At 27.8% G+C, this 57,231-nt stretch carries 42 protein-coding genes and 2 riboswitches; of the genes, 5 read left to right on the top strand and 37 right to left on the bottom strand.

Annotated elements, in window-relative coordinates; all coding sequences use genetic code 11:
• The first annotated feature begins 300 nt into the window (after positions 1–300).
• Complete coding sequence (locus tag QOZ93_RS11180) at positions 301–1,227, top strand: polysaccharide deacetylase family protein (protein WP_307356516.1); 927 nt, start codon at positions 301–303, stop codon at positions 1,225–1,227.
• A gap of 165 nt (positions 1,228–1,392) precedes the next feature.
• Here the strand turns inward: QOZ93_RS11180 and QOZ93_RS11185 are convergent, their stop codons facing one another.
• The 27 genes from QOZ93_RS11185 to QOZ93_RS11315 all read right to left on the bottom strand — a co-directional run bounded on the left by QOZ93_RS11185 (position 1,393) and on the right by QOZ93_RS11315 (position 40,012).
• Positions 1,393–1,614 (bottom strand): YdbC family protein, encoded by a 222-nt coding sequence (locus tag QOZ93_RS11185; protein ID WP_307356517.1) that lies wholly within the window; start codon positions 1,612–1,614, stop codon positions 1,393–1,395.
• 15 nt (positions 1,615–1,629) lie between these two features.
• Positions 1,630–4,617 (bottom strand): type III restriction-modification system endonuclease, encoded by a 2,988-nt coding sequence (locus tag QOZ93_RS11190; RefSeq protein ID WP_307356518.1) that lies wholly within the window; start codon positions 4,615–4,617, stop codon positions 1,630–1,632.
• 12 nt (positions 4,618–4,629) lie between these two features.
• The gene (locus tag QOZ93_RS11195) at positions 4,630–6,588 is read right to left on the bottom strand and encodes a site-specific DNA-methyltransferase (protein WP_307356520.1); all 1,959 of its coding nucleotides are present in this window, start codon (positions 6,586–6,588) and stop codon (positions 4,630–4,632) included.
• Between the two features lie 12 nt (positions 6,589–6,600).
• On the bottom strand, positions 6,601–7,359 hold the full coding sequence (locus QOZ93_RS11200) for a DUF4391 domain-containing protein (protein ID WP_307356522.1): 759 nt from the start codon (positions 7,357–7,359) through the stop codon (positions 6,601–6,603).
• Between the two features lie 12 nt (positions 7,360–7,371).
• A complete protein-coding gene (locus QOZ93_RS11205) occupies positions 7,372–10,620 on the bottom strand; it encodes a helicase-related protein (protein ID WP_307356523.1) in 3,249 nt (1,082 codons plus the stop codon).
• Between the two features lie 85 nt (positions 10,621–10,705).
• A complete protein-coding gene (locus QOZ93_RS11210; protein WP_307356525.1) occupies positions 10,706–10,834 on the bottom strand; it encodes a hypothetical protein in 129 nt (42 codons plus the stop codon).
• A gap of 281 nt (positions 10,835–11,115) precedes the next feature.
• Positions 11,116–11,331, bottom strand: a complete 216-nt coding sequence (locus QOZ93_RS11215) for a hypothetical protein (protein ID WP_307356527.1) — start codon at positions 11,329–11,331, stop codon at positions 11,116–11,118.
• 486 nt (positions 11,332–11,817) lie between these two features.
• Positions 11,818–12,072: a hypothetical protein gene (locus QOZ93_RS11220; RefSeq protein WP_307356528.1), complete on the bottom strand. Its 255-nt coding sequence runs from the start codon at positions 12,070–12,072 to the stop codon at positions 11,818–11,820.
• A gap of 16 nt (positions 12,073–12,088) precedes the next feature.
• A complete protein-coding gene (locus QOZ93_RS11225; RefSeq protein ID WP_307356529.1) occupies positions 12,089–12,895 on the bottom strand; it encodes a Shedu anti-phage system protein SduA domain-containing protein in 807 nt (268 codons plus the stop codon).
• Between the two features lie 31 nt (positions 12,896–12,926).
• Entirely contained in the window at positions 12,927–13,109 is a 183-nt protein-coding gene (locus tag QOZ93_RS11230; RefSeq protein ID WP_307356530.1) for a hypothetical protein, read from the bottom strand.
• Positions 13,110–13,286: 177 nt separating this feature from the next.
• The gene (locus QOZ93_RS11235; protein ID WP_307356532.1) at positions 13,287–15,221 is read right to left on the bottom strand and encodes a magnesium chelatase subunit D family protein; all 1,935 of its coding nucleotides are present in this window, start codon (positions 15,219–15,221) and stop codon (positions 13,287–13,289) included.
• A 22-nt stretch (positions 15,222–15,243) separates the two neighbouring features.
• Positions 15,244–16,284, bottom strand: a complete 1,041-nt coding sequence (locus QOZ93_RS11240; RefSeq protein ID WP_307356533.1) for a magnesium chelatase ATPase subunit I — start codon at positions 16,282–16,284, stop codon at positions 15,244–15,246.
• A gap of 57 nt (positions 16,285–16,341) precedes the next feature.
• The gene (locus tag QOZ93_RS11245; protein ID WP_307356534.1) at positions 16,342–17,538 is read right to left on the bottom strand and encodes a hypothetical protein; all 1,197 of its coding nucleotides are present in this window, start codon (positions 17,536–17,538) and stop codon (positions 16,342–16,344) included.
• 94 nt (positions 17,539–17,632) lie between these two features.
• Entirely contained in the window at positions 17,633–21,373 is a 3,741-nt protein-coding gene (gene bchH / locus QOZ93_RS11250; RefSeq protein ID WP_307356536.1) for a magnesium chelatase subunit H, read from the bottom strand.
• Positions 21,374–21,452: 79 nt separating this feature from the next.
• On the bottom strand, positions 21,453–22,232 hold the full coding sequence (locus QOZ93_RS11255; protein ID WP_307356537.1) for an ABC transporter ATP-binding protein: 780 nt from the start codon (positions 22,230–22,232) through the stop codon (positions 21,453–21,455).
• Positions 22,233–22,240: 8 nt separating this feature from the next.
• Positions 22,241–23,287, bottom strand: coding sequence for a FecCD family ABC transporter permease (locus QOZ93_RS11260; protein WP_307356538.1), 1,047 nt, complete (start codon positions 23,285–23,287; stop codon positions 22,241–22,243).
• Positions 23,262–24,305 (bottom strand): ABC transporter substrate-binding protein, encoded by a 1,044-nt coding sequence (locus QOZ93_RS11265; RefSeq protein WP_307356540.1) that lies wholly within the window; start codon positions 24,303–24,305, stop codon positions 23,262–23,264. The genes QOZ93_RS11260 and QOZ93_RS11265 overlap by 26 nt, the downstream gene beginning before the upstream one ends.
• 16 nt (positions 24,306–24,321) lie before the next feature.
• Positions 24,322–27,639, bottom strand: coding sequence for a cobaltochelatase subunit CobN (locus tag QOZ93_RS11270; RefSeq protein WP_307356541.1), 3,318 nt, complete (start codon positions 27,637–27,639; stop codon positions 24,322–24,324).
• Positions 27,640–27,663: 24 nt separating this feature from the next.
• Positions 27,664–28,632 (bottom strand): TIM barrel protein, encoded by a 969-nt coding sequence (locus tag QOZ93_RS11275; RefSeq protein ID WP_307356542.1) that lies wholly within the window; start codon positions 28,630–28,632, stop codon positions 27,664–27,666.
• On the bottom strand, positions 28,629–29,672 hold the full coding sequence (locus QOZ93_RS11280; RefSeq protein WP_307356543.1) for a radical SAM/SPASM domain-containing protein: 1,044 nt from the start codon (positions 29,670–29,672) through the stop codon (positions 28,629–28,631). The genes QOZ93_RS11275 and QOZ93_RS11280 overlap by 4 nt, the downstream gene beginning before the upstream one ends.
• 18 nt (positions 29,673–29,690) lie before the next feature.
• Positions 29,691–33,437, bottom strand: a complete 3,747-nt coding sequence (cobN, locus tag QOZ93_RS11285) for a cobaltochelatase subunit CobN (protein ID WP_307356545.1) — start codon at positions 33,435–33,437, stop codon at positions 29,691–29,693.
• Positions 33,430–34,566, bottom strand: coding sequence for an adenosylcobinamide amidohydrolase (locus QOZ93_RS11290; RefSeq protein WP_307356579.1), 1,137 nt, complete (start codon positions 34,564–34,566; stop codon positions 33,430–33,432). Before QOZ93_RS11290 ends, cobN begins: the two co-directional genes overlap by 8 nt.
• Positions 34,567–34,587: 21 nt before the next feature.
• Positions 34,588–35,799, bottom strand: coding sequence for an ABC transporter ATP-binding protein (locus QOZ93_RS11295; RefSeq protein ID WP_307356547.1), 1,212 nt, complete (start codon positions 35,797–35,799; stop codon positions 34,588–34,590).
• A complete protein-coding gene (locus tag QOZ93_RS11300) occupies positions 35,796–36,824 on the bottom strand; it encodes a FecCD family ABC transporter permease (RefSeq protein ID WP_307356548.1) in 1,029 nt (342 codons plus the stop codon). The genes QOZ93_RS11295 and QOZ93_RS11300 overlap by 4 nt, the downstream gene beginning before the upstream one ends.
• Before the next feature lie 68 nt (positions 36,825–36,892).
• A complete protein-coding gene (locus tag QOZ93_RS11305) occupies positions 36,893–38,347 on the bottom strand; it encodes an ABC transporter substrate-binding protein (protein ID WP_307356550.1) in 1,455 nt (484 codons plus the stop codon).
• A gap of 200 nt (positions 38,348–38,547) precedes the next feature.
• Positions 38,548–38,723, bottom strand: a riboswitch (cobalamin riboswitch).
• A 193-nt stretch (positions 38,724–38,916) separates the two neighbouring features.
• Positions 38,917–39,081, bottom strand: a complete 165-nt coding sequence (locus QOZ93_RS11310) for a hypothetical protein (protein WP_307356552.1) — start codon at positions 39,079–39,081, stop codon at positions 38,917–38,919.
• Entirely contained in the window at positions 39,065–40,012 is a 948-nt protein-coding gene (locus QOZ93_RS11315; protein ID WP_307356554.1) for an alpha/beta hydrolase, read from the bottom strand. The genes QOZ93_RS11310 and QOZ93_RS11315 overlap by 17 nt, the downstream gene beginning before the upstream one ends.
• Before the next feature lie 262 nt (positions 40,013–40,274).
• On the opposite strand from QOZ93_RS11315, the gene QOZ93_RS11320 reads away from it, so the two are divergent.
• The gene (locus QOZ93_RS11320) at positions 40,275–41,093 is read left to right on the top strand and encodes a pyruvate, water dikinase regulatory protein (RefSeq protein WP_307356555.1); all 819 of its coding nucleotides are present in this window, start codon (positions 40,275–40,277) and stop codon (positions 41,091–41,093) included.
• A 97-nt stretch (positions 41,094–41,190) separates the two neighbouring features.
• Here the strand turns inward: QOZ93_RS11320 and QOZ93_RS11325 are convergent, their stop codons facing one another.
• Together QOZ93_RS11325 and QOZ93_RS11330 are read right to left on the bottom strand one after the other, a co-directional pair.
• Positions 41,191–41,706, bottom strand: coding sequence for a ClbS/DfsB family four-helix bundle protein (locus QOZ93_RS11325; protein ID WP_307356557.1), 516 nt, complete (start codon positions 41,704–41,706; stop codon positions 41,191–41,193).
• Positions 41,707–41,972: 266 nt separating this feature from the next.
• Positions 41,973–46,247 (bottom strand): S8 family serine peptidase, encoded by a 4,275-nt coding sequence (locus tag QOZ93_RS11330; RefSeq protein ID WP_307356559.1) that lies wholly within the window; start codon positions 46,245–46,247, stop codon positions 41,973–41,975.
• Positions 46,248–46,681: 434 nt separating this feature from the next.
• Here QOZ93_RS11330 and QOZ93_RS11335 point away from each other — a divergent pair, with 434 nt between their 5' ends.
• The 3 genes from QOZ93_RS11335 to crcB all read left to right on the top strand — a co-directional run bounded on the left by QOZ93_RS11335 (position 46,682) and on the right by crcB (position 51,590).
• On the top strand, positions 46,682–48,838 hold the full coding sequence (locus QOZ93_RS11335; RefSeq protein ID WP_307356561.1) for a YhgE/Pip domain-containing protein: 2,157 nt from the start codon (positions 46,682–46,684) through the stop codon (positions 48,836–48,838).
• A gap of 47 nt (positions 48,839–48,885) precedes the next feature.
• Positions 48,886–51,054, top strand: coding sequence for a YhgE/Pip domain-containing protein (locus QOZ93_RS11340; protein ID WP_307356563.1), 2,169 nt, complete (start codon positions 48,886–48,888; stop codon positions 51,052–51,054).
• A gap of 64 nt (positions 51,055–51,118) precedes the next feature.
• Positions 51,119–51,177: riboswitch (Fluoride riboswitch) on the top strand.
• Positions 51,178–51,212: 35 nt separating this feature from the next.
• Complete coding sequence (gene crcB / locus QOZ93_RS11345; RefSeq protein ID WP_307356565.1) at positions 51,213–51,590, top strand: fluoride efflux transporter CrcB; 378 nt, start codon at positions 51,213–51,215, stop codon at positions 51,588–51,590.
• Positions 51,591–51,673: 83 nt separating this feature from the next.
• Here the strand turns inward: crcB and QOZ93_RS11350 are convergent, their stop codons facing one another.
• From QOZ93_RS11350 to QOZ93_RS11385, 8 genes are all read right to left on the bottom strand, one after another.
• Entirely contained in the window at positions 51,674–52,192 is a 519-nt protein-coding gene (locus QOZ93_RS11350) for a GNAT family N-acetyltransferase (RefSeq protein ID WP_307356567.1), read from the bottom strand.
• Between the two features lie 137 nt (positions 52,193–52,329).
• Entirely contained in the window at positions 52,330–52,746 is a 417-nt protein-coding gene (locus tag QOZ93_RS11355; protein WP_422723885.1) for a 5-methylcytosine restriction system specificity protein McrC, read from the bottom strand.
• A gap of 91 nt (positions 52,747–52,837) precedes the next feature.
• Positions 52,838–53,482 (bottom strand): hypothetical protein, encoded by a 645-nt coding sequence (locus QOZ93_RS11360; protein WP_307356569.1) that lies wholly within the window; start codon positions 53,480–53,482, stop codon positions 52,838–52,840.
• 174 nt (positions 53,483–53,656) lie between these two features.
• Positions 53,657–54,418 (bottom strand): ABC transporter permease subunit, encoded by a 762-nt coding sequence (locus tag QOZ93_RS11365; RefSeq protein ID WP_307356571.1) that lies wholly within the window; start codon positions 54,416–54,418, stop codon positions 53,657–53,659.
• Complete coding sequence (locus tag QOZ93_RS11370; protein ID WP_307356573.1) at positions 54,415–55,341, bottom strand: ABC transporter ATP-binding protein; 927 nt, start codon at positions 55,339–55,341, stop codon at positions 54,415–54,417. Before QOZ93_RS11370 ends, QOZ93_RS11365 begins: the two co-directional genes overlap by 4 nt.
• Positions 55,328–55,540, bottom strand: coding sequence for a PLD nuclease N-terminal domain-containing protein (locus QOZ93_RS11375; protein WP_307356574.1), 213 nt, complete (start codon positions 55,538–55,540; stop codon positions 55,328–55,330). The genes QOZ93_RS11370 and QOZ93_RS11375 overlap by 14 nt, the downstream gene beginning before the upstream one ends.
• Before the next feature lie 15 nt (positions 55,541–55,555).
• Positions 55,556–56,653, bottom strand: coding sequence for a helix-turn-helix domain-containing protein (locus QOZ93_RS11380; RefSeq protein ID WP_307356575.1), 1,098 nt, complete (start codon positions 56,651–56,653; stop codon positions 55,556–55,558).
• A 331-nt stretch (positions 56,654–56,984) separates the two neighbouring features.
• A partial coding sequence (locus tag QOZ93_RS11385; RefSeq protein WP_307356577.1) for a transposase occupies positions 56,985–57,231 on the bottom strand: 247 nt, incomplete at its 5' end.

Below are 57,231 nucleotides of genomic sequence, written 5' to 3' on the forward strand. Positions count from 1 at the left end.
ACCTCACGTTTAAAAATTTCTTTTATTCTATTATACATAAAAAATCCTATGAAATAGACTTTTTTAAATTGTCTACTTCATAGGATACATTTTATGCCTACCTGGGAGGGAGATCTAATATTTTTAAAATGGATTTTAGAAAAAAGAAACTTTTTTTCTGCAAAATTTGTATATGAAAACGGGAAATTAGTAGATCATATTGAAAATTTTTACTAAAAATATTATAAGTGGGTATAATATTTAAATAATTCATGAACTTATTTAAAAATAGTAACTAAGCAAATATGAGGTGATAAATATATGAAATTTGTAAAAGGATTTTTTATTATACTTTTGTGTGTATTTTTATTGAATATAAGTGGTTGCAATAAAAAATCTAATAAAGAAATTGATAATAATGAGAACGGTACAAAACAGGTGCTTAAGAAAGAGGTTTCTAAAGAACCTAATAAGATTATGGAAAAACAAAGTAAACCAAATAAACCTACTATTATAAAGAAAAATACTACTCCCGTACATAAGTTAAAGGAAATTTTTCCTAAAAATGCACCTTTAAAATATAACAACGAAGGTGTTTGCATTTTTATGTATCATTCTATTGCTTATGAAAAAAATAACGGTTTAAGAATGCCAAAAGAAAAATTTGAAGAACAAATGAAATATATTAAGGATCAAGGTTATACTACCCTTACTCTTACTCAATTATATGATTTTTTACAGAATAATAAACCTATACCGAGAAAATCAGTAGTTATAACTCTTGATGATGGTTATGCTGATAATTATACCACTGCATACCCTATATTAAAAAAATATGGTATAAATGCTACTATATTTGTTGTTACAGATAATATTGATAAAAATAAGGATTATATGACTTCTGAACAGCTTAAAGAATTAGATAGAAATGGTATAGATATTCAAAGTCATACTACAAACCATGAAGAATTACAAATGTATCCTTATGAAATGCAACTAAAAAATTTACGTGATTCTAAAATAATGTTAGAAAAACTTTTAAATAAAAAGGTTAATTGTATAGCTTATCCTTGTGGTAAATATAATAAAGATACTATTATAGCAGCAAAAGATGCTGGATACACTCTAGGTTTTGCTACTGGTGGAAGGTTTGGAAACAAAAAACAAGGTATATATTCTATAAAAAGAATAGGTGTTTATTCTGATAATGGTATGAATACTGTAAAAGGTAATTTAAGTATAGAATAAAAAGGTGTTTTTACAATACTAGTGTTGCATTTATATAATAATTAAATACTTCACAAAATTATAAAGGCAACTGATGAAAGTATATTTTTTTATCAGTTGCCTTTATTCAAACATATTTCTGTCTGGTAATTTTAATAATGTCCCCGTATCTATTTGCAACTATTTTTAAAGTTCAATACTATTTAATAGTTCTTTGAGCGACTTCAACTCATCTATACTTAACGTTATTCCTTTTCCCATTTTTTCATGGTTAGGAGCCCAATCTCTCAAGTCATACTTAGCTTCTTTGCCATTCCAACTTATCAAATTAAGTTCTTTCTTCCATCCCTTAGGTGATTCAGATATAGATCCTAATTCTTTCTCTATTTCATATTTAATATCTGCCATTAATGTTCCTCTCCTTTACCCTTTATAAACATTGTCCTCAACAAATCCTTCAAAAGAACTTGCCTGTACTGCTGTAATATCTGTATCTAATGCTTTGAAGTGCTTTTTTGCACATCTTATCTTTGCTTTTTCTGCATCTTTTAATAGTACAATTTGATCTGTTCCTTTTGTTTCAACTACAAAGTAGAGTTTTTCCTCTCCATCTTTTTCTATAAGTATCGCCCAGTCTGGATTATACTTACCTATAGGAGTATCAATCTTGAAATTACTTGGTAATTTCGCATATACTTTTACACTTTCATTTTCTTCTAACTTCTCTGCAAAGCTCTTTTCTACATTAGAATCATATTTTATATAATTATAAATAGATCTTTGGCTAGGTATTATATCTTCTGTTAAATATCCATAAAGTTCCTCATTCTTAAACACTTCTTGTACTGCATACTCTTCATTACCTATTTTTTCATACTTAATCCCATCCACAATAAAAGTACTTAAGGTTCTTTTGATTATAATAGCTACTTCCTGCATAAACTTGCTAGGATTCATTTTAAAACTTTCTAAATGACCACTTTTAACTAAAATATTAGCTATTGTCTTTCTAGTTAAGTTAGTTTCATTCTGCAAATAAGTAAGTACATCTGGTAAATCTACTTTTTCTCTTATAGCTACTAAATTTCTATTTTTTTCTTTGGCCGATATACCCTCTTCAGCTATCTTTGTTTGAGCCTTTATAACTTCAATTTTACTGCTTCCTACTTTTAACTCTTCTTGTATTGACTTAACACATTCTTCCACGAGTTTTTCACTATTAAAATCAACTGAATATGTTGTTTTATACTTTATTCGATTCCATAAATCAGTAAAATCAGATCCTAAAAATACTTCTTTATTTAAATGAATTTCTTGCTTTTTACTTCCATCTTTAACATTTGATAAATCACCTGCAAACCTTGTAAGCTTCTTTACTACCATTTGCTCAAACTTACTAAACTCTTCTGGCAATTTTAATGTGTTATTCTTTAATTCTCTCTTTAACTTCTCTTGAATATTTCCTTTTAAATCTATTAATTTTTCTTCTTTTAAGTAATTCCATACTTTTTCTGAATCTTTTACTCCAACTTGTGCTTTTACTCCATCTGCTATCTCATAAGCTATATTTGAGAATATAAACTTATCTATTATTCCAAATTTAATTCCTTCTTCATCTTCCATTTCCTTTTGTAGATTAGTTACAAAATCTTCATAAGACTCATTTACCATAACTGTTAAAGTGTTTATATCATGCCCATATACTCTATCACCCTTTTGATTAACTGCAAGTCTTAATCCTCTTCCTATTTCTTGTCTTTTCTTAATTTCAGACTTTGTTTCATTTAATGTACAAATTTGAAATACATTAGGATTATCCCAACCTTCTCTTAAAGCTGAATGTGAGAATATAAATCTTAGTTTAGTATCAAAACTTAATAGTTTTTCTTTATCTTTCATTATTAAAGAATAAGCATCTTCATCTGCTTGAGTATTGCCTTTTGTTTCTTTATAAATATTGTTACCCTTACCATCCTTCTTCTTATCAGTAGCGAAATATCCATCATGAACTTCTTCAGCTATAGTATCAACATCTATATCCTTAAATAAAGTGCTATACTTAGGATTTCGTATAAGCTTTCTATATTCTTCTTCAAAAATAACAGCATATTTACCTTTTACAGGATTGCCCTCGGCATCATAGTCTCTATAATTAGATACTCTGTCTATAAAGAATAAACTTAACACTTTTATACCTTCTTTAGTAAGCTTTAATTCCTTATTCAAATGTTCCTCTATAGTTTTTCTTATTTGTACTTTTTTAATTTCATCATGATCTATATCACCATAAGTTTCACCTTTTTCAATTAATATCTCATTGCTTGTAAAGGTAATGTACTCTTTACCTTTTTCGCAATTTATTTCATCAATAATAAATCCTTCATATAATTCTCTTCCTGTTAATTGTGCTAAATCAGTACCCTTTTTTATTGTTTTAGAAACTCTTTTTACTTTGCCTTTATCTAAAACATCTATCTCAACTTTAGCGGTAATTCCAGATTTAGTACTACTTGCATTGACTAACTTTACATATGGATTATTATTACTATTCTTAGGCATTACTGAAATAACTTCTATTTGCTTTACAAGTTCTTTTTCATAAGCATCAACTGAATCTAATCTATAAACTAAATTTAGTTTTTCTTTATGGGTAGCAGAATATCTTAGTATTGCTAAAGGATTAAGTGATGATATTGCCTCCTTAGACTTAGGAGTGCTGTCTACACTCTGTGGCTCATCTATAATTACTATAGGATTAGTCTGTTGAATAAACTCTATTGGCTTATGTCCACTTAACTTATCATTTGCTCTATGAATTATATTAGCTTTAGATTCCTTCTGAGGATCAACGAAACTCTTCCTAAAAGCATCTATGTTAATAACCATTATTTCTATATTAGAACTTGTAGCAAAACTTCTTACCTGATCTAACTTTTGAGAATCATAAATAAAATAATTATATATACTATTCTCATATAATCTCTTAAAATGATCTTCAGTAATTTGTAATGATTTATGTACACCTTCTTTAATTGCAAGCGAAGGCACAACTATTATAAATTTAGTAAATCCATACTTTTTATTCAATTCAAATATAGTTCTTAAATAAACATAAGTTTTACCTGTACCTGTTTCCATTTCTACTGATAAATTTAAAGTTTTTTCTTTAACAAAATTAGTTAAAGGTATCGCATTGTTAACTTGAATCTTATTTATGTTTTTTAGAATCTCTTCCTTAGGAATATCTAATCTATTTCCTATTCCTAACTCATTTTCAAACAATCCAACCTGATTTTTTTTTAAAGATACAGTAAAATTATCTTGAGCTAAGTTTTGTCCTTTAAATACATCTACTATAGAATTAATGGCTTCCTTTTGATATTGTAAATCTTTACTAAATTTTATTTTCATAAGGCAGCCCTCCTATATGCACTTAACATCATCAATGTTATATCTTTTTAATATTTGAACTGTATTAGTTTTTACTGAATCAGTTTCAAACCCATTATCCATAAACACTACCCTACAAGTTTCAGGCTTTAGTTCTTCTTTTAACTTTCCTATACCTTCAACAACATCTAAAGTTATTTCATCATTTAAACATGCAAATATAGCTCCAAGCCCTATAGAAAATACCTTCTTGCTACTTATTAAATGTTCTTCAATAGGCATATTTAAATCTATACCATATTTTAGAAGGATTTCATATAATACATCTTCCTCTGTTCTATCTTTCTTTATATTCTCTATACTAGATAATAAGTTATGTTCTAAATCTTGCTCATAACTTGAATCCCATTTATTTATGTTAGAAGAATCTAGTTTGAATACTTTAAAACCTATATCTAAATTTTCTATTTCTTCTTTATCTTTATTTTCTTCTTTTATTTTTTCTCCAGCTCTACGTATGCGCTCTTTTCCTATTTCACATATGTTTTTATATCCTGATTTGTAAGCTTCTGATTTTTCATCTGTTTTTTCTGGTATTTGAACCATAATAAATTTTCGTGTTCCGTTATCCTCTGAATTAATCTTCATAACAGCTTGAGATGTACTTGCTGAACCTGAGAAGAAATCAAGAATGATAATATCTTTTTCCTGTTGCATTATATAAATTAAATATTTTATTAATTCACTTGGCTTTGCAAAATCAAATGGAATATTAATTGAAGTTAACTCTTTAGAACTATGTCTATTCTCATATTTTGTAATTATATCTGATGGTATTTGCCCTTCATCTTGTCTATCTTTAAGCCATATTTTTGTGTATACATTCCACTCTGATGGTTTTCCAGTATTATCAAGTAATACACCATTTGTTGTCTTTTTAAATTCAATATTCCCCTTATTTTTTTCTTCAATATATTTTTCATAACTCCATCTCCAAACTCCATCTGCTGTATTAGGAATAATTTTTTCACCTTCTAAATGCTTTGATGGTAAAGTTTCTCCTGGCGGAATAACTAATGTCCCATCTGGGCATTCTATCCAATATCTTAATCCTGGTCTAATTCCTAATGAAGATTGGTATAATCCCATTGCACGATAATATTCACCTTTTCTTTCTCCGCTTTGTTCTAATTGATTGTATACTTTCTTACTTAAATCCTCACTAATTTCACCTCTAAAATATCTAGCTGTATCATACCGTTTTGCATAAACTATAACATAATCTATATTATGTGAAAAATACTTACCTTGACTTCCTCCTCCAGCCTTCATTTGCCTTGAAATAATTCCCAAACAATTGCTTTCTCCCCAAATTTCATTGCATAATTTAACTTGATTATCTAATTCATCCTGACCTATACTAATAAATATTACCCCATCTTCTGAAAGTAGATTTCTAGCTAGTTTTAATCTAGGATACATCATATTTAACCAATTAGAATGATATCTTCCATTTGCTTCAGTATTTGTTGTTGTCTTATTACCTTCTGAATCTTTTTGACCTGTTAATTCAAGGTAATTTTCAATATTATCCTTAAAATCATCTTTATAAACAAAATCATTACCAGTATTATATGGTGGGTCAATATAAATCATTTTTACTTTTCCATAATAAGATTTCTGTAAAAGCTTAAGTACCTCTAAATTATCTCCTTCTATATAAAGATTTTGTGTTGTATCCCAATCTTTACTTTCTTCTCTGCATGGTCTTAATGTTCCTGTAGAAGGCGTTTGTGCTATTCTTATAGCTTTAGATTTTCCTGGCCATAAAAAATTATATCTTTCTATTCCATTATCTTTATACTCTCCAAGAACTGCTTCTAGCTTTTCAAAGTCTACTTTATCTTCATTAAATACCTGTGGAAATATTTCTTTTAATTTTTGTATATTATCTGCAACTATATTTAAAGTTTCTCCGTTCATTCTCTCCATAATTATGTCTCCTTACTTTAAAGTATATTTTAAACTTTCTATTTCTTTTTCAATCTTCTTTATCTTAACATTCAACTCTACTTTTGCACCCATATTAGTTTCTTTTTTTATATTATTTCTTAAATTTATAACTTGATTTTCTAAATTAATTATTTTGTCTAATATCTCAATATCATTTGAAACTTCACTAATAGATTTAATTTCAAATTCATCCCTATATTTTGCAGCTAAAAAGCTCCTTATAGAATTTAAATAGCCTTCGTACACAGTAAATAAATTATTAGTATTAAAATTATTAATAGATAAGCTTTTAAGAAATGCTATTTCCTTCTCTTTTAATTCATCTTTATTAATCCAATCTGTATATATCATTTCATCAATTACTAACTTGCTATTATCAACCTTATTAATTTTCTTTGTTGTCACATTAATTCTTATAGAGTTATTATTCTCTACTATAATAAGCATAGGATATTGAACATATTTTTGTATAAGCTCACACACTTTACTATATTTATTTTCATTATTTATTTTGACTTTAAATATTTCTATCTCTTCATACCTAACATTATCATCTTCATATATTGGTATGTTTAATAGTTGTGGCTTTAAACTATATTCAAAATAAATACTTTCTATCTCTTCTTTTAATATATCTTTTTCTTCTTTCTTTAATTCAAATTCAGTATTATCTGTAAAAACCTTTTTGGGCATCCTTGTACTTATCAAACAGCTTTTAGGTAATCCTAAAAACTCATTTATATTCTCCAATTCCTGTTCCCCCTATTTTATAATTAAAAATGATACTAATTCAAAGTCTTCTAATGCTTTTAACGTTATACCAATAAAATTAGTTCCTCCAGAACTAAAAAGACTCATTATCCCTTGTTCTTCCTTTTTACCTATAATATCACTTAACCCATTTTCTAAAAGCATAGTGTACTTATTCATTTCAGTCCCATTATTAGTTTCTTTATTAAATACAGTTACTAACTCCTCTAACACACTATCCTTACCACTACATAACTTCTTATAAAAATCTAATATCTTTTTATTATGCATATGGTTGTACATAACATCACCATCATCTTTTACATAAACAAGATAATTAGGATGAAGTGAATTATTAAAATCTTTAACTTTTTCCTTAGCATTAATCTGTTTTAGACAGAAAATTACTCCAGGTTTTACTTGCCCCTTTAAAGACTCTGGTACATTCACTATAGAATACATTCCTTTTGGAGCTTTTTCTAATTCTTGTTTATTATTATCTAAATAATCCATTAAATCCATTTTAAAATCATTCATAGTTAAATCAGTTATAGAAATTCCACCCGATATATCTTCTAGATCTACTACCTCTTCTTGTAATTTCTTTAACTGTTTCTTTCTATACTCAAGATCATTCATCTTTTTCTTTTCGTCATAACTAATAATGTTTTCTTCTCCTGTGGCTGATATATCTAAAAGTACCATTCTACCACTAACTCTAGCTTCTAGATTAATATACTCATCAAGTTCCATATTAGGCCAAAAATTTACTAAGCGTATTTTTTTATTAATAGATCCTATTCTATCTATTCTACCAAACCTTTGAATTATTCTAACAGGATTCCAATGTATATCATAGTTAATTAAGAAATCACAATCCTGTAAGTTCTGCCCTTCTGATATACAATCTGTAGCTATAAGAATATCTAATTGATCTGCTATACATGGATTTACTTTATCTCTTTCCTTTGATCTAGGCGAAAAGTTAGTCAATATACCATTTAAATCTGTTTTTATTCCTTTTAAATTTGTTTTATTAGCACCTGCGCCTACAACAATTGCAGAATAAAGTCCATACAGTTCCCGAGCCCATGGCATTATTTGTTCATACAAATATTCTGCAGTATCTGCAAAAGCTGTAAATATTATAACTTTCTTATTTCCTTGATTAATAGGATTATTAAATTTATTTTCCAATACCTTCTTCAAATCATTAAGCTTAGCATCATCTTTCCTTTTTGTAACTTTTGCTGCTTCAAAAAGAAGGTGTTGTAGTCTCTCTCTATCATATTCTAAATCCTGTTTCCATTTAATCTTATCTACATCTTGTATAAGAACTTTAACTTTATTACCTATTAATAAGTTATGTAAATCGTTATCTTCAATATTTACATCATTAATATTGACTGTTGGATCATAATTACCATTGTAATTTTCAATCCTATCTATTAATGAATTTACTTGTTTTAATACCTTAGCTATAGTTAGTCCAAAAGAATGAATGGAACTCTCCATTCTCTTCAATATACTAGCTCTCATTAAGTGAATTATACTATTTTCTCTATCAGTTTGTTTAAATACTGAAACTCCACCTTTAACAACAATGTCATACTTTTTACTATATTGATTTTTTTTATGTGGAAGAACATATGATAATGGTGAATATGCAGCTAATTTTAATCTCATTATTTCCTTATTGATTTCTTCTAATTTAGGAAATTCACCTGCTAAATCTATGTCTGACTTTATATTTAAAGGTAACATTCTCTCTGGGAACTTTCCTATTTCTTTTATGTTATAATATTTTTCAATATGCTTTCTTGAACGAGCAATTGTTACTGTATCAAGTAACTTAAAGTAATCTGCATTCATTTGCTCCAAGAAATTATCTAATGTTCTTTCCTCTTCCTCTGAATTACTCCATTTATTAAAAATCATTTGAGCTTTTCTTAATGTAAGTTCAATACTCTTTATCCCTTCATCTGTAAAAGCATCATCTCTTCCTTCTGTCATAAATGCTATTTGATTTTTAATATCATTCATTCTGTTATTAACCGGAGTAGCTGAAAGCATTAATACTTTTGTCTTTACTCCCTTTTTTATAACTTCTTGCATTAATCTAGAATACCTAGTTTCAGTATTATTTCTTGCTGAATTATTTCTAAAGTTATGAGATTCATCAATTACAATTAAATCATAATTACTCCAATTAATAGTTGATAAATCAATATCTCCAGACATTCCATTATACCTGTTTAAATCAGTATGGTTTAATACATCATAATTAAATCTATCATCTACAAGAATATTCCTTTTATCATTTTGAGTATATACAAGCCAGTTGTCCCTAAGTTTTTTAGGACAAAGCACTAATACTCTGTCATTTCTTAATTCATAATACTTAATAACTGCTAAAGCTGAAAAAGTTTTACCAAGTCCTACGCTATCTGCAATAATACAACCATTATATTTTTCTATCTTATCTATCGCCCCTAATACTCCATCTTTTTGAAATTTATAAAGTTTATTCCAAATTAAAGTATCCTTAAAACCAGTTTTAGATTTAACTATATTATCTTCTGTCAACTCATCTAAATAATCCCTAAATATATTATATAAAGTCACAAAATATAAATACTCTGGTGTATTTTCTTTATATATTTTCTCTACACTGTCAAGAACTTTACTTTTAACATCTTCTAGCATATCTTCATTTGACCAAAACATATCAAACATTTGTAACATTTGCTCCGTCATGGGTTTATCATTTATAGAATTTGCAAATATCATTTGATCCGATTTTGTATATCCCAAACCACTGGCTGAAAAATCATTTGTATTATTAATCAACAAATCATCTTTTCTAATATTTTTTATATGTATAAACTTACTACCAACCATCCCTTGAAATTTAGATGATTTAAACTTAACCTTTTCTTTAATCCATTCCGCACATTCTTTTGCTATACTAGCTTGTGTAAGTTCATTCCTTAATTTCAATTCATATTTATTCCCCGAAAATAACTTTTCACTACTAATTTGCTCTAATGAGTAGTTTCTTTTTTCATTAATACTGTCTTCTTTAAATATTGGTTCTGTAAAAATAAATCTTAATTCATCTATTTTATTCAATTCCTTCTTTAGCTCTTTAAATGCATATATAGAAAAGTACGAAGAAATTATTGATATCTTACTTCCTTTTTCAATATTAAGCTTTAATTCATCTCCTATTTTGCTTAATTTATTATCTAAAGTCTTCATGTTAACTATATCCTTTCTTCCTTATATTAACTATATCAACTACACTTTTTTCCTTGGCCTTAGCGATTCAGGTTTAGTTGTGCTCTTAGGAATAGCCATCCCCCACTTGCTTTATTACACCATCTATTCTTCCACTTACACATAATACTTGTACTCTTCTTTTAGAAATACACCAAGCTTCTGATTCATCTTCTACTGTCATATAATTAAGCATACTCTACCTCCTCCTAAAATTATATACTTAGTTATATTCTATTCGTCTTGGCGTATGTTTTCAACGAAATTTATGATTTATTTAAGCTATCTCATAAAACTCTTTTCGCATTTATTTCATTTATAGTTTTCCACCCATTCATTTTAGCTAATATCTCAGATTCTATATTATATCCTTTTTTATTTGATTATTAGCTTCTCTAGCCTATCCTGAAATTCATAGGATTTCTCAGTAGAAAATATTCCCTTTCTTTTGGAATATACTTCATCAGCTATCTCTTCTCAAAATGTTCTATAAATCATTTCCCTAGACATTCCTTTCATAGTACAATTATTTTCAAACCATATTTTTGGTATAGCATCGCTTTGTTGTAAAGCTTCTATTGTAAAAGAAGGAATTCTATAAAACTGAATTGTATCCTTAACATTCTTTTTTAATGCTTCAACTTTAGATCTTATATAAAACTCTTCTGGGACAATCATCATTAACCTTTTCACATAGCTTCAAGAACGCTAACAATGCCATTCTTACTGAGACTTTACTTTGTATAGTTTTTATTATTGAAGCTAAATGGCTTTGTATTACTTTCTTTAATTGTAACTTTATAAGGATTATTCTTATCTTTCATCCAGTAAGTAAATGGAACTCTTAATAATTTAGCTGGATTCTTCGCTTTAATATCTGTATTAAAATAAGAAACTAACTTATTCTGTATCTTATTCTATTTTTCTTTATATATATTATTATATATTTTCCAATATAATTGATATTCATTTCTAGTTTCTACTATTACAGATGGTTTAAAAAAACCTTCTATTAGGCATTGATGAAAAAACAGTTAGTGATCTATTAGAAGACTATACTCCCGTATTCACTACAAATACTTATCAACACAGAAATAAAAATATGCTTAAAAATGCACTAAATACCTTGGATTCTAACCTTAATGAACAAACCACACAAGATTAATTGTGTGGTTTATATTATTCTATAATTCTATTATCATTTAATATAGCCCAAATATATGATGGTCCTCTAACTATATTGTTTATCTTTCCTGGTCCATCTAACGGTAATAAATTATATACCTTCTTAAAATCATTTTTATTTAATGGATAGTTTGTTCTATCAGGAATAATAACATTTCCCTTAACTTTATATTTAAATTTAATATTACTTTTAGTTACAAATATTTGTCCTTCATTAAAAATTATATTTTTCCAAACCAATTCAAACATATATATTCTCCCATACTTAATATGATAATTTTCCAATAATATTTTTAGAGAAATCTAAAAGATTATCATAATGTAAAAGTAATATATTTTGATCTTTTTGATGTTCTCTCTTTATGCAGTAAGTATTTTCCTTAAAATTTTTTCTTCTTCCTGCAATTACAACATAATGTATTCTTGTTGGATCATATCCTATAAACTCACTTGGTAATCGATCATGTTCTTTAATGTTATTATCAAAATTTTCTCTAAGTGATTGATAATTTCTATCAAGCCATCTTTTCCAATCCTTAGTTTGTTCAATTCCTTTTCTAAACACTTCTCCTAAATTGCCATCTTGTTTAGTTACACTCCCATAAGGATGCTCCAATTCAATAAATATAAACTCATAACCACCAGAACTTCTTCCTACTAATAAGTAATCTACCCTGTAATTTGTACTTAACTGAAATTCTGGAAAAATATATGCTTCATGATGTCCAAAATTATATTGTAAAAATATAGAACCTATAATGTAATATGCTTGATTATCTTTTATATATTTCAATATTTCTTGTTCATTACATTTTGAATCTAGTAAAGTTTTAAAACCTTCATTTAAATATTGTAATTTCTCATTATCTTGTAAATCAACTATATCTAAATAATTATTAGGAAATAATTTATCATAATATCTTGCTGCTTTCGGATATTCTCTAAACAAATTTCGTTTTCCTATTGCTAATCTACTACCATCTTCATTATATTTTTCTCGCTCTAGAACCTCATTCCATTGTTTTCTTTCTTCTTGTGTTAAAACCCTATAATCTCTACCAAATAACCCCATATTTCCTCCTGAAATATATTTATAAAACTCTTCACTTTAAATCATATACTCGACAAGAGCCACTCCTATCAAAGTTAAATCCAACTGGTCCAACATTTAAGGTTATACCACTAAATCCTTTTGTTATATTTCTAATGAACTTTATAATAATATTGCATCCCTCCTTATTTTCTTCTAATTTTGTTGACTCTTGTAAGGTATGAACCTTGTCCAATACACTTAATTTATATGAATATTCTTATTATTTCATCTATATTTTACTTCAATATTTTTTATTAGTCTACAAGCATACACATAATAAAACATACTTCTTAAATAATAAAAGCAGAAAACCACAAGAAATTATCATATATCTTAGTTTTCTGCTTTTTATTAACTCTTTTATTAAATTTTATATTCTATCTCTTATAGCTGAAGCAATTTCTTGTCCTTTTAAATCCTCCAACTTATAATACTGTGAATTCATAACTTCTGCCAATTCTTTTGCTAATTCTAATTTTATAAAGTCTTGTTCTGTATCTACAACTATAGTTTGAATTTTATCATTTTCAATTTGTTTACCTATTTTAATAGCTTCCTCAAAAGGATCTTCCTTATGATTTAATGCTACATTAGTTCTTCCATCAGATACAAGTACTATAACAGGAACTATTTCAGGATCTTTTTTCTTTGCTAATTTTAAAACTTCATAGGCTTTATTCAGTCCCATTGATAATGGGGTCTTTCCTCCTGTTGGAAGGGATTTTAAGCTTTTTTCTGCAAGTTCTACACTTCTAGTAATTGGAAGTAATTCTTCTGCTGTATCTTTTCTAAAAGCAATCATTCCTACCTTATCCCTTTTTTCATAGGCATCTGTAAGAAGAGATATAATGGCACCTTTAACTGCCTTCATTCTTTTTTTAGCACCCATAGATCCACTAGCATCTACTACAAATAATATGGTACTTCCTGTACGTTTTTCTCTTACCTTTTCTCTAAAATCACTTTTATTTATGCATATAGCAAGTCCATTTTTATCTCTTCCCTTTTGATGAATTGCTGCTGCCCTTAAAGTAGCATCAAAAGCCAAGTCTCTCACCTTATCTTTAACAAAAGTATATCTTACATATCTTCCTTGAATTAAATTAGTTTTAGTCCTTGCCCTTTTTCCTGTACCATTTCTTTTCTTTCTATCCATAGGTTCAATATGTAGAGTTTTAACTTTAAACATTTCTCCTATGTCGTCTATGGTTTCTTTTATATCAGGATTATCTTTAGGATAATTTTCATCTAACTTTTCTTCATTTTCACTGTCTAATTCATTTTCTTCCTCTTGTTCAGTTTTAGGAGAAATCTCATCTTCTTTTTCTGTATTTTCCTGAGATTCATTACTTTCATTCTCCTGATTCTCTTCTTGATTTTCACATTCTTCCTTATTTTCTTCTTCTGTGTTTTCCTGATGTTCATTATTATTTATATCATTTTGCTGTTCCTTAAAATCTCTCATTCTATGAGGTAATGCAAATTTAGCCGCTTCTTTTACATCTTGTGATGTTACATTTATTCGATTATCAAAGGCTGCTATTGCTTTTGATGTTTCTATTATTACAAGTTCTGCCCTATGCCCTTCACAATGAGCTTCTTCTGAAATTTCTGCTGCTAATTTTAAAATCTCCTCTGAAACTTTAACTTTTTCAAAGGTGTTTTTAGCATTTTTAATTTTATTATAGAGAATGTAAGTTTCTTCTTTAAACTCCTCTATAAACTTTATTGGATTTTCCTCATATTTAATTCTTCTTTTTATTATTTCTTTTCTTTCAAAAATATTTTTACTACTTTTAACAGAAACATATAATCCAAATCTATCTAATAATTGAGTTGGAAGCTGTCCTTCTTCTGGATTCATAGTCCCAACTAATACAAATCTAGATTCATGAATATAGGAAATGCCCTCTCTCTCTATTCTGTTTACCCCTGATGATGCTACTTCCAATAAACAATTTACTATATGCTTACTTAAAAGATTAATTTCATCCACATATAAAATATTACCATTAGCTTTTTCTAAAATTCCACCTTCAAAGGTTTTTTCCCCTTGTGAAATAGCTTTTTCTATATCAATAGTTCCTAAAAGTCTATCTTCCGTTATATTTAGTGGAAGATCAATAACTTTTATAGAATCCTCTAACTTTTCTAATCCTCTAACTAAAGTTGATTTAGCTGTTCCCTTTTCTCCAGTTATTAAAACTCCACCTATTAATGGATTAATAAGATTTAATATAAGTGCTTTTTTAACATCCTCTTGTCCTATAACTGCTACGAAAGGATAAACATAATTTCTATTCATTTAGAAAACTCTCCAATCTATTTTAGTTTTCTTTATTTCCATTTATAATTTCTTCAATTTTAGAAATATCCATATATCCTTCTTCAAAAGGTTTCTTTCTCATTCTATGAGGAATTACAAACTTAGCAGCTTCTAACATATCTTCTTTTGTAACTAAAGTTCTTCCATTAAAGGCAGCTATGGTCATTGCTGTTTTAATCATACTTATATCTGCTCTATGTCCATCTACGTCCATTTCAATACTAATAGTTGCAGCTATTTCTAATATATTATCATCATAAGTTACATCCTTTAAAATCTCTTTAGCCTTTGCAATTTTATTTCTTAATTCTTTTTGCTCTGGCTCAAATTCTTTTATAAAATTTTCTGGATCCTTTTCATAATTAATTCTTCTTTTTATTACTTCTACTCTTTTTTCTACTTCATGCTCTCCTATAACATCAACAACCATTCCAAATCTATCTAAAAGTTGAGGACGCAAATCTCCTTCTTCTGGATTCATAGTCCCAACTAATATAAACTTTGCAGGATGTGAAAAAGAAACTCCTTCTCTTTCTATAGTATTTACTCCCATAGCTGCAGAGTCTAACAATACATCTACTATATGATCATCCAAAAGATTAATTTCGTCCACATATAAAATATTCCTATTAGCATCTGCTAAAATTCCTGGCTCAAACTTTTTCTTACCATTTTTTATAGCATATTCAATATCTAAAGTACCCACAACTCTATCTTCTGTAGCACTTACAGGAAGATCTATTACCTTCATTTTTCTCATTTCAGTTTCAAGCTTATCATTATTTTGAAGTTTTTCTTTACATTGATCACACATTAAACTTTTATCTTCGCTATTGCAACCAAATTTACACCCCTTTACCTCTGCTCTTTCTGGTAAAAGTTCAGCTATAGCACGTACAGCTGTAGATTTTGCAGTTCCCTTTTCTCCTTTAATTAAAACCCCTCCAAGCGATGGATTTATAACATTAAGAATTAGTGCTTTTTTCATAGCTTCTTGTCCAACTATAGCTGTAAATGGATATACACTTCTTACATTTTTCATTATTTATTCCCCCAAATATGTAACTTCATTTTTAATTATTAAAGTCATAAAATATGTTTAATTAAGAAGTTTAAAAAAGCTTTCTACACCTTTGTGCCAATTTTTATCTTCTGCATAAGTATTATTTATCCATTTAAATACATTTTCATCCTTAGGCATCTCTCTACATATATTAAATACAGTTCTGGCTGCTATTTCAGAGGAATCTTTAATATCTGTATTGTATTCTTGCCAACTATGAAAAACATTAAAAGGATTATTGGCTATTTTTTTAGCCTCAGTTTGATCCTTAGGTACAAATCCTTGTTCTTGTCCTGTTATAGAAAAAAGAACTATAGGATTTAAATTAAATTCTTTGGCAGAACAAATTATAGATGAAAAATAAGGTTCTTCTAATAATAAGGAATTTCTAGTCTTTAAATATCCCCGTAATTTTTCCTTATCTATTTCTTTATATTTCATATATTCAGGCACATTTGGATTAAAAGTTTTACCTTTAAGCTTAGATCCTAAAATAGTAGAAACTTCTTTAGCTTCTTCATTATTAATCAAACTTATTTCATTTATATTTTTCCTATTTTTTAATTTAACTCCTAAGTATAAACTTGGAATTAAAATCACTATAATGCCTATTACCGTAACTCTATAGTGTTTTTTCTTATTGTTTTTATTAATAATGGTTTTTGATTCTATTAAGTTCTGTTTTTTAATAGTGGTAACTGCAATTTCATCATTTTGATGTTTTTCTTCAACATCTTTAAAGGTTAGATTATCTTTATGGTTTTCTCTTTTAACTATTTCACTTTTATCCTGTACTATTACAAGTTCCTGAACTAGCTTTTCCCTTTGTGTTTCATTTATATATCTCTCTTCATATAAAAAAGTAATAAAAGATTCTTCATTTATACTAGTCTTTGAATATTTCTTTATCCAAGAAATTAACCTTTCTATAGTATTACTTTTATTAAAGTCACATTGTTTTAGATATGTAATTAAAACATCATACAAATAAGTAGTAGGCTGTCCACCAAAAATATTAGTTCTTAATACCTCCTGTTTAACCTTAGAATCAAGATCGGAATCCTCACCTATAATAAACTTATCCAAGATTTGATGAATTGTTGTACATAGAATATCAGCCTTTGGCTTATTATCCAAAGAACTAAATTTATTATCTATGTATTTTTTTATTCTTAAGAAATCTTCTGTATTAAGAACCTTAGTACTTTTAAAATCTTCCAAAAATTTATTCATATATATTCAACCTAATTTTATATTTTTATAGTAAATCTAAATACTACATATAATAATTAATCGAATACTTTTTACTTTTCTTCAAATATCTTTCTTATTCTTCTAAATTTCCTTCTAAATCTAAGATTTCTCTTTTTAGTTTCTGTAATTGCTCTTTATTAGCTTTCCAATATCCTCTTTTTTCGTATTCCATCATGAAATTAAGCATTTCCATATAAGCCCAACTATTGTTTTCCTTAAGCTTTTCCTTTAAACCTTCATTTGTAACATAGGTATCAAACATATCATTATATATCCATTGCTCCACACTATTTGTGGTTGCAGATAATCCTAAAATATTTTCAAATCTTTTATTTATTTCTGAACCTGCATGATAATCATGTTCTAAAAGTCCTTCTATCCATTTAGGATTTAAAAGTCTAGTTCTTACCCCTCTATTAATAGATTTTTCTACACTTTCTGTTAGAATATCTTCTCCTGTAGTATCTGTTATATACATAGACGCTTTCTTTCCCTTAGCCATTTCTACCGACTTTGAAAGTCCTCCAAAGAATTCATAATAATGGTCTAAATCTGTAATTTCATATTCATGATTACTCCTAATTTGAGATACTATATCTACAGCAGATAAATTTTGGTTAAATAACTTTTTAGCTGGTTTTCCTCTAAAGTTATTAGTATAAACATGATTTAGACTATCTACATAAGAAGCTCCTATATCATTTTCACTAGTCCAATTTTTAGTTTCTATTAAACTTGTTACACTTGTACCATATTCACCTTCTGAAGGTCCAAAAAGTCTTGCACAACTTAATTCTTTAGCTTCTTCCTCTGAATACCCCTCTTTTAAAAGCTCTTTATATAAAATACACGTATGTTTTTTTACATAGTTCATATTTTCATCTTCATCTAAATTACTTATTTCAACGAATAATCTAGTAAGTTCCTCCATTAAATTAGGAAACATATCTCTAAAAAATCCGCATATATTAACAACTACATCTATTCTTGGTCTTCTTAATTCTGTAAGAGGAATTATTTCAAATTTATTTTTAAATTCTCTAGTGTTTGTCTTAAACCTTACGCCTATATACGTTAATATCTGGCCTAGAGTTTCTCCACCAGTTCTTGAAGTTTCAAGTCCCCATAGTACAGCTGCTATACTCTCTGGATAAGTATTATTTTGTTTTTTATAATTTTCTATTGTATTTTCTGCTATATGAACTCCCCTATTAAAGGCAAAAGGTGATGGAATGCTAAAAGGGTCAAATTGATGAAGATTATATCCAGATGGCATAACCTCTGGACTTCTTATAATATCCCCTGCTAGCTTGCTTTCTATATATTCTCCAGATAATCCCTTCAAAAGTCCTTTGAATTCATGACAATTAAGAACACTTTTATATATTTTCTTAGCTTTTTTTAACTCATTTTCTATTTCATTTATAACTTCAATATTGCCTATATCTTCACTTAATTTTAAGTGGTCTTCTTCTATATAAGTTTTTAATATTTGCTTCATTTCATCTTTTATGGATTGTAATTCTAGTACTTTATTTTTATTTAAAAGCTCTTCATAGTTTTTATTTTTTAACTTTGCTAATAAAGAAGTTAAAGATTTTCCACTCGGTCTATTGAAAGAAAGAATATGTTTTACATAATTAAATGCTTCTTCACTTGAATATGCATCACCAAATACATGAAGTCCTTTTGGTATTAATGAATTTTTCATTCTATAAAGTTCTCTTTCAATTTCATCTAATGAATCATATTTAACATTATTTTTCTCACTTAAAATTCTTATTTCTTTTTCTATATCTTCGCATAAGGCTGGATTTAATCTTTCACATTCATAGTATTTATGAAATAAGTTTTCTATATTGGTATATTCACCGTATAATTCACTTTCTGTAAACATTGGTGGCATATAACTTACTAAAGTTGCTAAAGACCTTCTTTTAGCTATCATAGCTTCTGATGGATTTCCTACATAGTATAAATACAAATGAGGAATTGCTCCTGTTAAAATATCTGGGAAACACTTTCCTGACATACCACATTCTTTTCCCTTTAAAAATTCAATAGTACCATGAGTACCTATATGAAGTATTACATCTGCTTTAAACTCTTCTTTTAAATAATTATAAAAGGCTAAATACTGATGATGAGGTAAAAGTTCTTTATCATGATAGAGTTTCTCTGGATTTTCATGAATTCCTCTGCATGGTTGTAATCCTATAAATATATTTCCATTTATAATCCCCGGAATTAAAAAGTCTTTATTAAGACTCATAATTTCTCCTGGTGCTTCTCCCCATTGCTTATTTATATTTTCTTTATGGCATAGAGAGTTTAAAAACCTCTCATATTTTTGGGTATCATACTTTATACAATTTTTTTCGCACTGTTCACTTTTCCATTTAGGAGAATTTACTAGACCTTTTTCTATAAAAGTTTCTTTAAGAACCTTACTTTTTAAAGAATTAACATTATATCCTTCCTTTTTCAAGGTTTCTATTATGTTTTCTAGTGACTTAAAAGTATCTAAAAAAGCTCCTCCAAAAAGATTAGCTTCTCCTGGTGGATAATCGTAACATACAATTGCAACTCGTTTTTCATTATTTTTCTTTCTTCTTAATTTAACTAAGTTAACAGAAATCTCCCTTAACTTTAGAACTCTTTCTTCTATAAGAGTAAGATCTGAAAGTTCCAATCCATATTTTTTATTCTTTTCTTTGATATTTAAACCACCTATGGGAATTATATTAGTGGCTCCATCTAGTTCTGGAAGCATTACAGATACTAAAAATTCAGAAGTATTAAATCCAGATAAACTATTTTTCCATTGATCTATAGTCTTTCTTCCCATAAAAATAGGATGTAAAAGAGGTACATTTAACTTTCTTAAAAGTTTTAATGCCTTGTCTGCATCTCCACCCATAGGCCCAGCACCTAGTCTAAAAGGGAGAAAATTTATTATTAATTCTATTTTTATATCTATGCTATCTATATAATCACTTAATTCCTCATTATTTCTTAAAGCAGAAGAGGGAAATGCTAGAGGAACTATATTAAATTTTGCTTTAAAACTATGATATATCTTTTTAACCTGACTAATAGTATCTGTTGGATAATTGTATCCACTAAATAAAAATAATATAGTGGGTTTTATACTATTAAACTCTATATTATCTTTAAATTTCTTAAAAGACATATATCTTTCTTCATTTTGAAAGTCATAAAAAGTTATATTTTTAATCTCTATAGGTTCATGTGACTTAGGAAAACTTTTTATATTTCCATAATCTCTAAGTAAAAGATAAATTAAATTTCTAAAGTCTTCCAAAGAAGAATTAGTCCAATACTTTCCTATATAAGATAGATTTTTCATGTCTTTTAGTATACCTATAGGCAACATACTACCTAGCTTTTCAGACATATCCATCATTTTCATCATCTTTTGCATATTAGCTTTTTTAGGCGATTTTGAAGAATTCTTTTTCATCATACTTTCCATATTTAATCTGCCAAGTTTCATGGATTTTTGAAGTGCAGAACTTCTATCTCCTATAGGAACTACATTACAAGTTGCTTCTTTGCAAACTCTTTCCACTAAAGAATAGTTTTCTATAGGTGCACCCATAAGATCTATTAAAACTATATCTGAATTTTTTACATCTAATGAAAATTTTTCACCTTGTTCTTTACTTAATCTATCCTTACCATTATATAATTTTAACTCTAATACAGTAGAATCAACCTTGTTTATTTCCTCATGAACTTTTATAAGATAATTTAATGCCACATTAGAAATTGTAATTACAGTAATTTTCATATGTTTTCCCTCCTTTTGTTTTAATGTAGATTACATAAACTAAAACTAATTTTTTTATCTTGTATGTGCATATAAACTTTTATAAAACATAAAAATAAGGTTTATCTGTATCATCTCTTTTAAATACTTTAGAATTTATATTAAAAATATTTTTTAGATTGGATTCTGTTATGATTTCTTTGCTTGAACCATCTTTTACTAATATCCCTTCTTTAATTACAAAGAGTCTATGTGAAAACTGAGCAGCTTGATTTATATCATGTAGTACCATCAATACTGTTAAATTATCTTCTTCATTTAATGATTTTATAAGCTGTAAAAGTTCTACTTGATGACATATATCTAAATAAGTAGTAGGTTCATCCAAAAGAAGTATCTTTGGTTTTTGAGCAAGTGACATAGCAATCCATGCCCTTTGTCTTTCACCACCAGATAGGGTATTAAGTTTTCTATTTTGAAGCTGAGTTAAATTAGTTCTTTCTAATGCCCAATTAATTCTTTTTATATCTTCATCTGAATTGCCTTTAAATAAACTTTTATATGCATATCTTCCATAGGTAATTAATTCACGTACCGTTAAATCTAAAGAAGCATTATAGCTTTGAGAAACATATGCCATATTTTTGGCTACTTCTTTATTATTAAAAATTTTTATAGGTTTTCCATTTAAAAATACCTCTCCAGTATACCCTTTTAAATTTCTTGATAGTACTTTAAGTAATGTGGTTTTACCTGATCCATTAGGCCCTATAATAGAAACTATTTCTCCACTTGAAACACTTATATTTATATCCTTTATAATAGTTTTTTCCTTAATTTTAACGGTGATATTTCTGCCTTCTAATATAAATTCTTTCATTTTATCACCTAAGCCTTTCTTAATAAATATAGGAAAAATGGAGCACCTAAAACAGCCATAACAACCCCTACTGGTATCTCTACAGGACTAAATACAGTTCTAGATAATGTATCACAAAGTAAAAGAACTATAGCACCTAAAAGTCCTGATGTTGGGATTAAATATTTATAATTAGAGCCTACTATAATTCTTGCTGTATGAGGAACTATAAGTCCTACAAATCCTAAAAGTCCTACTACTGATACAGCACTTGCGGCTAAAATAGCTGCTACAGCTGTCATAATCATTCTAGTACCCTCTACATTAAGTCCAAGACTTCTAGCCACATCATCCCCAAGAATTAAAATATTCATTTTTTCACTTAATAAAATTGCTATTATAACTCCTATTATGGTGTAAGGTAAAATTACAGAAACTTGTGGCCAGCTTCTAGCCGAAAGTCCTCCTGTCATAAACATTAAAGCTCCATGTACTCTATCGCTATAAAATACTAAAAGTGCTGATATTCCCGCTCCTAAAAGACTAGATACTGCAACTCCAGAAAGAATAACCCTCATTGGTTGAATTCCACCCTTCCATGCAAGAGCATAAATTAAAAGTGCAGCACCCATGGCACCTAAAAACGCTACAGGAGTTAAAAGTCCTTGATATTCTGGAAATATAATTAAAAGTACAATACCTGTAAGTCCTGCACCAGAGGAAATACCTATTATTCCTGGGTCTGCAAGGGGATTTTTCATAACCCCTTGCAATATTGCACCAGAAATTGATAAATTTATTCCTACTAATGCTGCTAAAATACTTCTAGGAACCCTAACATTCCATATTACGATACGTTTTGAATCCATTGTTGTATTAATTAAGGCCGTACATATCTCTTTTACTGAAAGTTTCATTGTTCCAAACATATTACTTATAAAAAAACTAACTATGGCACCTATAATTAATATAAAAATTATATTTAATCTATAAAACTTAGTTTTATTATCATCATTTAAAGTATTGCTAATTTCCTTTGGCTCAACTTTCTTATTTGATTCCCATTTCCTCAACATTTCCATATACCTCCGGATAAACTGCTCTTGCCATAAATTCTATACTCTCCACATATTTATCTCCTGGATTAGATAGAAAATGACTTTGAGGTAAAAATACCATTTTATTTTCTTTTACTGCCTTTAACTCTTTCCAAGCAGGATTACTTTCAAGATTCTTTTTAATGCATTGTTCAGCTTTTTCTCTTGAGCTAACCATAGTAGTAACTAAAATAACATCTGGATTACTTTCTACTATTTTTTCCATGCTAAATGGTGCATTTTCACTACCCATTTTTTCTGGTTTAAGCCCTGATGACATATTATCTAATTTAAGTTCTTTAGCAACATTTCCTGCAAGACTATTGTCAAGTTTTGTTAATACCCCTTTTCCGTTAACATATAAGATAGCTACTTTTTTAGGTTTTTCAGGAAGTTTCTTTGTTAATTCCTCTTTTTTAGAATTCATATCATTTATAATTTTTTCAACCTTATCTTCATTTTCTGTTATTTGACCCATTAATTTAAGTTTTTCTACTACATCATCATAACTTTTCATATTTAAACTTATAACAGGTATATTACTTTTTTGAAGTATAGGAACTATTTTATTTTGTAGTCCAAATTGAGATATAACTAAATCAGGCTTTAAAGAAATAAGCTTTTCAACATCTACATTATAGACTGCACCAACACTTTCTAAATCCTTAATTTCCTTTGGTAAATTTGGGTTTCTTGAATCAGTTCTAGCAATAGATTTTCCACCTGCTGCATACAATATATCTAAATATGTGTTTGAAATTGCAGCTATTTTCTTAGGTTTTTCTTTTAGAACTACTTCATTTTTTAAGTCATCCTTTATTGTTAATGGATAAGATGCTTTCTTTTCCTCAGTTTTTTCTGAATTCTTAGCTGTTTCCACAGTTGAAGTTTCCTTTGCAGTGTTCTTATTTTCTGTGGCTGCTTTACTTCCACATGCTGTTAAACTAATCATTGAAGCAAGTAATACCATTGATACAAATACTCTAAGTTTTTTCATAAAAATATACCCCCGTTTATTTTAAAATTTTTTCTATATCTTTTAATTGCTTGTTCCAAGCAGATATATCCTTTGAAGTTACTATCTCTATATTTCCTCCTTGAGTTTCCCCTTTTGAGCCTTCCATACTTTCTTCCATATCCCCTTCTATATCTATGTAAGCCCTTTTTAAAACCTTTAGAGTTTCTTTATTAGGAATCCATTTTTTTCTTTCATTTAATTCCAAAAATCTTCTAGCAATTTCTTCTATAGCATATGGATTATTGTCCTTAAACCAGTTAAACATTTGTTTATCATTTATATATATTTGGACTAATTTATCTAAATCTTTATTATCAACTATTTCAGAAGTACATTGCCAACTAAATACATTTTGCATAGCCATCATAATATCAGCTGCACCTTTATATCCTTTAGTTTTCATATTTTCCTTCCAAAGTGGATTAAATAGGGTTTCTTTCATATTATTTTTTAGTTCTTCTTTTAATAGAGAAATTTTAATATTATCTTTGTCTTTAGTAGATCCATGATACTGTTTTAATTCCCTACTATCCGAAATCTCCTTTAGTATCTTAAATCCCCCCTGTACCGTAGAAGAAAAACTACAAGAAATTAAATTATTTCTTTTATTATTACTGAATTCATAAGATACATCTGATTTCTTAACATTTTCTATAAATTCATGTTTTGTATCTAATCCATTTAAATTTTCACCATAGGCATATGAAGAAAATTGCACAAAAACCTTTGCTAGATCTTTTTCCTTTTCCCAAGCACTAGCCTTTAATGCTAAATCTACACCAGCACCATATGCTCCTGGCTTATCTCCAAATATTCTTATGGTAGAGCGTCTATCTATATTATCTATTTCTCCTATACTCTTAAGATAATTTTGTAATTTTAAAGTGTTTTTTCTTACAGAATTTAATTCTTCTGGTTCAGAAAGAGAAGCAACTGAAATAATTGCCTTATCTAAAAATTTAATAACACTAGGGAAAGAATCCCTTAAAACCCCTGATATACGAACTATTACATCAATTCTTGGGCGCTTTAATTCTTTTAAAGGTATAATGGATATTCCCTGTACTTTACCTGAACTATCCCATACTGGAATTACCCCTAGTAAATTTAAAATTTGAGATAATTGTTCTCCTTTTCCTTGTGAAATATCTGTAGATATCATATTCATAGATATTTTTTCTGGAAATTTCCCCTCTTCTGATACATATTTATCTATAAGTTTTGCAGCTAAGGAACATCCAACCTTATAGGCTTCTTTTGTGGGTACTTTTTCGCAGTCTAATAAATAAAAATTTCTTCCTGTTGGAATAATATTTTTTAAATTATCACTAGGAACATCTGAAAGTCCTGGTGCTATATATTTCCCTTCTAAAGCCTTTATAAGATTTAATATTTCTTCATTGCATAAAAGTAAATTTTTATAGATATTCACTATTTCTATTTGTAATTCTTCTAATATTGCCTTATTAATTTTTCCATATTTAACTTCTAAATTTGGGCTTTTATTAAGTATGTCCTCAATTATATTTAAAATTAGTTCCTTATAGTAAAAGTCATTTTTACATAGAGGTTTTAAATAATTTTTATATTTATCTTGATTTTGTATATACTCATTAATTAAAGAAGTAATCTCTTCATAATTAGGTATCTCTCCAAGTACATGAAGGTTTTCTAAGGTACTTGTACTAGTTTGTTGTACAAGACAATCTCTTACCTCTTTTATTACCCTATCAAATGATTCTTCTCCATTCATTAATTCCTGTATTACCTTTAAGTTTCCTATTTGTTCTTCTATTTCTTCTTTTAAAACATACTCTTGATTACTTTTAGTAAGTTTAGCTTCAAAATACGTATCTATTAACTTAACTAATTCACAAAAATCCTTATTAAACATAAATGCAGAAGGTAAATAATCAATTAAAACTGCTTCACTTCTACGTTTAGGTCCAATTCCTTCCGTTCCAATTGCAACATTATAAGCATATATATTAGGTAAGTTTCCCAAAACAATATCAGGATAACATCTTGAACTTAGTGCATTTATTTTTCCGGGTAATCTTTCTAAATTACCACCAGTTCCAATATGAATCACTGCATTAGCCTTCATAATATTTTCTATATATCTATAAGTTGCAATATAATTATGTGGTGGTGGACATACTGGATCATGTAATATTTTGCATACTTCTCCGGTACATTTTGCACCGTAACACCCTCTCTTAGGTTGAACCATTACAGTTATATTTCCAAAGTTTATTCCTGTAATTATAATTTTATTTTTATATACCATACTTTCTCCTGGAGGAGATCCCCAAGTCTTCTCTATATCTTTACGAACATTACTTTCTAAGATATTATAAAAATTCATATATCCTTCATTGCCCTTTAAAGGCATTTCATATAGACATCCTTTAGACTCCACTATATCTTCAACAGAAGTCCATCTAAAATCGTGGTACGCCTTTTTTTTCATAATAAGTTTATATAGACTTGTTCCATCCCTAGGTATATTTTCTATAAAATAATTTTGTACTTTTAATTTATTTAATAGATTTACAACACTTTGAAATACATCTAACCCAGCACCAAGTCCAATGGTTGATTCAACTCCTGCACACGGGGCATTGTGAATTATAATTGCTAATTTTTTATCTTTATTATTCATCTTTCTTAAATTAATCCATTTTGAAACTCGTTTTGTAAATCTCTCTATTCTATTGGAAATTGGTTCATATAACCCATCTTCATTTCTGCAACCTATTATAATTGGTTCGATCATGCCAACTTTTTCAGGTATTGTAAAAGCAGAAGATAATTCTTGTGATACCCCACTAATGTCATTTTCCCAGGATTCTATGGTATTATAAAAGCTAACTATAGGTCTAAAAACAGGAATATCTATTTCCTTAAAGATATTTACGGCATTTTCAAAAACATTATCATATTTATCATTTCCAATGGCTATTACCATTTGAAGATTTATAAGGGCTTCAATAATTATGTTTTTCTCAAAATAAAAATATGTTTCTAAAATCTCTCTAAAATCTTTTATGTCAGTATTACTATCCTTTTCCGAAGATGCATAATTAAATATAGGAATAACCTTAAAGCCTAAGTTTTCTAGTGAATCTATTAGTGCATATTCTATTTTTAAATTATTGTTTTCAAAGTTGCTTCTGTGAGTTGAAATACCTATCCAAGTGTAATTTCCAATATGCTCATTCCCTATATACCATTTTGCATAGCTTTCGAAAGATGAAAATATTTCTTTTGTATCTTTGTGAAATATACCATCTAAAATTTCACTATCCAAGTTAAACCCTCCTAAATTATGTCCTTATTTCTCTAAAGCCTTGTTTTGAGTTTCAATATATTGCTTATGTTCTTCATTCGATCTTGTTATAAATTCATAAGTCACATATATAGGTTTAATTAAATTAATAATTTTCTGTACATTTTTACTTGTAAAAGGCTTATGCAAATCTATACTTATAATATGGTTCCAAATTTCTTCCTTCATAGTTTTTAATGTTAGCTCTTCATTTCTATATTTTTTTATTTTGTTTAATGTACTTTCTCCTGATAAAGATAAATTAAGGTGTATAAGTTTTATATAATCTTTTAATTCGCCTAAGTTACTTACAGTTTTTAATATATATTCAATGCCATCCTCTTCATTTTTTACATATGGATTACCATTTAATAAATGTCCCGTATCCAAAACAAACCCCTTGTTTTCATATTCAATGCCCTCTATGAAATTCTTTGTTTCTCCCTTATCTAAAAAGGTAAGACCTGGCCACCATAAGTTTTCAAACAATATAGTTATATTTGTATCCAACTCTTTAAAAATTTCATTTACAAATTCTATAGTGTACTTTATAACTTCTCTATTAGAAATACAAAACTTATACGTAAATGTTTCTTTAAGATACACTTGTGATACATGAAAAACCACATATTTAGCCCCTATTTTATCTGCACACTTTATTTCTTCTCTATATTTTTTTATTAAAACTTTAGAATCTAATCCCCCATAATAATTTTTAATTTCTTCTTCATTTTCAAATTGAGTAAATAGTGCTTTCTTATCACCTTTCCAAAAATCAATCCAGTTTGGATAGTAACTTAAATGAACCCCTTTAATTAATTCTTTATCTATAACCTTTTCATCCCATCCTCTAGGATTTAAAAGTTCTATTCCTTGCATATTATTTTCATATATAAAATCTGATATTTTTTCTTTATCATATTGAAACCTCTTAAGGTCAGTATCATAAGTTGATAGATTTATAAGTTTTATCAAAATAATTTATCCCCCTTGCATAAACCTTCCATTTCTTCTTCTACAATTTCAAAAGCAGTTTTTCTTAAAGTACAATCTTCTGTTGGAATAGACCCCTCTTTACAATTTATAATACTTCTAGCTGGACATGCTTTAATGCATATAGAGTTGTACTTACATCTATTACACATTTCACTATTTTTATAATTGATTTTTATTGTTTTCAAAGAAGTTCTTTTGTAAATATTTCCCATGAAATATTTTTCTATATTTACTAAAGAACCACATGGATATAATGTTCCATTAGGTAAACCAACTATAGATCCCCCATAAGTAGCATGACAATAATTAGTAGTGCTTATATTTTCTTTAAGTCTTTTTCTTGCATCTTCAATTTCTCGTATAACTACTCTTCTACCTGTTAATTTGGATAATTCTACTGTACGACTATAAGCTTTTTTTAAATTTACCTTGATTTCAATAGGACTTGCTGATTTCACTTCACTTTCAATAGCTCTCCCTGTTTTTCGTAAAAGATCAAGCCCTATACCCCCTACATTTCCAAGATAATATGCAATATCTACCAATTTATCTAATCCATCTATGCTCTTATTTGTTACAACACAATTTAAATTCACCATTACATTTTCTTTACCTAAGAGTTTTATACCATTTATTGTATCTAATGTTTTTCCCCTAAGATTTTCGTTTATATCTATATTTCCATCTAAGCTTATCCCCATAGCTATATTCATTTTTTTTATACTCTTAGCAATTTTTTCTGTAATTAGTGTTCCATTGCTCTGCATTTGAAGATTTACTTTCGGTCTTTCTTTACGTATATAATCATGCATATTTTCAATAAGAGAAAAATTCAAAAGTGGTTCTCCCCCTGCAAGTTGTATTTTAAAATTATCATTAGGTATTGTTTCAATAATTCTTTTGGCAGTTTCAAAGTCCATATAATCTTTCTTTGTTCCAGCCTTTGCATAACAATACTTACACCTTAAATTACAATCATTAGTTGTCCATAAGACCAATAGTTTTACATTATTAAACAAAGCTAATTTTGTCCTTTCCTAAACATAATCTTCTAGGTCCCCTTCAACAGAAAGATAAAGCTTTCTTAATTTCTCTAAACTTTCTTTTTTAGCATTCCACATTCCACGTTGATTTGCTTCTAATAACCTTTCAGTCATATTATGAACAGCCCAAGGATTTACTTCATTAATCCATTTACATCTTTCTTCATTAAACAAATATTCCTCACTGATTTTTTCATACATCCAATCTTCAATAATATCTGATGTAGCATCCCAACCGAAAACTATATCCACCATAGCAGATATTTCCTGAGCCCCTTTATAACCATGCTTCTTTAATCCTTCAAACCATTTAGGATTTAAAATTCTTGAACGCATAATTCTTGAAGTCTCTTCATTAATATCTTTAATTTTTACGGAAGAAGGATCGCTACTATTTCCACTATAGGACTTTGGCATACTTCCTGAATGTTTTTTTACAGCAGAAATAAGTCCACCATGATAATTATAGAAATCATCACTATCTAACATATCAATTTCAATAGAACTTTCATTTTTAATAGTAATTTCAGTATTAGCTAGTCGTCTTGCAAAAACATCTTTTACTTTCTTTCCATGTACTTTACTGCCATAAGAATGTCCACCCCATAAGGTATATACATCCCCTAAGTCATTGGAGTTTTCCCAATTTTTACTGTTTATTAGTATATCTACTCCTGCACCATAAGTTCCTGGAGGACATCCGAAAATTCTCATAGATGCTTCTTCCCTTGCATCTACCTCACTCATCCCATTTTTTATAAGTTCATCTACTTCTTTTAGAATATTACCTCTTAAATAATTTAAATTTATATCTTCTTCTAATGATGAAACCTTATTAACTGCATTCTCTATAAGTTCTATAAGATTTGGGAATGTATCTCTAAAAAGCCCTGTTATCCTTAGTGTTACATCTATTCTTGGTCTTTTTAATTGTTCAAGAGGAATAACTTCCATGCCTATAACCTTATCTGTATCCCCAAGCCACTTAGGTTTTACTCCCATAAGGTATAAAATTTCTGCTATATCATCTCCACAAGTTTTCATAGTTTCACCTGCATAAACTACTATAGCTATATTATGAGGATATTTCCCCTCTTCTTTTAAGTATTTTTCTAGTAGTTCATCTCCCAGATTCATTCCAACCTTCCATGCAGCCCTACTTGGTACTGCTAAAGGATCTATGGTATAAAAGTTTCTACCTGTTGGAAGTATGTTAACTTTCCCTCTAGTTGGACACCCTGATGCTCCTGGATGTACAAAATTCCCATTGATTCCTTCTATAAAATTATCTAATTCATCTACAGTATGATTTAATTTAGGAATTACAGTATCAGAAACAAACTCTAAAACATTTTCCAAATTTTCTGTATTCTCACCATTAAAATCATCATTTAAAAGTTGTTTAATTTTTTTCTTATTGAAGTTACATTCATAAAATTGGTGAATTAAGTCTGTAGATATATTTTCCATATAATCTAAAATCATAAGATTAGTTTCTCCATTTTCATTTACATCATAGGGATTATCTTTTAAAGTTTTATAATCCTTTCCTTTAAAAGTACATATACTTTCTAATAAACTTTTGATATCCCCATTTGGAAGAACTAAAAGAGCTTTTATTAAATTTTCAAGTCTTTCTTCCTGTGGTACCTGTCCAAATATATGTAATCCATCTTTTATAAAGGAACCTTTTATTTCTTCAATCCATCCATGTAACTTTTGTACAAAATCTTCAAAGTTTTTCTCTGCATATTCCTTATCTAATTTTAGATCCTGTAGAAAATTATTTTTTAAAGAAAATTCTATTATTTCCTTTTGAATATGTGGCAGCTTTCCAAGATCTCCTGTTTTAGAAAAATAATATTGTCTTAAAAGTTCATCCAGTGATGCAATCTCTCCATAAGTTCCACTTTTCATTAAAGAAGGAATAAGATGATCTAGTATAACTGCATAGGATCTTCTCTTTGCTTGTACTCCCTCTCCTGGAACATCAATTATATATGGATATAAATGTGGAATGTCATCAATATTAATATCTGGATAACATTCTCTCGAAAGCCCTATTTCTTTTCCTGGTAACCATTCTAAACTTCCATGAGTTCCTACATGAACAATCACATCTGCTTTGAATACATTCTTTATCCATTTATAAAAAGCAATATATTGATGTGGTGGAACTATATCTGTGCTATGATAAACTTCCTCTGCATGTTCTTCATATCCTCTTGCAGGTTGAAGCCCAATAAATATATTACCGTTAATAATACCTGGTACTGGGAAATTATCATCAAATACCATAAATTCTCCTGGAGCTTTTCCCCAATCATGTTCCATTTTTTCTTGTACTTTAGGACTTAACTTTGAAAACCAACTATTATATGTAGTTTTATTTATTAAATCCACGCTTTTTTCACATACCTTTTCTGGTGTTAGCCACTTTTCATCATTACTTACAGCATCTATAATTTTTTCTATTATTTCATCACCATTTTTAAAATTATATTCTAAGGATATCCCTTCTTTTTTCAAGGATTCTACCATATTAAAAACACTTGCTGGGGTATCTAATCCAAAAGCACATCCAATCATATCGTTTCTAGGTGGCATATTATGAAATATAATAGCAACTTTTTTATTTTCATTAGGTGTTTTTCTTAACTTTGCCCAATTTAAGGCAAGTCTACAAACCTTATTTACTCTCTCTTCTATTGGTTTAAATACATATCTATCTCCAAACTCATCTACTATAAGTTCAGAACAAGCTGTTGGAACACTTATGATTTGCCCATCATATTCTGGATCGTAAACTCCAGATGTTAATGCCATCATGTCTATACCCTTTATAAAATTTTTCCATGACTCTAAACTTTGATAGGTATTCATAGCTTGGATTACAGGAACATCTAATTTGTCAAAAATACTCTCTTCTATGCCCTTAGTACCATCTCCTGGATTTCCTAATATACTTTGAGCATGTGCCATTGTGTTTATAATTACATCTATCATTGGCTTTTCATTATTAATTAAGTAATTATCAATAACCCATTGAATCCCCTTATAATTTGCTGTTTTATCAGGGGCAGATGCTGTATATATAGGAACAGGTATTGCACCTAAAGATTCTATTTCTTCTATAAATTTATCTATATGTCTTAAATCATTTTCAAAATAATAAGTACAATAAAATAAAATAGCCACAATAGGTTTATTTAGAGTATTTATTTTTTTCATATATTCTATTGGATCTTTAATTTCCTTATTAGGATAATATATTCCCTCATTTACACGAATCTTAGGAGATTTATAATTATATTTTTTATTGCCATAAACAGAGGCTAAATATAAAACCATATTTTTAAGATTTAGTTTTCCGCCTATTACATAATAGTTAAGGATATTTTTATATTCATCCTTTGAAATACTTGAATACTTTAGAAATTCTATATTTTCATCTTCCACCCCAGAATATATAAAAAATCTTTTTTTACCCTTATATACTTTTAGGATATCCTGTAATTTTTTAAAGTAACTAACTCCTCCATGCATGGTTACAAAAATTATATTAGATTCTTTAAGGGATTCTATACATAAGTTAAAATATTCTTCATTAGTTTGTATTTTGTATGAATCTAAAAATTCTAGGTTAATTTCCTTATTACATTCTTCTTTGATTTCTTTATTTATCTCTTTTAAGGTATAGCTAGCACCAGATGAGGACATAAGAAAACTTATTTTAAACATACTCTCTCACCCCAACTATTTTAGCCATAACCATAGTAAATAGTTCTATTAATTTTTCAACTACAAAATCTATATTTTTATGTTCATCATTAAAATTCATCTTACTATCTAGGAATTTTTCTATATTAAATTTAGTTTCTATTCTATTTAAAATTAAAATACATTCCTCTATTACTTCTTTTTTAGATAAAAGTTCCCAATCCATTTGATCTATAATATGGGCATATAATGAAGATACCGTAACTAAAAAATCATCTCCATCTAACATATCTAAGTTATGCATAAATTCTGGTTTGGTAAGAAGTTTTATTTCTTTTTCATCTTTAAATAGTTCCATATATTTAATCCAAATTCTATCTTCATTAACTCCAAATCTCTTCATTCTTCTTAGAACCCTGTGTTGGGATAATGGACATAGTCCACTTTGTAAATTTAATGCTTCTTTCAATGCTTTTTTTACAGCAATCCCTATAAGTTCTCCTAATTTTGAATGTTTCCCCGCATCTGTTAATTTAATAGATGAATCACTATTGCAAATAATAATACTTCCATCAGTTCCAGAGCCTGTTGCGAGTCCTCTTGAATAATTGCTTCCTGCCATTAATTCTTGTAATACTGCTGTTTTAGCCTCTGTACAAGTTATAAGTGCTCTTGTTAAGGTTCCCTCTGGAAGGTCTGCATCTATTACTAAAATTGTATTTATTGTACCTTGCTTTATCATTTCAGTTTTACCATGTTTTTGCACATAAGATGCAGGATCTCCAACTCTTCCTCCATTTACTTCAACGCCACCAGTAACTATAGCAGTTACTGTTACCTCATCAAAAGAAGTTACTTTTATAGATACATTTTTCATAGATGCCGCTGTGGAAATCCCCGCAGATACCTTAGGATCTAGTCCTATTTCCTGCGCTATAATACTAAGATGTTCCGCATAGGTTGGAGCCTTCATTTTACATGCCATACCAGCTCCTGGATTTCCATCATGATTAAATACACATTTTAAATTTTCTCTATATCCTCCATTAAAGGGAGATGTACTTAATACCTTTCTTCCCCCCGTAAACTCTACTACTATACTTTTTTGATATCTATGAACTTTATCACCTGTTGAAAGTTTATGTATCATCAAGAAAATCCCCTCCTTATATTATTTTTTATGTAAAAATTCTTCATTATAATTTTCCATCATAGAAGAAATACTAGATAAATATTTAATTTTACTTGAGAGAGAAGCACCATATAGCTCTAAACTTTCATCTTTACCTCTGAAAGAAAAAACCTTTTTATTGGCTTTAAGTGCATATGTAATTAACTCTAGATTTTTTCTATTCATAGTACCTATTGGACATCCTGAATCAATTACTAAATTTACTTTATCTATAGATTTCAGCGCATTATTAAAAACTTGTTCTCCTATTTTCTCAAAAGGCTCTACAGTATGCATTTTTATACCCATAGTTCTTCCTATTTCATAATCTATATCATTTTTATGAAGAATTCCTGTTATAACCCCTATGTTGCCTTTTGTAAATGCTCTATAAATAGATGCACCGAATCCACATCCACCAATTACAAATACATTGTTTATTCCCGTATTTGCAAGTTCCACAGAACCTAAAAGATTATTAAAATTAGCATCTTTAAGTCCATATAAATTATTAATTATATTCTCATCTACCACATCTTCTGGTGCTCCATAAGCAATAATTTTATGTTCCTTTACAAGTACAACTTTGTCACAACTTTTTAGTGCTATATCAATTTCATGTAAGGATAAAATAACTGTTATACCCTTTTCTTTACTTAATTTCTTTAAAATATCTATAAGTTCTAACCTATGACGGATATCAAGATGGGTTGTTGGTTCATCTAAAATTATAATTTCTGGTTCCTGAACTAAAGCTCGAGCAACTAAAATTTTTTGTTTTTCTCCATCACTTAACTCATCAAAATATCTTTCAGTTAAATAATCTGCATTTACAACCTTTAAAGCATCTAAAATCTTTTCATTATCTTCATTACTTAAATGTCCCCAAAAATCCGTATGAGGATATCTTCCCATGGCTACAATATCATAAACTGTCATTAATCTACCTGAAAATTTATTTGTTAATACTAATGCCATTTTCTTTGCTAATTCTTTTTTATTGATCTCTTTAACATTTTGTTCCTTTAAATATACTTCCCCTTTGATTGGTTCTAACAATGCTGAAACTGTTCTTAAAATAGTAGTTTTTCCTGCTCCATTGGCTCCTAAAAAACATAGAACTTGTCCTTTTAATACTTCAATATTTACTCCATCTACAACGATTTTTTTTCCATAACCTACTGATAAATCTTTACTTTTCAATATAATCATAGAGTAGTCCTCCTTTTAAGTATAAGAATTATAACTATTGGTGCTCCTATAAAAGAAGTAACTGCGCTAATTGGAAGTTCTACCGGTGCTAAAATTGTTCTTGCTACTAAATCACAAAGAGAAGTTACAATTCCCCCAAGTAGAATAGTGCCTGGAACTAATACTTTATTATCAGAAGTTTTAAAGACAAGTCTAGATATTTGAGGAACTGCAAGTCCTATAAAGGCAACAGGTCCTGCAAAGGCAGTAACTACTGAAGCTAAAATACTTGAAATTGTTACAATGGCTATACGGAAAAATTTTATATTAACTCCCATACTTTTTGCATACTCTTCTCCAAGTAAAAAAGCATTTAAAGGTTTTACTATAAGAGTGCTCATTAAGACTGCTGGAATTCCTATAAGAAGAAGCACTTTAGTTTGTTGCCATGTAAATCCTGAGAAACTTCCCATAATCCACATAGTAAAGCCTTGTAGTTTTTCTTTATCGGCAAAAGCTATTAATATACTTGTAACCCCACTGCAAATATATCCAACCATAAGACCTATAACTAATAGGGTTACTACATTTTTTACTTTTCCTGCAAATATAATTACAATACACATAACAATAAGTGAACCAATAAAAGCTGATATGAATAGGACAAATGGTGAAACTGATTCAAATCCAAGTGTAAATCCTCCAAGAATCACAAGTCCTACAGCTAAGGTAGAACCAGAGGATATACCTAAAACATAAGGTTCTACAATTGGATTTTTAAAAAAGATTTGAAGTAATAATCCTGCTGTAGCAAGTGCTGAACCACCAATTAAAGCGGCTAAGGCCCTTGGAAATCTTATATCCCATACAATATTATAAAAAGGATTATCTACTGCATTTTTGTTTAATAATATATTAAATACCTCTGGTAATTTAATTTTTACAGAACCTAATCCAATACAAAAACCAAAGGTTATTATTCCTATTATAATAAGTGTTAAAAAGATTATTTTATATTTCAATTTAGATTTTTTAACGAATTTCATAATTCCTCCTATGTAGCTTATAAAATAAGATAATGAGAATATATCCCATTATCTTATTTAAAAATAATTTATTTTTCATATTTAATGTAATGTCTAACATCACCTTTTACGGAACCTGGTACAAATATTTTCATTAAATCCTCTATTAACTCGTCAGTTTTATCTATTGATTGCCAATAATCAGGATGGAAACACCAAACCTTTTTATCCTCTACAACCTTTAATTTTTTAAGAATTGGAGATTTTTTAACTATACCTTCAAGTGATGGATTCCAATCCTTTGTTGAAGAATAAATAAACACATCAGCTTTATTAGCTTCATTATATAATTCTTCTAAACTTATTTTTGTATCTTTAAGATTTTTATCTTTAAATACATAATCTCCACCTGCAAGTTCAATCATTTTTGCTACATATGAATCTGATTTTGGAACATATACTTGACCTTTAAATACTGAAGCCCAAACTACTTTTGGTTTTTCTTTTCCTTCTATGCTTTTAGATGCAGTTTCTACTTTCTTTATAGAATCTTCAAAGTACTTTTCTGCAGCTTCTTCTTTATCATAGAATGCAGACATTAACTTAACCCATTCCATTCTTCCAAATGGATCTTCTTCTAAATATTCATTATCTACAACGTAGTTTATTTTTAATTCCTTTAATTTATCTATAAGTTTAGTTTCTCCAGCAGGCCCACTATAAACTACAGCTAAATCTGGTTTTATAGTTGAAATCTTTTCATAATCTGGTGCTGAACTTTTACCAACAAATTCAATTTTCTTATCTTCCATACCTTTTTTTATCTCTTCTATAGTCCATGTACTAGCATCTGATGTTGTAGCACAAACACTTGGAAGCTCATCGATAGCTCTTAATAAACATCCTTGTGTTGTTGAACCTAATAAAACTTTTTTAACTGGAGTTTTTATTATAGTTTCATTTTTATATTCCTTTGGTACTTCTTTTCCTTCAGGAACTAAAATTAATGTTCTATTATCTCCATCTACAACCTTTTTAAGTCCACCTTTAAGATATTTAACACTAAATGCTTTTGTATATTTTAAAGGCATTTCAGTTTTTATACTTAAATTTTTACCTTCTTTATTGTAGGTAAATCTAGCATCTATGGAATCATTTAAAAATTCAATTGGTACATATATATCTTCATCAGAATATTTCGAATTTTCTTTTAGCTCTAATTTTTCTGAGTTAACAGTAGCTTCTTTGCTATCTGCTTTAACAGTTATTGTATCATTACCTATTTTTACAGTAGCTGTTTTTCCATCTAATTTAAAGTTTCCCTTAAAATATTCAGTCGTTCCTTTTAGTGAAACAAAAATCTTATCCCCATCTATTTTTGTTTCTACTGTACTTGATGTTTTTTCATTATTTACAACCATAGTTGCTTTAGCATTTTTAGACTCATCCTTTGCTGAAGAACATCCAATGGCACCCACACTAACGGCTGTACATAAAGCTAAACATGCAAGTAATTTGCTTAACCTTTTGTTGAATTTTAACACAACCTTTTCCCCCTTAAGTTTTATAATAAACATTATAATTTATAAATAAAAAAACTTCCGCAAAACGGAAGTTTTTTTATATCACCACTTAATACGCCATTATACTAAAAATTACGATTTACCTACATCTACCCTACATAATATATTAATAGCATAATTATTATTTTACTGTGATACACTTGAATTTCCCTCCGAAATTTATATGTACAATATCTTAGGCAGGTCTCCTGACTTACGGCATGTCCTTCATCATCCTTCCCAGTTTCACCCAGTGGATTTTTGATGTTGTAACCGTCTACAGTAGCGGGGGCTGTAATGGATTTTCACCATTTTCCCTATTATACCTATAAAAGGTACCTAAAACATAAAATATTAAATTTTTGTATCAAACAATTCACATTATAGTATTAATATTTCAATATTTCAATGTTTTTTGTAGATTTTTATAAATTTATTTTTTAGTAAGACTATATTTGTATATTTTTTTAATTTTATTTAATGTTTTTGTAATTTATACTACTTAAATTAGTTATTATGTTAAATTTTAAAATATATAAAATTTTATATTTCTAAAATATATTCTGTATATAGCATATAATATCTATAGTTCCATGAAATAATGTAACAGAAACTAAATTTTTAGTAGCATATAAAATAAAAGCTATTCCTTTGTAGAAAATTAACTTTCTAAAAGAAATAGCTTTTTTAGTTTGGTTTCTATTTAAGTTTATCATTTAAAAACTTTAATATATTCTCTTCATACTTATCTTTATATAAATTATATGATCTTATATGATCTGCCTTTTCAGTAAGCCATAATTTCATATGTTTATTATCCTTACAAGTTTCATATAGCTTTTCACTGTTTTTATAAGATATAGCTTTATCATCTTTACTATGAATTAAAAGTAAATCTTTATCTGTAAAATGTGTAACTGCTTTTAAAGTATTTACATCTTCAATATTAACCTTTACTATTTTAGGAAGTATAGCTAATATAATTCTTGTGAAAGGAAAATTAGGAAGATTTGACCAATAAGGTAGATTTTCTTTAAGGTAATCTTTTAAATTAGAAAAAGGACTGTCTGCAATAACAGCTTGTACATTTTTTGTTTCTGCTCCAGCTAAAATTGAAGTTACAGCTCCCATAGACCACCCAATTAGTCCTATTTTTTGAGAGTGCTTATTATTTTTAGCAAAATCAACAGCTGTTAAAAGATCATATTTTTCAAAAGCTCCTAATGAAACATATTTTCCTTCTGATTCACCTTCAGCTCTAAAATCAAATGTTAATACGTTATATCCCTCACTACATAATTTTTTTGCTAAATTTAATACGGAAATATCAAGTAATGCTTTACTATCTCCATATCCATGTGAAAAAATAATTGTTTTCTTACTATCCTTGGTTTGTCCATTATTTTGTGCTGGAATCCACCACCCCTTTAATAAAACATTATCATACTTACTATTAAAGGATATATTATCGTAAACTAGACCATAGTCTTTAGGTAACTTACTAAGTTCTTCTCTTTTAGGTGTAACCAATTTTAGTCCAATATAAAGAGACACAAAAAAAGTACTTAAAATAGTTAATATAATAAATGCGATTATAAACTTACTCCACTTCGTTTTTAAGATTCTAGTATTTTTATTTAGATTCATTCTCGACTCCTTTATATATAAAATTCATTATTTGTTTACATTTTAATTTTATCATAAATTGTCGAATAAAGTCCATGTATGTTTTTTACTTTTTAAGTTCTAAATTGGAATAAACTATCATAAACATAAGTAATTTAAGTATTAATCAAATTATAATTTTTTAATAGACTATATACTTGATTACAGTTTATAATAATAATTAGGAATTATTTAAATTATAAAAATTACATAAACTTTTAATATAAAAATGAGGTGAGATATTATGTCTGTTACTATGTACGCCATATCAGATTCCATTGGAGAAACAGCAGAAAGGGTTGCTTTAGCAGCCGCATGTCAATTTAAAACTAAAATCACCGTAAAAAGAATATCTTATATGAAAACCATGGAGACCGTTAGTAAATTTATAGATTCTTTGGACTCAAAAGAAAAAGTTATTATAGTTTCCACTATAGTCTTAGCCGATGTTAGAGAGTTTTTAACTCAACGTTGTATAGGAAAAGGTATTGCTATAGTAAACGTTTTAGGACCTATTATGAATGTAACTTCTAGCCTTATTGGAGAAATGCCAGAATACAATCCTGGTGCCGTTTGGAATGTAGATGAACAATATTATAAACGTATAGAAGCTATGGAATTTGCAATTCAATATGATGATAGTAAAGATTACTCCGGTATAGAACATGCTGATGTAGTTTTAGTTGGACTTTCAAGAACATCTAAAACTCCTCTTTCTATGTATCTTGCTAATAAAGGACTTAAAACCTTAAACGTTCCTCTAATTCCAGAAGTACCTGTGCCTGAATCATTATTTAAAATAAATAGGAAAAAAATATTTGGATTACAAATAAATCCTCTAGAACTTATAGAAATAAGGAAAAATAGAATAGGAAAATATGCATCTCATTCATGTATTGAATACGCAGATGATGCTAGAATATTAGAAGAATTAGATTATGCAGATAAGATAATAAAAAGGTTAGGATGTAAAACCATAGATGTAACTAAACGTGCCATAGAAGATACAGCACTAATAATTTTAAATAGCATAAATAAAAATAATGACAATAGAGAAGTATAGATATAGCTACAGCTTCAATTTGTTAATTAAAATTATAAATTAACAAATTGAAGCTGTTTTTTACTTTTTATTAAACTTGTTGCAAAAATTCAATAGATTACTGTAACTTTTTCCACTTTCGTATTTTCGATCTAAATGACTTAAAAGGTGCAACAGTATTTATATGTATCCATTTCCATATTGGCCAATTAGAAGGAGTTGATGATGCCCACTTTCTTCCCCCTTGTTGAAATAATTCAATATCTGTATAACTATTAATTAATTCAATAATTTGTTCTTTTTCCTTTATAAACATATTGCATAGTTCTTTAAGCGTATATCTATCATATTGTTTATAAAAACTTTCATATAAACCACCAAGCTTGTTCCATTTATAGTCTGGAGTTGGAGTAATTACACTATGTCCTTGCTGTTCTTCCTTCTCCCAATGAAGAATAAGATTCACCCACCCTAATTGATAGGCAATCATTTGAGCAGGTGTTCTGTCAACTCCATCAACTAGTTTATCTTTATTTTCTTCAGCAATCTCATTAAATTCATTTATAAATAATTCTGCTCGTTTATTTACTTCCTTTAAAAAGTCATCTTTATCTTTGTAATTACACCCATTCATATAGAACTCCCCTTTTTTATTTTAATTTACCACAAGTAATATGACATAATGTACTAATATTACTTATGTCTATTGTAAGTGAATCTTACAAAGAAAAAAAGAGATATTGAGTTAATATAATATCTCTTTTTTAATTATATGTCCAATTTTTAGCTAATCTACTTAAGTGCTACTTAAAAATCATCCATTTTAAAAATTTCTTTGTATTTTTTTATAATTTTTTTTAGCTTATGCTTTCTTTTTATAAATTATAATCCCTCCAAATATCACTTGCCCACAACTACCTCATATACTTGAGAAGTTTCATTTAAACACACATCTTTTGCATATAATTGTATAAAATCTCCATTTTTAACTTTAATTCTTTTTGTAAAACTTCTTCTACTTTTTTCTAATCCAAAGTCTGCATTTTGTTCTATATTTAAAATCTGCTCTCCATTTATACTAAATTTATATCCTAAAGTATTATCTGCTACATCACCTTTTAATGTAATAAAATTTTTATTAGTATAAATCTTACCATTTATAATATTAGGACTGGATAATCTTATTACTGGTTTTTCACTATCGTAATATACAAAAACAGCATAATCTGCAGCTATATTTCCATCGTTATCTTCAACATATAACATTATTTTATTTATTCCCTGTTTTAAGAAAATACTCTTAGTATACTCCATTATATTTTCTTCATGCATATCTTCTTTATTAAGTTTTATTTTTCTTATAGCCTTATTAGTAGTAACTTTTATTTTTAATTCAGAACTTCCACCAGCTCCGAAGAAACTATTAGGTTCTAATAATTCATACTTATTTTTAGTGATATCATAATTTTCAAGTTTTAGTTTAAGTTTTTCTTCTTTATAATCTGCTATAACTTTGATATTTTTCCTATTAACCGTTCCAATAGATGTTTTAGCTACTATTTCAACTTGATTAATACCTTGAGATAATTCCACATATTTTTCAAAAGTTCCATCATCATTTAAAGTTATGTCATCATAATTTAAAGATACCTTTTCCACTTCTTTTTTATCAACTTTTCCTTTAATTTTTAGTTTATTTTTATTGGTGTTAATAACTCCATATATGTTTTTTTCTTCAGATAAAATAATTTTTTCTTCAGTTAGAAGATCCATTTTAGGAGGAGTTATATGAGCTATTATATTAACTTTCTTATTAAATAAGATTTCCCCTTCTTTATTATATGCCTTAACCTTTAAAGTATTAGGACCTTCTTTAAGATCCACCTTAGCAGAAAACCACTTTTCCTCTCTATTTAGTTCTGCCTCTACATCATTTACAGTTACTTTATCTACTCTAACTGAAACCAATCCTCCAAATAAATATTTATCTCCATCCATGTATTCATTGGTAATTACAGAGCCTTCATTATAATTTAAAAGAACATCTTTTATTCCTTCCGGTTTCTTTCCAACAGCTATTTCTTTTTGAATTACTTGAGTATTTAATATATTATCATTAACTATTAAGCTTATTATTCTAGTTCCTTTTTCTAAATCTAAATCGCAACTAAATACTCTATCTTTTTCCTTAAAGTTTGGATTTTCTACTTCAACTCCATCTATATAAACTTCAGGTTCACTAATAATTTTATCTTTATCAGGTTTTTTTAATCCAACACCTTTATCTGAGGCTGTCCATTTTAAAGTATATTTCTCTGTATCAGTATGGTCAGATGATATTATGGATACGTCTGGTTTTGTAGCATCTACCTTAACCGGCATATCAAAACTTTGAAGTTTAGCATTTTTAGCCACAGCTTTACTTGTAACTCTCATATAATATTGTCCATCAGGAGCGATTATATTTTTTCCAGTTTTTTTATCATAAATCTTTCCGTCCCATGCTAAAGATACTAACATTTCTCTGCCTTTTTCACTACATTCACTACTTTTGTGTACATTATTTTTATATCCACAGGTTTTTAAGAATTTCTTATTTTTATCTAAAATATCAACTTTAAGTTCTTTCAAGTTTCTAAAAATACACAAATTAGGAATAGCATGATCATAAAATCCATCACCATCTGGTGAAAATGCTATTTCACTAGGATCAATTACTATTTTTTCACTTTTATCATCCTTTGTTTTTCCTATAAGTGTATTAAAGAAAAATAAATTACTTGCAATTCCTGATCCTTTAAATCTATGATTTTCCCAAATAGGTCTATCTATATTTTGTGGTTCACCCCAATTTCCATAAAACCCTATATAAGGCACAGATAATGAGGGAACCCCTTTTACTTTAGAATCAAAGCTAATAAAACCTTCTACAAAATTATTTTTCTTAAATTTATAAGGAATTGTTAATTTAACCTTAATATTTGCAGTACTGTGTGCTTTTAACGTAACTTCTTTTCTTGAAAAACTTAATTTAGCACCTTCTATTTTTTGTTCACATGGCTTATCTTTTTGTTCTGTATAAACACTATTACCATTTATAGTATATTTTGTATCTTTATCTCCATAATTAGTCAAAGTTAAATTGAATCTTTTAATTCTTGATATTTCCCTTAAAGACACAGCTGAATTTTGATCTTCATCATTAGTTATTAAAACTCTATTCTTTATTGCCTTATCTACTTGTACTAATCCACCACCCTGACATCTTGGAGAATATGGTATAGTTCCATCTAATAGTACCTTAGCCGTATTAATCATATTATTTTTTATATATCTAGATAATTCTGAATCTTTTATATTTACATTATCATTTTTTAAAGCTTGTTTTATTAATGCTACTGAACCAGAAATATAAGGTGTTGCCATAGATGTTCCACTATATGTTGTATATTTATTATTATTTATAGTTGAAAAAATTTTCCCACCTGGTGCTGTAATTTCAGGTTTAAAATCCAAATTTGGTGTTGGACCCCATGAAGAAAACTCTGCCATTTTTTCACCTTTCAAATTATCTAAAACCACTATTTCATCTGTAAATTTTATTTTTATATTTTCTTTTGCTAAATTTGTTAATTCTTTTCCATAAAAATTAGTAGTAAATACACACGGAATAGTTATTTTATCACTAAGTAGCATAGGTACATATTCTTCATCACTATCTTTATTATAAATAATAACTCCTACTGCACCTTCTCTTTGGGCGTTTTTAGCTTTTTGTTCAAAATGATTTTTTCCTCTTTTTATAAGTGCTATTTTACCCTTTAGGTCTTTCTCTTTAAAATCATCTGCTTCTATGTTATCTTTATCCTCTTTATATTTTCTACCATATCCACAATCTATAAGCTCTACCTCTTGCTGTGGTTTAAATATTTTTATAGGATTTATTTCTGATGATATATATGGAATTTTATAGTCTTGTCCACCTTTGCAATACTCAATTACATTTTTTATATCTTTAATATTTTCACTGGCGGCAACTTGTATTGATTCCTTACCTAGACCCGGATTATCTAAAAGTTCTGTATCCACAACATCTTTTACTTTTGACCCATCTTCTTTCTTTGATGAAAAAGAAGCATTCCCTGCAGCAGCAACCACTATTACTCCTTTTTCAGTAGCCTTCTTTATAGCAATTTGTTCTGGGTCATTTTCATCTACAAATCCTCCATCTGCTCCTAAACTTAAATTAATTATATCTGCACCTTTTTCAACCGAATCTTCTATTGCTGCTACTATATCGTCACTAAATGCACCTTCTGCACCTTTCTCTGGGTTATTTGAGAATACCTTCATTGCAAGTAATTGTGCTTCTGGGGCAACACCTTTTATAGCTTTATTTTCAGTTATATCTTTTGTATCTCCATTTGCACCTGCAATCCCTGCAACATGTATTCCATGTAAACTACTAGTTCTATCTACAACATCTTGATTTTTATCTGCAAAATTATATCCATAAGGTATTTTATTAGTAAAGAATTTACCAGGATATGTAGGTTTAATATCTCCCTTTTTTATTTTAGCTCTTAAAGGATTAGTTAACTTCATATCTTTATGAGTATAATCTATACCCGTATCTATAATAGATATAACTATTCCTTCTCCCTTATAATTACATTCTTTCCAAACATTAGTTACTTCACATAATTCTTTTGCATAATTCATTGTTGGTTTATACATTCTAACTGGTCTAATTTTTTTAACACCAGGAATCTTTTTAATCTTTTCCAAATCCTTTTGATTAATTTCTGTACTAAATCCATTTATAAGATTTTTAAATTCATGTTTCACCTTAGCATGAACATCTTTTTCAACTTTTTTCTCTACAGATTTCCTGTTATTAAAGATTCCATCATAAGTTTCTATTGTTACTCTAATCTTATTATTATGCTTTTTAGCATAATTTTTCATATCTACATTGTTAACCTCTTCTTTTGATACATCATTAGTTTTTGTTAAACTAAGTTCTTTTTCTAATGCTTTTTTTCTTGTTATGTTTATTAGTTCATCTTTACCTAGAATATTTTCTGCTCTAACTAATGGAACATTAAGTACATTTCCACTAATAAACATAGTTAATGCTAAAGTTGTTATTAAAGTTTTTACTTTCTTCCCCATTGCTTTCCCCTTTTTTTCATTATTCTACATTTTTTAAATCCCATATAAATTTATCATGTAGTGTTTAACTTAACAATATTAATTGAAAATTGCGATTGTTAGGAGCTTATTTATTCACTTGTTAAATACTATAAAGTGCTATAATTCAATTTTTCTATATCTTGGGGATTTTACATTAGTGCCTTTTATAGCATACACTGATATTTTTAAATTTCTAATGTATTTATAACATTTTAAACACGTTTATTATTAGTAAGATAAACTTATATTATAGAGTTCTACATAATAAGTTTATTTTAAATACTTTATATGTTTTAAAAAAATATTTCAGATTTGTAAACAATGTGTGTTATTGTGTATTTTTTATTTTAATTCGACATTTTATTTGATAGACTATAGTGTAGACATTAAATTTAGTTGTCAGAGGTGAATATATGAAAAACGTTTTAAAAATTTTTAAGCGAGACCTTAAAAGTATAAAGAAAAATCCAATAACACTTTTAATAGTATTAGGAGTTTGTTTTCTTCCTTCTCTTTATGCTTGGATAAATATCGCTGCTTGCTGGAACCCCTACGAAAACACCAGTACTGTTCCTATAGCCGTAGTAAATAATGACAAAGAGGTATCAGTAAAAGGTAAGAAAATAAATGTAGGCAGTGAGGTTATTACTGAATTAAAGAAAAATAACGTGTTGGATTGGAAATTTGTAAATTCCAAAGATGCCAATATGGGTGTAGTAAACGGTACATATTATGCCATGATTGAAATTCCAGAAGATTTTTCAAAAAATTTAACTAGTATTCTAGATAAGGATGTACCAACAAAACCTACTATAACTTATAAAGTTAATACAAAATCTAATCCAGTTGCAGGTAAAATAACAGGAGTTGCTAAGAATGAAATTGTAAACAATATAACTTCTAATTTTATAGACACAGTAAATAAAACAGTTTTTTCTTCCTTAAATAATGCAGGTAAAAAAGCTGACTCTAACAAAGATAGTCTTTTGAAGTTAAAAAAAGGTATCATAGAATTAAATAATAATATGTCTTTAGTTAATAATGTCTTAGAAAGTGTTAGTAATCATGCAACTAACTTAAATCAATTTACAACAGATTTAAAAAAGTCCATGCCTTTAATGAGTAATGGATTAAAAGGAATTGAACAACAGTCAATTAATACCAAAGGATTAATTACTAATATTCAAAATGACTTAAATAAATCTTTTGATAACACTCAATTGATTTTAAATCAAATTCAATCTGAAAATAGTAGAACTAAAAATTTAATTGCAACTTTAAACAATTCTACTGGAGATACTATTTTATCAACTTCAAACAATATTATATTTGAAACAAGTACAGGAATAGATTCTATAATAGGTAGTATTACATCCCTTGTGGACTACTTACAACATATTAATAAGTTAGATAAAAATATATCAGATATGATATTATCTTTAAATAAAATTAAGAGTTCTTTAACCGAAGAAAAAAAACATTTAAATGATCTTCAATCAAATATTAGTACAACTAATGGATTAAGTAAAAATACATTAAATTCAATAAATAACTATGCAAATGATGTACAAAATCAAATATCTAACACAATGAGAATGTATACATCAAATGTAAAACCTGCTTTAAATAATGTAACAAATGGTTTAGTAAATTCAACTGAAAGTGCTTCCTCAATTTTAAAATGTTCTGAAGGAGTATTTACTCAAATAGATAATCTATTAAACTCATCATCTACAGGAAGTAAACTTACTGCAGATACAGCTAAAAACTTAAATTTAAAGCTTCAAGAATTTAAAGGACTTATTGGAAAGTTAAGCACTGAACTAAAAAAAGTAGATGATACTGATTTAAGCAAAATTGTATCAATACTTCAAAGTAAACCAGAATTAGTAGGTGATTTTGTTGCAAAGCCATTTAACTTAAAAGAAGAATCCATATACAAAATAGAAAACTATGGTTCTGGAATGGCTCCAATTTATACGACACTTTCATTATGGGTTGGTGCTTTAATATTAACTTCATTATTTAAAACTGATATTGCAGAATTTGAAGGTAGTGAAAATATAACATTAAAAGAACAGTACTTTGGTAAAATGATGTTCTTTACATTTATAGCTATGGTGCAAGGATTTATAGTTGCATTAGGAGATAAAGTATTATTAGGTGTACAAACTTCAAATGTATTACTCTTATTATCCCTAGCTATAGTATCATCTTTTACTTTCTCTGTTATAGTTTATACCTTAGTTTCATTATTACGTAACGTTGGTAAGGCACTAGCAATTATTCTATTAGTTATTCAAATTGCAGGTTGTGGTGGAAGTTATCCTATACAAGTTGATCCATTATTCTTTAGAATATTACAACCTTTATTCCCATTTACATATGCAGTAAATGGATTTAGAGAAGCTGTAGCTGGACCTCTTGCTAGTAAGGTTTTAGTAGATTTTCTAGCATTATTTGCTTTTGCTATAATCTTTATATTACTAGGCTATTTCCTAAAAACTCCGTTACATCCTCTAGTAGATAAATTTGAAACTAAGTTTGAAGAATCAGGTATATCAGAATAAAGTTCTTCAAATAACATTAATTACTCTAAAATCAGAGAGGTGAACGTATGAAAAAAGTATTTAAAGTTTTTATAAACGATTTGAGAAACATATCTAAAAATTGGGCGGCAATTATAATATTTTGTGGATTATGTCTACTTCCATCGCTATATGCTTGGGTTAATATAAAAGCATGTTGGAATCCATATGCTAACACAGGAAATTTACCTGTTGCCGTTATAAATAATGATGAAGGTACCACATTAAAAGGAAAAACTATTAATGTAGGAAATGAAGTAGTAAAGCAATTAAAGAAGAATAAATCTATAAATTGGAATATTGTAGATGCTTGGCAGGCTAATTACGGTCTTAATGAGGGAAAATATTATGCATTAATTGAAATCCCTAATGACTTTTCAAGTAAGCTTACAAGTTTAACAACTTCTAATCCTATTAAACCAAATATAACTTATAGAGCAAATGAAAAATTAAATGCTATTGCTACAAAGATAACTAATGTAGCAAAAAATAAATTAACTGATGAAATAAAAACTAATTTTGTATCTACAGTTAATAAGGAAGCTTTTAATTATTTAAATAAATTAGGTGGAGAATTACAGATCAATAAACCACAAATTATTCAATTAAAAGATTGTGTTGATTCTGCAAAGAAAAACTTAGATGATGTAAAAAAACATATAAATGATGCAAATTCTAATGCTGAAAGTTTATCAAAGTTTTTAAATGATGTTCAAAATAATCTACCTAAAATAACTGAACAGATAACTAGTTTACAAAACACAACAGAAGCTAATAAATCATTAATTTTTGCAACTAGACAAAGTATCAACAACTTAGCAAATGACTTTAAAAATGATGCTATAAGAATGCAAGGTATTAACGATCAAATTAATTCCTTAATTCAAAGTCTTAAATCTATAAATAACAGCACTATTTCTGTTGGTGATCAAAAACAGCTTATAAGTAAAATAGAGCAAAATATAAATTCATTAAATTCAACATTAAATAATTTTGTAGCAGCATTACAAGCTCTAAATAAAGTTAAACCTAGTTTAGTTATTCAAGGTTTTATAGATTCAGCGAAGAATGTACAATCTTTATTAAAAGATGAATCAAATAAACTAAGTCATATTGAAGACTTAATAAATAAAAATAATTTAAAAGATAATAAAGACAATGTAAATAAACTTATAAATGCTGCTTTAGATGTTAATAATCAAATATACAGTAGAGTAAATAATACTTATAATATGCTTTATTCTAGCTTATTACCTACTATAAACAATATTTCTAATAATTTAGCTGAAGGTACAGATGTAGCAAATTCCATATTGGAAGCTAGTAAATCATTAGTTCCTCAATTAACAGCGCTTAATACTTTTGGTTCTGCAAATACTTCACTTGCATCTAATGAAGCTAAAAAATTAATAACTAAGTTAGAGGATTTCCAAAAGCAATTAGAAAAATTAAAGGATAAAACTAAAGACTTAAATGGTAATAACTTAGATAAAATAGTTACTTTATTAAAGAAAAATCCTAATATGGTATCAAACTTTATATCTTCTCCAATAGAAGTTAAAGAAACTGAAGTATATGATGCTGGTATATTTGGAGTGGCTTTAACACCATTCTATACAGTATTAGGTATTTGGGTTGGTGTATTACTAGCCTCTGCTTTACTTTCTGTGGAATCTGAAGAATATATAGATGGAGAAAAAATAAACTTCCTTCAAAGACACTTTGGAAAAATGCTATTATTTATGTTCCTATCTTGTATTCAAACTTTAATAGTTACAATAGGAGATAAACTAGTATTGGGAGTACATCCTCAAAATATGATGTTAATGATAGGTATAGCATTGCTTACTTCTCTTACATTTACCATTATGATATTTACCTTAGTATCTTTATTAGGTAACATTGGTAAAGCCGTTGCAGTAGTTATTATGGTATTCCAAATAGCTGGTTCTGCTGGTATTTATCCAATACAAACAAACCCTAAAATCTTCGGCATTTTACAGCCACTATGGCCATTTACATATGCCATTAACGGATTTAGAGAAGCAATAGCAGGTCCTCTTTGGAGTGATGTTATGAAAAATATTTCTGCATTACTAATTTTCTGTGTTGTATTTTTATTATTAGGCTTATTGAAAAAATCATTACACAAACTAAATGAATTTATGGAACATCAATTTAAAGAATCAGGACTTTAAGAGTATTATTTTTAACGTAAAATTTCTCTGAATTGTATTCACATTTTTCATTTTATGGAATATAATTTTTATAGGTGATGGGGTTCACCTTAAACTGCTTATGCTAACGACTCCTACTTTTTAAGGTAGGAGTCGTTATTTTTTAGGAGGGATTTTTTATGCAAAAACTTTTTTATGTAGGTATTGGTGGATTTTTAGGTGCTTTAATACGTTATCTTATTTCAAATACCTCAACTAAGCTTTTAGGAACTAAACTACCATATGGAACCTTAATAGTTAATATTTTAGGTGGTTTTCTTATTGGGCTTATAATGGGCTTAAGTATGAATAAAAATTTAATATCTCCAAATCTAAAACTATTTTTAACAACGGGCGTTATGGGTGGACTTACCACATTCTCAACTTTTAGTTATGAAACTGTAACACTTTTTAATAATGGAAGCTATATATTAGGTGTTATTAACATCAGTTTAAATCTATTTTTAAGTCTTATTGGTGTTGTTTTAGGCCAATTTATTTCTCATCTTTTACTATGAAATTTAGTTTAAATTTATATAATTTTTTATAAACTAAGAAAGGAAGCAACCACTATACATAGTAGCTACTTCCCTTTTATTATTTATATTAAAGTACTTATATCTTCCCAGACATAAGAAATTTCCACCATATTTATACCACCTATATTAACTATCTTATTTTTATCTTTTATACCACCTATATGTTTATAAAAGTTACTAGCATCATTTTTAGCGAAGGTCCATAAAATCATACTCTCAGCACCTAAACTTTGCAATTTTGAAGCTACTTCCTTTACTAATAATTTCCCAATACCCTTTTTCTGATAATCTTGACGAACATATAACGTATATAATGTGCTATCAAATTCACTTCCTTCTTCGTTAATGGATGCAGAAGAAAATCCAATAACTTGTCCATTTTCATCCTCTGCAAGAAGCATAAATTCTTTTGTATCTTCATTTTGAAAAAGCCTTTTATTCCACTTGTCTACCTGTTTATCATAAGATCTATTTCCAAGATATTCATTAGCAATTATATTTTTATAAGCACTTTTCCAAGTATCTACATGAATTTTTGATATATCATAAACATCATCTTTTTCAGCCTTTCTAACTATCATTTTATTATCTCCTTTTTAAATTATATAACTGTATTTCTTATATAAAATTTTAAAAAGCTACTATATTAATAAGCTATAATAGTTTATAACATTATATCATAATTTACAGAATATTGAGATATCAATTTTAAAATTTTCTATAAATAAACTTTAGAATTAATATTTATATCTTTAATAAAATTTTTCAATGATTTTATAGTTGATTTTTCATTTTCAAGATTAACTGAATATACCTTGATTTTTTTATTTCTATCATGTTCTAGAACCCAAGATTCCAAACATTCATTAGCATTATCTACTCTATCATTATAAGGATATGATAATACAACTGTTTCAACATTAGGATATCTAGTAAGATAAGCATACATTTGATAAAAATCTTCTCTTTTAACTCCATGTCTATTATATAAACTAGATATCGATTTCCACTTTGTATCAATTATTATACTCTCTATTCCACATTTTGCAATAACTATATCTGGCTTAAGTTGAAAAACTCCTGTATTTTTCTTTTCATTTACTAAAAGTTTATACTTAGAATGTCTAAAATTTATATTGCCTTTAACATATACATATTCTAAATACGGTGCTTTAGTTAATTCTTTTTACAATTTATTAGCAAAAAGAGAAGATCTAATTAACCCTTTATACCTTCCAAATTGTTCCGTTAGGCATTTTATAAAGCATTCCTGAAACTTTCTCTAACACTTTTCCAGTTTTCATATCACGCTTAATAATATATTCATGATATTCTGGGTCTTCAACCCATTGTGAAAAATAAAGGACATCCTCATCCCTGTATAATAGAGTTTCCGTATCTTCAATTTGAATTTCTTTTTTTACTGGCCATACAATTTCATATATGCCATTATTCTCCGACCTTCCCAAAATCAAAGGAGAAGAATCTAAAATTAAATTATAACAATCCTTCACAGTTGATAACGGTATTTCAGCAATTTCTTTTAGTTTATTACTTTCGGGTAAATAGTGGTATATAAAAATTTTTTTTAAATTAAAATCCACTACTAAAATTCCAAATTTTCCATTATCCCAAATAGGCTTATTAACATATACATTTGCTTGTGTATTAAAAGGTTTATAAACTTCCCCATCTGGATAATGAATTAAATAACATTCCGTTCCTTGAAAATAATGTTCTTCTTTAAATATTTCTTCTACCTCATACAAATCACAACCATTATCATTAACACCTACATACCATTCATCTGTACCTTCTGCTGGTTCAATATATATCTCAGGAATTCCATTCAGCCTCTTTATTTTCTCCATAAAATCACCTCTTCTTACCAAATATTCTAACTTTATTATATATTTAATTTTGCTTATATTCTATAATACCTTATAATATTACTTTAAAATATTTTATAAAATAAAAAAATGTATTAGTAGAGAAACTTTGATTTCTTACTAATACATTTTTGCACTTTCATGCAAAACCATATCTTAAATTTGTTTTTTATTAAATATAATAAGGGAAACTCCTACACATAATAAAGTTAAGAAAACAGTTATACATAAACTATTTATACAACTTGTCCACGAATTATTCTTCATAATTTCTAAATTGTTAGTTACTAAAAATATAGGATTAAACTTTTTAAAGCTATTAATTATATTTAAGAGAAATAATGTACCTAAAGTAGATACCACCAATAATAATCCTCCATAAATTCCTCTAATTAAAATATTTGAAAATATTATAAGACTTAATAGAAATACTCCAAATATCCAAATACAAAATGAAGATAATAAAAGACCACTGGAATTATAACTTCCAAACAAAAATAATGTGTATATCCAATTGATTATAACTGAAATAATAAGTCCAATTGTCCATAAAATTATAGAACTAAAAAATTTAGATAGTATTATTATATTTCTAGAAAGTCCTTTAGATAAAAGATTAATCAGTGTTCCTTTTGATAGTTCATTTGAGATATTTCCACTAAATATAAGTAATAGTAAAATTGACCCCATTTGTGTTATGTTTTTAAATAGCTGCATATAAGCATCATAAAAAGTTGGTGTAGGTATAGTTATTTTAATTCCTCCAGATTCTAAGCTTTTAAAAATCTCCGGTGATAATTTGGCTGTTAAGGGACTTAGAAATCCTATAAAGAAAAATACACATAGGAATATTAATACTTTATATGTTCTTATTTGTTCAAGAATTTCTTTTTTAGTAAAAGCTATAAATTTTTTCATGATATAACCTCCAAAAACATGCTCTCTAAAGAAGGTTCACAAACTTCATATTTTAACAAAGGAATTTTATTACTTATTATAAAGTTTAGAATTCCCATACTTGTATTTTCTAAATCCTTTAAAGTAATAATCATGGTGTTTTTATCTAAATCAACTTTTATTACATTAGAATCTAAAATTATATGTTCTTCTAATTTCCTTAATCCTGAAATAGTGTTACTTTGTATAAGAATCTTATCTTGTCTATAGTCTTTTTTAATCTCTTGTAACTTACCTTGTAAAACCATTTTGCCTTTATCTAAAACCCCTATGGTGTCACAAATTCTTTCTACATCTGATAAAATATGAGTTGAGAAAACAATTGTAGTATCTCCCTTTATACACTGAAGAATATCTAATATTTCTTTTCTTCCAACAGGATCTAAAGCCGATGTGGGCTCATCACATATTAAGAGTTTAGGTTCATTGATAAGTGCTTGAGCTATTCCAAGTCTCTGTTTCATTCCTCTAGAAAACCCACTAATTTTTCTATTTAAATTATTTAACCCCACCAGTTCCAATAACTCTATAGATTTCTCTTTTATTTTCTTTTTATCAACACCTGATATTTCTCCACATAAGTTTAAATATTCTAAAGGTGTCATATATCCGTAAAATTCGGGAACATCAGGTAAATATCCGATATTTTTATTTGTTTTTGTATTTCCAAAGGATACTAACTCCCCACATACTTTAATACTTCCTGAGTTTGGTTTTAAAAATCCAAGAATCATTTTCATTGTGGTAGTTTTACCTGCCCCATTCTTTCCAAGAAATCCAAACACTTCACCTTGTTTTACAGAGCAACTTAAATCATCTAGTATTATGTTATCTTTAAAGCTCTTTTTTAAATTATTAACTTTTAAAATCTCAACTTTCTCCATTGTCATCACCTTTTCCAATTGTGAAATATAGTATAGGACCAATTATATTAATAAATAAAGCTACTATTATCCAAATTGCTCTGTTGCCTATTTTATAATGATTATGCTTTAAAATATGAACTATGGCTAATACACATAAAACTAATTGAATTATTATAAGTGGCATTAAATAAATCCAATACTCTTTTAAAACCTCCATTTTGCTTCCTTCTTTCTATAAATGTTTTAATTGATCTATAATATTTAAATATCTAGGTTCAGATTTTAAAGCTTCAAATAAAGGATTATTTAAAATAAACTCTTTAAAACTATCTATAATAATTGACTTGTTTCTAGGTGCACTTTTTCCTAAAGTAAATTCTTCAAAGTAGTTATCTATTAAATCAAAGAATTCATTTCCCTTTAATTCGAAGTTTAGAGAGTTTAAAGTTTGAACTCCTTTTAAAGCTTCTTCTAAAGTATCAAGTGCTAATTCCTTTTTATTTTGAGTTATAAAACCATTAGCTGCTGTAAAATAAAGTGATACAAATATGGCAGGATGAATATTAGGTATATCAAAAACATTTCCTAAAGCCACTGCTTTTTTAAAGTAATCATAAAACTTTTCAGTATTATCCATTGATTGAGTCATCATTTGTATTAAAACTTGTAAGGATTCTAGTGTATTATTGTATAGTAATTTTTGAAGCTGATAATGACCTTTCTTATTCTCACCCATAGCAAAATAAGCTGATGATAGTAATACCTCAAAAGCTATAGGTGTTTCTATTAAATCTTCTAATAAATTAATAACTTCAGAAGGTTTATTCATAACTAAATAACAAGTAGCTTGCATAGCTATACTTTCTCTAACAAGAGTATTATTTTTACTATTCTCCGATACTAACACACATTTATTTAATGCATTCTCTAAAATACTATTAGGATTTTTAGAATACATAGAATAGTTTAGGTAAAGTTGTGCCAATATCTCTTGTAATATCCAACAAGAATAATATTTTTTAGCATATTCTTCACATTCATTAAATACTTCCTCAAAATTATCTTTAGAAATAGAAGAACTTAATTTTTTATATAGATTAGCCACTTCCTCTTTTGAAAGTTGTGGTTCATAGCCTATTAAATCATCTACTGTAATTCCAAAGAAAGAAGCTAAAATCGGTAAAATCGTAATATCTGGATAGCTTTGCCCAGATTCCCACTTAGAAACTGCTGGTTTAGATATAGATAAATAATTTGCAAGTTCTTCCTGAGTGATACCTTTTTCCTTTCTTTTTTCTTTTATAATTTTTGCAATGTTAATGTAATTCATATTTATCACTTCCTTTAGTTAAATATTAATGCATAAATTTAAAACTCTCAACGGATTAATAGTATACTTTTTATGCAAAAGTTAACTGTTGATTAACTAAAGTTATTTTTATATATTATTTTTAAAGATGAATTATTAAGGGGCTGTCGCATTATCATAAAAATTTATACTAACGCGGCAGCATTTTTTTGTGTTTTATAGAAAATTTAATGATAGTTCATCGCCTATAAGCTTAATAATTTAAAAATGGCACACTTTAATAAGCCTTTAGTATTAAGGCTTTTTTGACTTGTAGAGTTTTAATATTTTAAATTTAGGCACCTTTTTTTAGTCAAAAAAGGTGTGTTCCAGTTCTATCTGACTGAATCTTATTATGTAGCTTATTTATGTTATGTGCCATTGCTAATAGAATACTTTCAGCCAAAACATTTCTTTTACCTTTACTTAGATATCTACGAAATCTCATATCTTGTTTGATTTCTCCAAAAGAACCTTCAGCTTGAATGCTCCGATTCATTCTTAACTGGCATCCTTCTTCACTTACAATTCTTTCAAGATTCTCTTTGCGAAGCATGTTA

The organism is Hathewaya limosa (assembly GCF_030815255.1).
In the GTDB taxonomy this organism is placed as follows: domain Bacteria; phylum Bacillota; class Clostridia; order Clostridiales; family Clostridiaceae; genus Hathewaya; species Hathewaya limosa.

Coding starts and splice junctions, on each gene's coding strand:
- QOZ93_RS11300 (WP_307356548.1), bottom strand. CDS start 36,824: ATGAAATTCGTTAAAAAATCTAAATTGAAATATAAAATAATCTTTTTA.
- QOZ93_RS11235 (WP_307356532.1), bottom strand. CDS start 15,221: ATGAATAGAAATTATGTTTATCCTTTCGTAGCAGTTATAGGACAAGAG.
- QOZ93_RS11265 (WP_307356540.1), bottom strand. CDS start 24,305: ATGAAAAAACTTAGAGTATTTGTATCAATGGTATTACTTGCTTCAATG.
- QOZ93_RS11350 (WP_307356567.1), bottom strand. CDS start 52,192: ATGATAGTTAGAAAGGCTGAAAAAGATGATGTTTATGATATATCAAAA.
- QOZ93_RS11240 (WP_307356533.1), bottom strand. CDS start 16,284: ATGAAAAATGTAAGAAGTGTATATCCATTTACAGCTATAGTTGGACAA.
- QOZ93_RS11210 (WP_307356525.1), bottom strand. CDS start 10,834: ATGCTTAATTATATGACAGTAGAAGATGAATCAGAAGCTTGGTGTATT.
- QOZ93_RS11370 (WP_307356573.1), bottom strand. CDS start 55,341: ATGGAGAAAGTTGAGATTTTAAAAGTTAATAATTTAAAAAAGAGCTTT.
- QOZ93_RS11260 (WP_307356538.1), bottom strand. CDS start 23,287: ATGTTGAGGAAATGGGAATCAAATAAGAAAGTTGAGCCAAAGGAAATT.
- QOZ93_RS11245 (WP_307356534.1), bottom strand. CDS start 17,538: ATGAATAAATTTTTGGAAGATTTTAAAAGTACTAAGGTTCTTAATACA.
- QOZ93_RS11295 (WP_307356547.1), bottom strand. CDS start 35,799: ATGATTATATTGAAAAGTAAAGATTTATCAGTAGGTTATGGAAAAAAA.
- QOZ93_RS11205 (WP_307356523.1), bottom strand. CDS start 10,620: ATGAAGACTTTAGATAATAAATTAAGCAAAATAGGAGATGAATTAAAG.
- QOZ93_RS11375 (WP_307356574.1), bottom strand. CDS start 55,540: ATGGAGGTTTTAAAAGAGTATTGGATTTATTTAATGCCACTTATAATA.
- QOZ93_RS11255 (WP_307356537.1), bottom strand. CDS start 22,232: ATGAAAGAATTTATATTAGAAGGCAGAAATATCACCGTTAAAATTAAG.
- QOZ93_RS11225 (WP_307356529.1), bottom strand. CDS start 12,895: ATGGGGTTATTTGGTAGAGATTATAGGGTTTTAACACAAGAAGAAAGA.
- QOZ93_RS11195 (WP_307356520.1), bottom strand. CDS start 6,588: ATGGAGAGAATGAACGGAGAAACTTTAAATATAGTTGCAGATAATATA.
- QOZ93_RS11325 (WP_307356557.1), bottom strand. CDS start 41,706: ATGAATGGGTGTAATTACAAAGATAAAGATGACTTTTTAAAGGAAGTA.
- QOZ93_RS11290 (WP_307356579.1), bottom strand. CDS start 34,566: ATGATACATAAACTTTCAACAGGTGATAAAGTTCATAGATATCAAAAA.
- QOZ93_RS11330 (WP_307356559.1), bottom strand. CDS start 46,247: ATGGGGAAGAAAGTAAAAACTTTAATAACAACTTTAGCATTAACTATG.
- QOZ93_RS11360 (WP_307356569.1), bottom strand. CDS start 53,482: ATGGAGAAAATAAAGAGGCTGAATGGAATTCCTGAGATATATATTGAA.
- QOZ93_RS11335 (WP_307356561.1), top strand. CDS start 46,682: ATGAAAAACGTTTTAAAAATTTTTAAGCGAGACCTTAAAAGTATAAAG.
- QOZ93_RS11220 (WP_307356528.1), bottom strand. CDS start 12,072: ATGTTTGAATTGGTTTGGAAAAATATAATTTTTAATGAAGGACAAATA.
- QOZ93_RS11315 (WP_307356554.1), bottom strand. CDS start 40,012: ATGAATCTAAATAAAAATACTAGAATCTTAAAAACGAAGTGGAGTAAG.
- cobN (WP_307356545.1), bottom strand. CDS start 33,437: ATGTTTAAAATAAGTTTTCTTATGTCCTCATCTGGTGCTAGCTATACC.
- bchH (WP_307356536.1), bottom strand. CDS start 21,373: ATGAAAATTACTGTAATTACAATTTCTAATGTGGCATTAAATTATCTT.
- QOZ93_RS11365 (WP_307356571.1), bottom strand. CDS start 54,418: ATGAAAAAATTTATAGCTTTTACTAAAAAAGAAATTCTTGAACAAATA.
- QOZ93_RS11190 (WP_307356518.1), bottom strand. CDS start 4,617: ATGAAAATAAAATTTAGTAAAGATTTACAATATCAAAAGGAAGCCATT.
- QOZ93_RS11380 (WP_307356575.1), bottom strand. CDS start 56,653: ATGAATTACATTAACATTGCAAAAATTATAAAAGAAAAAAGAAAGGAA.
- QOZ93_RS11310 (WP_307356552.1), bottom strand. CDS start 39,081: ATGATAAACTTAAATAGAAACCAAACTAAAAAAGCTATTTCTTTTAGA.
- QOZ93_RS11180 (WP_307356516.1), top strand. CDS start 301: ATGAAATTTGTAAAAGGATTTTTTATTATACTTTTGTGTGTATTTTTA.
- crcB (WP_307356565.1), top strand. CDS start 51,213: ATGCAAAAACTTTTTTATGTAGGTATTGGTGGATTTTTAGGTGCTTTA.
- QOZ93_RS11340 (WP_307356563.1), top strand. CDS start 48,886: ATGAAAAAAGTATTTAAAGTTTTTATAAACGATTTGAGAAACATATCT.
- QOZ93_RS11320 (WP_307356555.1), top strand. CDS start 40,275: ATGTCTGTTACTATGTACGCCATATCAGATTCCATTGGAGAAACAGCA.
- QOZ93_RS11185 (WP_307356517.1), bottom strand. CDS start 1,614: ATGGCAGATATTAAATATGAAATAGAGAAAGAATTAGGATCTATATCT.